Origin of the sequence: Atopobium sp. (genome assembly GCF_034113385.1) — a bacterium.
Taxonomy (GTDB): Bacteria; Actinomycetota; Coriobacteriia; order Coriobacteriales; family Atopobiaceae; genus Atopobium.
In genome coordinates this window covers 1-49,318 of record NZ_JAXEXL010000001.1, presented here as the reverse complement: position 1 = coordinate 49,318, position 49,318 = coordinate 1, and the positions used below count along the sequence as shown (strand labels likewise).

The window sequence follows — 49,318 nt, the reverse complement described above, 5'->3', positions numbered from 1 at the left end:
ATAGCAAGTTTTATTACATTTAAGTCACATTTTTTGACTTATTTCCATTTTAGGAAATAATAGTAAGTAAAGAACAACGCATAGTTGACAACAACAGTTAGCAGTACCTAGAACATCAATGAGGGCATCACATGAAATTAGCTGATATTACCGATGACTTTACACAACTTGCCGCCCCCATACTTTTGCATCCCCGTGTGCGCAGCATGGATCAATTCATCCAGCATGGTGCTACAACCACCCTTGACCACTGCATGGCTGTAGCCTACTACTCACTACTCTTTGTCCGTACCCTAAAGATTACTTGCAATGAACAGGACCTTGTCACCGCTGCGCTCTTACACGATTACTACCTCTATGACTGGCACATCAAAGACGCCTGCCCTGAAGGCCTCCACGGGTTTTCTCATCCGCGTTTGGCACTACGCAATGCTATGGCAGATTTTGAACTGTCTGAACGTGTGCAAAATGCCATCAAGCGTCACATGTTTCCCCTCACTCCCATTCCACCTAAATATCGTGAAGGCATAATCGTTTGTCTTATCGATAAGGTTTGCTCGACCTACGAGGTCTTTGTAAAAGAACCTTGGGCTTGGGCACGTCTCAAGGAGCTGGAGGCATATCTATGATGAATCTGGTTTCTAGTGCTATTACAAGTTTCTTTATATATGCCTTTTTTGGCTGGGCTTGGGAAACAGTCTACTGTTCCTATATCGAGAAACGCTTTGAGCGTCGTGGCTTTTTGTTTGGTCCCATCTGCCCCATCTATGGTGCTGGAGCCATGGGAGCGGTGTTGCTGTTGGGTTGGATTGACAACCCATTCTTGCTTTTTGTAGCTGGCGCGACACTTGCTACCATCATTGAGCTTATTACCGCACGCGCACTGCTTATAAGCTTTGGAAAACGCTGGTGGGATTATTCGCACATGCCACTTAATTACAAGGGTTACATTTGTGCACCTGCAACCGTGCTCTTTGGCGGCTTTTCTGTTGCCTGTGTACAAATAATACAACCTGCATTTATGCAGGTATTTACCGCAGTTGCCCCCCATACCCTCAACCTAGTAGCAGCAAGTTTGCTTGCTGTATGCTCCATCGATGTTCTCTGTAGTGTAGAGCGTGAACTGGGCCTTGCCCTTTACCTCAATGGAGCTAAAAACCGCATTATGTACGAACTACAAAACTACATGTATTCACGGTAAAACTCGTCTAAGTTGGTCCATGAGGGGTAGGATTATCTCAAGGATACCTTCCGCGGAAACTGGACCACATGATTGAGCTAAAAGATATTTGCAAGGCCTATACAACAGGCACATTTGTACAAACTGCACTTGACGGTGTTTCTGCCACCTTTAGAGATAATGAATTTGTAGCAATCCTTGGTCAATCTGGCTCAGGCAAGACTACCCTGCTTAACATTTTGGGTGGTCTTGACCATGCAGATAGTGGAGAGATTGTTATTAATGGCGTCTCTACCAAACAGTATAAAAGTAAAGATTGGGATACCTATCGTAACCATCATGTTGGTTTTGTTTTTCAAAGCTACAACCTGATTCCCCATCAAACTGTTTTATCTAACGTGGAGCTTGCCCTTACGCTGTCTGGTGAACATGGAACACAAAGGAAGGAGCGTGCACGCAATGCGCTTGAACGCGTAGGTCTTAAAGACCATGCTCATAAAAAGCCTAACCAGTTGTCCGGCGGCCAAATGCAGCGTGTAGCAATTGCACGTGCACTCGTCAATGACCCTGATATTGTTCTTGCAGACGAGCCCACCGGCGCTCTAGACGGCAAGACCGGTATCCAAATTATGAACCTCTTACGCGAGGTTGCCCATGACCGTCTTGTTATCATGGTCACCCATAACCCAGAGCTCGCTCAGCAGTATGCCACACGCATCATCCGTTTGCAGGATGGCAAAATTGTTGATGACTCTAGGCCTTTTACCGCTTCTAAACTAAGCGATACAGCTGCAGATACCAGCTCAACTGAAGGAACTCAACTCGCCGCAACACAAACGGATTCTGCCACAGCAAGCGCCACTCCTATTCGAAGAGTACACAAATCAGGCAAAGCCTCGATGTCTTTTCTGACTGCCTTGGGTTTATCGGCAAATAATCTCATGACTAAAAAAGGCAGAACTATTTTGACAGCGTTTGCTGGCTCAATTGGCATTATTGGCATTGCGGCAATCTTGGCCCTATCAAATGGTGTCAATGACTACATTGCCAAAACGGAAGAAAATGCCATGTCCTCCTACCCGCTAACCATTAGCGAAAATGCGGCGGACTTTACCAAATTGCTCACCACTATGACGCGCACCAATTCTGAAGCTAAGCAAAAAAACGTCAAAGACGGCCATATTGGTATTACTTCCGATGTTTCTTCCATGTTTGACACGGTCAAAAAGAATGACCTACCAGGATTTAAGGCATATATTGAATCTTCTAGCAGCAACATAAAACGTAATGCCAATGCTATTCAGTACAAATATAACGTTACTCCTCAGTTTTATCTCCCTGCAGAAAATGCCTCAACGCTACCTCTAGGAAAGGTATTGGAATCTGGCTCTCAGGGCGCTTCCATGATGGGTCTTTCTTCCAGCTTTGGTAATTCCACAACAGACTCATTCCAAGAACTCATTGATAACCATGAGATGCTCGCTTCACAATATACTGTTGTTGCTGGTACGTGGCCTACTAAATATGACGAAGCCGTGTTGGTGTTGGATAAAGATGGTCAACTATCTGACTACACCCTATACAACATTGGCGTGCTTGACCCCGATATCTTCCGTGATCTTTTGAGCAACTTAACAAAAGATAAGAAGGCTACCGTAGAGGCAGTTAAAAACGTTGACTTTACGTATGATGACGCACTCAATCTTAGCTACAAGGTGGTCAAACAGCCTGATGTGTACCAATTCAACTCTACCACCAATACCTGGTCTGACATGTCCCACGATACAGCCTACATGCGTAAGGCTATTAGTAATGGCATTACTGTCAAAGTTGTAGGTGTTATTCGTCCTGCAGAAGGTAAGTCCATTGGCTCACTTTCTCAGGGCATTGCCTACACCACCGCACTCACGCATAAACTCATGGAAGACAACGCCCAAACTGATATCGTAAAGCAACAAATTGCCAATCCTGACGTAGATGTCTTTACGGGCAAAACATTTGAGCAGCTCAAAGACAATGCAGCTCAAGACTTTGATTTAAGTAAACTCTTTACGGTTGATCAAAAGATGCTGGCCTCTGCCTTTTCTTTTGATACCGCTGCTTTGTCCAATTTAAGCTCTACACTTGATCTTTCTAAGCTCGATACCAGTGCTCTGAATGTTGACCCCACTGCTTTGAACTTAGACACCAATGCACTCACACAATCTATTACGCCTGACATGCTCTTGAAATTGATACAAGGTGCCCCTCAACCTGATTTTGAGAAACTCAGTCATATAGTAGATACGCTTGACCCCGCACAACAAAAGCAGATTACTGACATACTCCAACAAATTGCTCGTGGATTTTTACCGTGGTGGTATGCGCAACACCCTGGTGAGTCCCTTACACCAAACACGGACCTTTCTGCAGATTTGGATGCCTACTTGCAATCTGAGCTTGTTCAAACACAGCTCAGCCAAGTATCTTCCCTTGTAGGCGATGCACTCAAAACCAGCGTACAACCTTTTGCAGAAGAGTATTTTACCAAGCAATTTATTCCTTATTTGCAACAGCAGATGTCTGACCTTGCTCAGAAAGCAGCTCAAAGCATGATGGAACAAATGAGTTCTGCACTACAGTCTCAGATGACGGTAGTCTCCAATGGATTGGCAGACGCCTTGCAAAGCAATATGTCTAAGAGTGCTCAAGTGTTGCAAAATGCATTTGCCTTTAACCCCGCTGCGTTTGCCAATGCTATTCACTTTAATATGACACAAGAAGAACTCATGGCTATGTTTAGCAGCCTTTCTTCTGCCAATCGTTACTCCTATGACAGTAATTTGAGTAAGCTTGGGTATGGCACGTTGGACAAGCCAAGCGCTATTGAAATCTTCCCTAAGGATTTTGATGCAAAATCCAAAATCATGTCTGAAATTGACTCATACAATGCCAAGCTCGAAGCAGCAGGTAAATCAGATAACACCATTACCTACAGTGACCTTACTGGCACACTGATGTCTTCAGTAACTAACATTGTTAACATGATTTCCCTCGTACTCATTGCCTTTGTAAGCATTTCTTTGGTAGTAAGCTCCATTATGATTGGCATTATTACGTATATCTCCGTATTAGAACGCCGTAAGGAGATTGGTATCCTACGTGCCATGGGCGCGTCCAAACGCAACATAGCCAATGTCTTTAACGCAGAGACCTTTATTGAAGGACTCATCTCTGGCGTGTTTGCTATTTTTGTAGTTGTAGGGCTCTCTATCCCAATAAATGCCATTGTTGAACATATCAATGGCGTACACAATATCATGCAACTAGCCCCCGGTTCTGCACTTATTCTGATTCTCATCTCTATTGTATTAACGGTTATTGCAGGCATTATTCCTTCTCGTTCTGCTGCGGCAGCAGACCCTGTGGAAGCATTGCGCAGTGAATAAGAAAGGGCCTAAGCGTGTATTCATTTTCTTCTCGCATTAGATATAGTGAAACTGATGAGCAAGGTACGTTGTCTTTGGTTTCGCTCGTAAACTACCTGCAAGATTGCTCTCTTTTCCAAACCGATGAGTTAGGCATTGGGCTAGACCATCTGGCTCAAAAAGGTCTTGCATGGCTTATTGCAGGTTGGCAAATTCAAATACATACGTTGCCCCGCTATGGGCAAGACATTGTAGTAAGCACGTGGCCCACCCGCCTGCAAGGTGTTTTTGCACATCGAAACTTTACTATCTGTTCGCCCGACGGTTTTGAGTACGTTCGCGCAGATTCACTATGGTTTATGTTTGATTTTGCTAAGCAAACCCCCATTGTGCCTCCAGCGGAAGAATGGACTCCTTATATGGCACAAGTTGGTGAATCATTAGACATGCCAAAGACCTCGCGCAAGCTACGCATTGATGCCACGCTTAAAGCTGTAACAAAACCATCCTTTGTGGTGAGTGAGCAAAACCTTGATACTAACCATCATGTCAACAACGCACAATACATTGAATTTGCTCGAGCTGCCGCAGGTGATTTATCCCAGCTTAAGCGCGTGTTAGTACAATACGTCTTCTTTGCTACACTTGGAGACACCATTGTTCCTGTGGTGTATACCAGCAATGAAGGTACCACCGTAAGCCTTAATGGAACTGACGAGAAACCCTACGCCATAGTAAAGTTTCTGAACGCTTAACTAAGCCAACCAAACTCTTCATCCCAGATTGGATATGCAGCAGCTGTATCCTCTGGCGCTATTGCTTGATTATGTGCCCTATGGATACCATCTCCAGCCAATGCATTACGCTCAGCTTTTTGCTCCTGCTCACGTAAAGCTTCTGCAAAGCCCTTAAGCGGTTCAAACGGTTGAAATATTTTTGCACGATCAGCAAGGGGCATAGGAACACGTCGCGGCATATCATCTAAAAATGGCTTGCTGTTCTTGTTAGGCTTCTCCACTCCGATGCCCTCCAATCTGCCGATTACGTTCACGTGCAGTAGCCTGCGGCAGCAAATCAATACCACGCAGCAAGGCGTTTTTACCAAACCTCTTCTTCACATCATTGACCGTTTGGCTTATAGCGTATTCTTCCGATAGCTGTTGTGTATTGGAAAGCAAATCTAACTGCGTGCCTGGTGCTGTTTCATCAAGTACCTTAACAGCGGCAAGCCCCACTCTATGTACCATACGCGTAGGAAGGCACTTCTCTAAAAACAGACGTTCCACCGCTTTGCGAAGCTGTTTAGAAGAAGAAGTAGGCACTCCAAAGCTGTAGCTCCCTACAGAAGCAGGCCCCAAGCGCCGATGCAAAGCAAGAGACTTTTTAATAAGCTCACGCTCGTCTTCATGAGCAGTATAGCCAATATATACAGAAATCCCTGATGCTTGTTTGTGCTGTTCTACCAGTTGCAATGCAAGCTGATCTGCCATCTCTTTGCATACAATAAGCGCATCTTCTGGACGGTAATCACGCCCAAAAACTTGCGCTGTCGAGAAGGACTGTGTACGCGGCTTATATGCTTTTATTGCTGCCATAGTTGTTGGCTCTATGCCCCAAGCATGGTCTATAAGAATCTCTGCATCAATACCAAACTCCCGATACAAAGGCTCTATTGGGGCAGCTGCTAACTGGCCCATGGTATAAATCCCCATAGCTGCCAACCTACGAGAAATACCAGGACCTATACGCCAAAAATCTGTAAGTGGTGTATGGTTCCACAGGGTTTCTCTATAGCTTTGCTCGGTAAGTTCACCAAAGAAATCAGGGCTATGTTTAGCAGAAATATCCAATGCAATTTTTGCCAAATACATATTGGGACCCATGCCACAGGTAGCAGTAATACCGAGGGTTTGAGCAACATCTAACCGGATGGCCTCTCCCAGCTCACGCGCGGTCATGCCATATAAAGATAGGTAACCCGTAATATCAAAAAAGGCCTCATCAATCGAATAAACAAAAATGTCTTCTTTAGCAATCCACTTCAGATATACTCCGTACACTTCAGCAGAGCGCTTGATATACAAAGACATGCGTGGAGGAGCCATGATATAGCTTATATGACGTGGTATTTCAAACACGCGACAACGACCTGGCACGCCTAAAGCCTTCATAGCAGGAGACACAGCCAGACAAATAGTTTTAGCAGTGCGCGTAGGATCTGCTACAACCAAGTTAGTTGTAAACGGATCAAGACCTCGCTCAATACACTCAACTGAGGCATAAAACGATTTAAGGTCAATACACAAATAGGTTCTGTTTTGTTGTCCCTTATGTTCCTTATACATACTATGAGATTACAATGCACGCATATCCACTACACTGGTACGCACCTTTTGTACAGCTTCTTCATCCAAGTATGTACGAACAATTTCTAAAGCAAAATCCAGCGCCGTAGCCATTCCCTGGCTGGTAATAATAGTGCCATCATGAGCAACAGCAGCGGTTACAACTTGAGCACCCTGCTGTGCCAATATCTGCTGAAAGCCAGGATTAGCAGTAGCAATACGCCCTTGTAGAAGACCTAACTCAGCCAAAATGGAGGGTGCAGCGCAAATGGCAGCAAGGTTCTTTTTTAAAGCTGCAAACTCCTTAAGCGCATCGCACAGCGGCGTACACGCAGCTAAATGAGTGGTACCAGGAAGTCCTCCAGGCAAAACAAGCATGTCATACGAAGCAAAATCAAAGTCAACATCATAGATACTGCGATGGCACACAAGGGTTACGTTATGAGACGAAACAACAGTAAGTTCTGGTGTTATGGCAACCATATCACAAGGAATGCCCGCACGATAAAGAATGTCTACAACCGTGAGACCCTCAATCTCTTCCATGCCCTCAGCAAAAAACACAGCTACCCGCTTGTTAGTTTGCGCTTCCATAGTTGCCTCCCCTATCCAAACACCTGTTCTATATTGTATACTATCTTCAGAGTCAGACAAGAGCTTTGCGCAGGACGTTTTGCAAAAACTCGTAGCTTGATTGGATTGGTATGGGTCACTTTAACGAGCAGGTCTATGACATAGTTAAGCAAATACCTGCAGGTAGAGTTGCAAGTTATGGACAAGTTGCCCGCATGGTTGGCAAGCCACGCAACGCACGCTTTGTAGGCTTTGCCCTACATAGCAACCCTCAACCTGGCATTATTCCCTGTCATCGTGTGGTCTTTAAAGATGGCTCACTAGCACCAGGTTTTGCCTTTGGCGGCCCCGACGCCCAACGTATGCTGCTAGAAAAAGAAGGTATCTTATTCTTAGATGATGGCCGTGTAGATATGGAGCAGTGCAGCTGGGAAATTGCCTAGCTCATCTGTGGCTCAAACGCGGTCCAATCAATGAGTTTCTCGATAGTTGCCACTACGTCTTCCAGCATGGCAGCATCTTGTACCGAGAAGCGCGCCAAACTTGTAGAATCAATATCCAAAACGGCAATCACGCTACCAGAAGCGGTGTGTAAAGGTATAACTACCTCGGAGTTTGAAGCAGAATCACAAGCAATATGACCTGGAAATGCATGTACATCTGGTACAAGTTGTGTTGTATTAGTTGCAGCAGACGTACCACACACACCTTTGCCCCACGCAATGCGTGTGCAAGCAATTTTGCCTTGAAAAGGTCCGAGCACAAGCTCTGGTGCAGGGCTTGATGGCATGTTGGTACTAATGCCACTTTGCTTTAAGTAAAAGCCTACCCAACTCACATCGTCCATAGATTCCCACAGCAACGCCGCCACATTAGAAAGCGCAGGCAACCATGAGCTATCCGCTTGTATGAGTTCATATGCTTGTTTTGCGAGCAACGATTGGGTCATATCAGGTTCCTCATATGTAAACATTACGCGGTTAACACAAAGCTAACTCTGCTGTTTAAGACATAAAATATCTAATGGATCAACTGCAAAGGGTAGCTGGATTTTGTACGTACCCATAGCACGCGACATTATATCGGTTGGCGTGTAGGCATCATAACCATTCCACTGCTTAACCATACCAAGAACGCACTCGCGAATGGGATAGTTTGCCGACAAAACCTGCAGCTGATCGGATGCGGTAGCCTTGTTACGACAGTGCACCTGGACCTCATACATACCCTGCTCATTGGGTTTCTCGGCACAAGAAATAACAGTAGCAACCATCAGACGATCACGTACATAGTCCACGTGGCCAGGATTTTGCGTAGGATTGCCATAAAAGAAACCCGTAGAGTACGGACGATGACTTACAGCCTCAAGCTCGCTCATCCACTGTTTGGCTGGGTCACCATCCAAAACATGCCGATACGCATTAGTAACACAGGCGGTATAGTAAGCACCCTTTGCTCGGCCTTCAATTTTAATAGCAGTAACACCAGCAGCAGCAATATCATCTAAATGTTCAAGCATCCGCAGGTCATTGGAGGATAAAATATAACTCCACTTATCATCCTGCTCTATATCCATGCGACGTGTATCTGGTTTAGACTCCTCTACAAGCGTCCATCCCCAACGGCAAGGCTGCGTGCAGGCGCCTACGTTAGCACCACGCTCGCGACCCACCAACTCACTGGACAAAAAGCATCGACCCGACACTGCCATGCACATGGAGCCATGTGCAAAGACCTCAAGCTCAAGCTCGGAACTTACACGACGGTGGAGCTCAGAGATTTCTTTTAACGTCATTTCTCTAGCAAGAACAAGACGTTTTGCACCCAAGCGCAAATACTGCTCGGCAGCTAAGGCATTCATGACGGACGCCTGTGTAGAAACATGTAACTCTACATTGGGGGCATATGTTTGTACCAATGCCATGCCACCCAAGTCAGCCACAATAGCTGCATCAACACCAATCTGATTGATAAAGTCTAGATACTCGGGCAACTCATCAGTATCTTCATCGCGCATAATGGTGTTAAGCGTAAGGTGAACGCTTACACCTTTGCCATGAGCAAGCTGCACAGCTTCCTCCAACTGCGCTTTATCAAAGTTTTTACTGCGTGCACGCATACCCCATTGCTTGCCAGCTAAAAAGACTTCATGGGCACCAAAGTGCAAAGCCATTTGTAACTGCTCAGGACCACCCGCTGGTGAAAGTAATCGAAGAGGCAAAGCAGACATAGAACTCCCTGTTTCAACAACTGCTTTTTTGATGTCACTTTAAACGACAAAGGAACCACATCAAAAGATGTGGTTCCTTTGTCATAATCAAAAAAACAATCAATACAAAACAAATAGTAGTACAAAACAAAAAGATAGTAAAAATAGTATATAAATATACTACATAAACATTCATGGAAGTCAAGAAGACTCAATGCTTATTTCTATATTTTAAGCCATGCACTATCTGGTCGTGCAATTAAGCGCGCGTTATTGTACGCCATATCTAATGTTAAACACGTATGACCTAAATACTGGTTTCCTGTCTCACTTTTACTAACAACTAGCGCCAAATCAGGAACATTCGGATTAATTAAACATATGGGAATAAGAAGCTGAATACGCCCCCTATAGTATTGAGGCACGGCTGTCTTATAGTTTGCATCTATCATATGCTTTGCATGTTTTATAGCACCATCAAAGAGCATCTCTCTATTCATTCCTTCGCGTACTGACTCAGGAATGCGATTCCGGTTCTCTATATCTCCAAATATGTGTGCGTACTGGGGGCAAATTTCACAGTTTGTATCAAAAACTAAATCAGCTGGGTTTTCGAAATAATTTGCTCTTTTAGGAAGATATGATATTCCCATAGACGTCAATTGATACCCCGTATAAAAGCCATTAAGAAACCACTTTTGACGATTAGGAATCTCATTCCTTGTAAAATAGGCATAGATTGCTTCGTAGTACTCTGTATATAATCCAGTATTGAAGAGTGCATGGTCTTCTGACTGGAATATATTCCCTTCTTCAAATAATTTTAAAAAGGTATGCTTTATGTAACTTTTGAGTATCGAATTTGTTGATTGATTACTAAAATTCCATTTTTCTGGACATAGTTCAGAAAGAAATAAAATTTTACTGTCGAATCTTGGACAAAATGCAAACTCAAACAGCTCCATAACGCTCCCCTCTTTATAAACTAGATATACAAATCAATATACTGAACCCAAGCCGATGCATATAAGGTTTTCGGTGAATGTATATATCTAACAATTACTTACAAAACATGGACCTCGCTCTTCGTGAAGTTTACATAGGCCTCATCACCCACGGCATAAATCTTATGCGTGCGGGGGTTAAAGTCCGTAATCTTAATAAGGGAGTTGCCCACCATAACCTGATAATTTTGGTAGTGGCCCATAAAGCGAGATAGCACGACCTTGCAGGGTAGCACGCCTGTGTCTGCAAGCGTAGCAGACTCAGGACGCAAAACGATGCAGCATTCACTGCCCTTCTCAAGATGCTTAGAGCCTCCTACCTCAAGCTCATGGCCCTCAAACGTACAAAGCGCACTTTCTTCATTGAGCTTCTCGGTAACGGTAGCATGAAGGAAGTTGGACTCACCAATAAAGTCTGCAACAAACTCATCTATGGGGTGGTAGTACACGGTTTGCGGGTCACCAATCTGATCGACAAGACCCTTCTTCATAACAATGATGTTATCAGACAGCGCCATAGCCTCAGACTGGTCATGCGTTACATAAATAGCAGTAATGCCAGCTTCTTGCTGTATGCGACGAATTTCATTACGCATGTCTACACGTAGCTTGGCATCAAGATTGGATAAAGGCTCATCAAAGAGAAGTACGCTCGGCTCAATAACCAAAGCACGAGCTAGTGCAACACGCTGCTGCTGACCACCAGAAAGCTGATTGGTCATACGGTCTTCCATGCCCTCAAGACCAACGAGCTTAAGGATGTTAAGCACCTTCTCGCGAATAATGGCTTTATCCATTTTGCGCAGCTTAAGACCATATGCAACATTATCAAAAATGTTGTAATGAGGAAGTAGCGCATAACTCTGGAATACCATAGCAGTATCTCGCTTATTAGGTGTAAGCTCATCAATCTGCTCATCACCCAAGAAAATCTTGCCCTCATCAGGAGACTCAAAACCTGCAATCATACGCAAGATAGTGGTCTTGCCGCAGCCAGAAGGACCAAGCAAGGTTACAAACTCGCCAGGCTCAATGGTAATGTTGGCATCATGAACTGCGTAAAAGTCCTTGCCTGTCTTGGGATCTTGATAAATCTTAGAAACGTGCTCAAGACGAACGCCCTTTTTTTGCTTAGTCATGAGTTACTCCTCCTTGAGTGCTTGACTGGTTCCGAAGTGCTTCATGACCCAGTTCATTAACAAGACCGAACCGTACGTGATTACAATAAGAATAGTTGCGAATGCGCATGCCATACCATAGGAACCCTTGCCTGCAAACTCGTTAATCTGAACAGTAATGAGCAAGAACTGTGGCGTGACCAGCAAAATAACTGCGGAAATTGCGGTAATTGAACGAACGAATGCCGTAACCAAACCAGATAAAAACGAATCTTTAATAAGCGGCAGGGTTACCGTCATAAATACCGTAAAACTATCTGCACCCATATCGTAAGCAGATTCCTCAATGGACTTATCAATCTGCCGCAATGCAGAAATACCAGAGCGTGTACCAGTTGGAAGTGAGCGCACAACAAATACAATAATCAAAATCAAAGCTGTACCATAAAGACCCTGCATAAAACCTGTGTGCATAATACCACTTGAGAAACCACGAATATAGCCAACGCCTAAAACGGTACCAGGTACTGCCATTGCCAACATAGAAACCGCTTCGATAAAACCACGGAACCTAAAGCGTCGTTTAACAACAAGATAGGAAATAATCATGGAGAGAAGTGCGGTAATAGGCGCAGCTATAAGCGACAGCATAAAGGAGTCACGGAAGGCTTGCAGGCCGTGATACTTGGTAAATACCTGAGTAAACCATTTAGCTGTAAGCTCATAGTTAGAACCCCATGAACGCACAAACGAGCCATAAGGAACCATCATATACATGGCAATAACAAAGATTGCCACGCCACCGCACAAAACAGAAAGTGGAATACGCACGGAATTATCGGTAATAAGCATACGAGCGCGCGTTGCTTTACCAGAAAGCGTGGAAGTACTTTTTGCCTCCAACACATACTTTTGAACCACAAACATAAGCAGCGTAATTGCAAGCAAAACAACTGCCATAGCAGCGGCACCTTGCTTGTCATAGGCACCAGTAATTTGCAAATAAATTGACGTTGCTAAGGTGTCGTATGAGCCACCAATAATCATAGGGTTGGCAAAGTCTGCAATAGACTCAATAAAAGAAACTAAGAATGCATTACCCAAGCCAGGCAAGATTAAAGGAAGTGTAACGCTTGTAAATACTTTCCAGCGGCTTGCTCCCATATCACGCGCTGCTTCTTCCAAAGAAGGGTCAATGTTCTTAAGCAAGCCCTTGAGCATCATGTAGCACACAGGAAAGAATGTCATGGTCTGAACAATAAAGATGCCCCAAAACCCATAAATATTGTTGTCATACATACCTAACAAACTACGGGTAATAAGTCCTTTTTTACCAAACATCATAATCATAGAAAGGGACAAAACAAAGGGAGGCGATACAACAGGAAGCATCGATACCACGCGAAAGAGGATATCCATAAAACGCGTGCGCAGCTTAACGTATACCTCTACATATGCAAATAACAGACCGATAAGCGCCGACAAAATACCAACTGCAAAACCAACAGTCAAGGTATTAGAGATTGCCTTGGTAAACGAAGGTAACGCTAAAATGCGTTCGAATACCTCAAAGGTAATTCCTTGTTCTGAAACAACGGAATCCACCATAAGGATGGCAAGAGGATACAAAATAAAAAGGGTAAGAAACGCAATCAACACGATAATGGTTGTCATCAAAATCGGGTCGCCCAACAGCTTCTTTCGCTCAAGCCGAGCGCTTTGGGTCTTTGCCATGCTCATTCCTAACTTCATGCATTCATATTTGCAAGTCAAACCGGGTAGACGGACTTCCGCCTACCCGGTCTTTAGAGTAGCAAACTTAAGCGGCGTTATTGCCATAAAAGTTGTGTAGGCGCTATTCCGTCTTAAAGCGATTATCGCCACCGCCCAGAGCTTCCATGACATCCTTTACATATTGCTCGGTATGCTGCTTTGCATCCTCAAAATCGTAATCCATTACGTTGTTTGGATCCAAACCATACTTCTCTGCAATCTTAGGCTGCTGAGCATTATCAATTACCAAGAACTGATAGGCACCGTTTTCTTGAGCACGATTTACACAGGCGGGAGACAACGCATACTCAATCCAAAGCTTGGCTGCATTAGGATGGGTTGCGCCCTTAAAGATAGCGGTAGCACCAACCTCATAAGAAGCGCCAGAAGTGGGGATTTGCAAGCCAATATTGTCATGCTCCTGATCCACAATCTGATAAATGCCATCATGCAAAAAGCCAAGGCCAATGGTGCACTCACCAGTACCAATAGCCTTAGAGGGGCCAGAACCACTCTTGGTATATTGGGCAATGTTCTTATCAAGATTTACTAAATACTCAATGCCCTTATCGTGACCATATTTCTGAATAATGGTATTAACAATAAGCTTTGCAGTACCAGCGGTATTGTAGTTGGATGACCAAATAAGGCCTTTATACTTGGGGTCAGTAAGATCAGCAAAGTCTTTAGGAGCATCAATCTTTTTGCGCTCAAGCTCTTCCTTATCGTACATAATGCCCAAGATGCCCTTGTAAATGCCGTACCAATCCTTATTGGTAGACTTGAACTTATCAGAGATAAGATGAGAAGCATTTTTAGGCTCATACTGCTCAAGCAAGCCCTTAGAAGACACGACATTGTAAGGATCGGTGGTACCACCAAACCATACATCTGCAGAGGGACGACCGTTCTCCTCTTCAACCTTTGCTGCAACCTCACCAGTAGACAGACGCTGAGCCTGTACGTCAATGCCATACAACTTCTTGAAATTGTCGCACACTGCCGTCATATGCTCCTCTTCGCAGGAACCATAAACGATGAGTGTGCCCTCTTTTTGAGCAGCTTTTACAAGCTCCTCTGGAGCGCCAACAGCCTCTACCGTATTCGTGTCTGCAGTATTGGCAGGCTTGGCGTTATTATCGCCACCCTTGCTGCAGGCAGCCATACCCAGGCCAGCAACTACCGCACTAGCACCCAAGAAGTTACGACGAGTAAGGTTAATCATAAGAACTTCTTTCTCTTTTGTGTACACCCACCATGAGTGCACACAGTTCCAGTGAGACTAACTACCGCACACTAGTTTTACTCACATTGTAAACATTCATAAGCACTATTCGCCCAATGGACGATTTTAACGGTTCTCGATACATTCTTAGCGATTCTCGATACTTCCGATATTTTTAATCTCAATGAATATCTTTCCGTCATTTGCGCGTTCAAAGGAAATATACTCTGGCGAGCTTGCATATTCAGAGGGAAAGGTAATCTCAATCCCTGTATCCGTACGAATACGATGATTTTTTGCAAGTCGTTGAGCAGTTGATTTTGCTACGCTTACGCGCTCTGGAAGAGACTCACTCGTTGCCTCACGCTCATACTGTTCTGCAGCATCAGGACTCGATTCCGCAAAAACAGCCTTACCTACCTCTGCAGGCGTGACATCACACGCAGCACGCGCACGATCAATAACATACGATTTTGCTTTTGCTGCAGCAACGGCAGGCTCCAAACCATACTCCTGCGCCACATCCTCCACCAACTTAGTGACGGTATCTACAACCTCTTTACTAGAAGCCACAGAAGAACACTTCAGCAAAAGCTCTGGAATGATATAGGCCTTTTTGCCCATGACAATACGCTCGACATCATGAAAATCAATGTCCAAGGTAGTGCTCTTTATTACCACATATGTGTCAATCTTCTGCGAAGGATTAGGTAAGGTGGAATCGTGACGCACAATATCGTTATATGCCTGGCCATCCCTACTGCGCACGTCATGTACAAAGGCTTGCTTGCGCGGAAGCAATAACAACGCAAAGCCACGCGTACCCTCACTGTCGTAGGTATCCGTTGCCTCATGCACATCAGATGCATTTGTCGCCTTCACGGGCTGGCCATTCGTCTTCATATCCCCCGTGTCGATAAAATCAACTACCAGCAAATCGCATGAATCTAAATCTTCACTCTTACGTAAAGCGTCATACAAGCTCAGAGCAATATCCGCAGATACATCCAAGAAGCTGCGTTGTCCAGCAAAATACCGCATCAATTCATCTTTAAAAGTGGAACCTGCTGCAAACTGCCCATGCTTTGACTCTGCGTTTGACAAAATGCGGCGTACACTACGCGTTACATAAGACTTTGTCTGTTTGACCCCAAGATCTATCTCACACTGTGAAATGTCACACTCACCTATTTCCAACTCAAAACCGTGTAATACCGCATGATTAATACGAAGCACAAAGTCCTCCTCAAACGAGCGCGTGGCACCCAAGCGCCCTTATACACGCGAGCAGTACCAACCAGTTGCGCATCTAGAATAGCGCAAGAAACGCTACAAATACCTTGACACCACCTTGGTAGATATGTCGCACGAGCCTTCATGGCATACACGTTTTAAGGCTTACGATGCAAAGTCAAAATAGTTATACTGAAACAGCTTGAATTTTAAGGTTATTTTTACTTGGAGTTGAAAATGGCAGACGTGGTCATGCTTCGAGCTCGGTGGTCAATACTTCCCTTTGTGCTTGCGCTCACACTTTTGTTACTTGCAGGGCTTATGTGTTGGCAACGCAAAAAGACAGGTAAGCGTCCTTATCTGGGGACCTTCATGTGGCTTGTGCCCATTATAGGAACATATGCCGGGATAGCTGTCATGCTTGTTCTTAAACTCACCTCAGCAAGTGAGGAGACACTCAAGCTGAGTTGTCTTGCCATATTCTCGGCAGGACTACTTGTGGTATTCCGTGCTTCCTTGCGTGAGGCGGCGCGACGTCTCATTCAAGATTTGGCGCTTCGTGCCACTCAAACAAGACAAACGCTTATATCTGTAGCGGTAGCTATACGAACTGTCGTACTCATCATAGGCATAGCCTCTCTATCTTGCCTTTCTTTGGAGTACGCCCAAAATCCAAAAATCTTTGAGACCGTGCAGCTGCCCTTTGCTTTTGCTGGTATTGCGCTTACCGTACTTTTTCTTACCACGCTCTATTTTATTGCACAGCGTCATGGCAGCCTCATGCCCTTATTAAGCTTTACGTTCTTTGGATTTGGTCTTGGCTGTTATTTCCTTTTGCGTTTTAAATCCACTGTTGTCATCCCAGCTGATTTTCTCGCTTTGGAAACGGCCGCTTCTGTAGCAAATGGATTTGTATACTACATTACTGAAGAAGTGCTCTGGTCTGCTGTCTATATGGTATGGGCTTGTGCACTCGCTTCACTGTTGTATCCACTACCAGCAACGTCCACGGTACCGCTAGCAGATACCGCAACTAACACAGCTGTTGCCAAGAAACCCCATGCCCCAGCAGCTCCAATGCATAGCAAGGCAAACGCTTCGCGTTTTCACTTCTTACCACTGCACCCTGCTTGGAAAAATACGCTTATAGCTGCGGTTCTTCTTGTGAGCTGCGTACTCATTACAACCGTACCTGTATACCGAGATTTAGGAGTAACTACCACCTATTGGTCAACCTGGATTACATATGAGTCTCAGGGCACCCTTTTGACCTTTATCTCTGAGTGCCAAGACCTCAAGATTAAAAAGCCAGCGGGTTATACCAGTGAGGAAGCAAAAGAGCTTATCACCTCAAACGCCCATGCCTACAACACATCTATTGGTGCTTCAGAAGAACGCAAGGCTGCAGAAGCACAGTTCAATGCAGAGAAGCCCACGGTTATTGCTGTCATGAACGAAGCATATGCCAATCTTGCCATCTTTGATGGCATGCACTCGGGTTATACCGGTGAAGAGTTTATTACTACTGGCATGTCTGACGCTTTGCAATCTGGCGATTTGCTCGTTTCCACCTATGGTGGTGGCACTTCTAACACTGAATTTGAATTTTTAACAGGTGAGTCTTGTTATTTTGTTGGCGAAGGCAATGCCTATTCACTGTATGATTTTAGTAACATTGATTCTCTCCCCCACATTTTTAATAAGCTGGGATATACCTCTACAGCAATTCATGCCTATAATCCAAACAATTGGAACCGTAAAAGCGCCTATCAGACCCTTGGCTTTACCTCATTTATCTCGGGTGATTCATTTGTTGATGTGGATATGTGGCGCGAGTGGGTTTCTGATAAAGCAACGTATCAAAAAATCCTTGAATTGCTTCACAATGACCAAAATCCTCAGTTTATTTTGGACGTAACACTTGCAAATCATTCAGGCTATTCTCAACAGCTCGTTGATGATTCATACCGCCCTGGCTACACACCCGACTTTGGTGACGCCGCATTGACCGATGAGCTCAATGAGTACCTTGGCTCTATGAAGCGCACTGACGAAGATCTTCAGTGGTTTGTAGAACAGCTCAAACAGCTAGACAGACCTATTGTGCTGGTATTTTTTGGCGACCATCAACCGTCATTCACAGCAGCATATAATGACGCGTGGTTTAAAGATGAATCGCAGGCTGCTCACATAGCTCGTCAATATCAGACACAGTATGTCATCTGGGCTAATTATGACGTAGCGGGCAATGCGCAAGAAAATGACAAGCAATTTACCGCGGCATCCAGCCTTGCAAGCCACATGCTTGATGTTATTGGCGCACCTCTTACCGACTTCCAAAAAGCCCAAATCATACTTGGCGAGAAACTCCCTGGTGTTAGCCATTACACCACGCTTGGCCCTGACGGCAACTGGTACTTCCCAGATGATAAAGATGCTCCGAGCTATGATTTACAAACAACCTTACAAAAAATGAGCTACTACAACTTTGCAGAACGAATCTAACAAAAAGCTTGTAGCAGCTCACGAGAAAACACAAAGACACGATACCGTCTAAACAAAAGCCTCAGAGTAAAGCATAAGAACGTATCTTAGCTGCTTGCCTGAGGTTTTTGTTTGGCACAAACCAGCTTACGCATAAGACTGAATACCTGTTGGTAACACCATACCAACAAGCCAACTGCACAAAAGATTAAAAGACCTTTGATACAAGGATGCATGCTCAGCACCAAAGATACTCGTGGGTGTGTTCCTAGTTTGGTGCCTAACCAATTGATTGCTGGATAGTGGAACAAATAGATGCCAAAGGTTACCGCAGCAATACGATTCAGTGCAGTTTGCACATACTCAGGCAACTTCTGAAGCAGTGGCTCCAAACAACGAACCCCATAAAACAAGGTGACTGCTTGAATAACCGTCAGGATATTGTTGGGACTCGTCCAGAAATTATCGGTAGGTTTATCTGGGAAATACAAGCCAGCAGAAAAGACGGTAGCAGAGTTAGCAATACGCGCCATGCAATACATTGCTGCCAAAGATGCCCCCAGTAACACAACAGCGATAATCCCCCCCCTCTTGGAAGGTTCCATACAGTTGGCCACAAAGTAACCGAGCACGTAATAAAACAGCCAGTTGTCTGTGAAGAGAGGCCAGGCAAACAGCTGTGTGATACCTGTAAAATCATGGAACCAATTAATGGTGGGTAACACAAATCCCAATGCACAAGAAACAAGAAGAAAGAGCTTAAGGAGTTTCTCGTCCTGCGTAAGATACGAAAGTAAGGGTGTTAAAACGTACAGATATACCAACGAATATAAGAACCAATATACGTCGCAAATCTGATTGGTACAAAAACGACGGATAAAATCCTGAACACCAAAGGTATCAGCTATTGTTTGAGCTCCATAAAAATGGGTTGGAAACAAGCCATAGATAAGATACAAAACAAAACTTGAGATAATCAGTGGTGCCACAACTCGCTTAACGCGCTTGCTTAAAAACTGCTCCGTTGAATACTTTTTGCGATACCCCAGCAGATTAGCTCCGCTCAGCATAAAGAATACAGGTACGGAAAACTTACCCATTACCTGCCAAAATAAGGATACGTACCACACTTGATCGCGGACGGGCGAGAAATAAACAAGTGTGACATGCAGCATTACCACGGCAAAGCATGACAAAATATTGAGTACAGAATAAGATAGTAATCTCTTATAAGAAGATGCCGCTGTTTGCTGCGCAGCTACAACAGGTTGATTATTCTCTTCAGACACAAATGCTCCTTTATATCTAGGTATCAACTACTTTTCAGTATACGTAGTTTTTAATCTATGCAAACTCAAACTGTATAAAGAAAGATAAGCGGTCGTTGATGCGTTTTGCTCATGTTGTAAAAAGTTGGTCAAGACAAACACATAGTAATAGAATGTTTTAGAAAAACTATAAGACTGTTATATGACTGATTTGAGACTCCTTCATGAATGTTATGCAAATGTTAGCTGCTGGCACCTTGCCACTTATTCCCATTGGTTTTATTGCACTGCTGTTTGTTTTTACCGTCATGGTAACCATGTACAAACGTGCCAATAAACCACTTCCTCTTCCCCTTCAAATACTTGATACCAACGCGTGTAGTTTTGTATGTGGTTGTGCAGGATGTGCCGTCTTTTTTGGCTTAGGCTGGACCTCAATTTGGATGACACTTATAAGCGCAGCAGTGCTCTTTGGCTTTACCTTCATTGCAAGTAAGCGCGCAGATTACAGTGCACGCTTAGCGCAAGCCTTGCGTACACTGCCGTATCGTGCACAAATCGTGCTCGTAGACGTAGTTGCCGTACTCTTGTTGCTTTTCTCGGCATTCTATGCCCTAGAAGCACCCTACAATCCAGGGTTGGTAATGGTTGAGCCACCCTTTTTGTTTATGGATTTGGGACTTATGCTCCTCGCTATAACAAGCGTTTATTTTATAAGTCACCGTAATGCCATTGCTAATCTGGTGCTGCAGGGTTTTTTCTTTTTTTGGGGTATTGCACAATACTACCTCTGGCAATTTAAAAACACTGCCATTATGCCTGCGGATCTCTTTGCCCTTGGTACCGCTGCTGCTGTCTCTGGCAACTATTCCTACGCTTGGACAGATACAGCTTTAGTAGGCGTTATGGCTTTTTGCTTTGGCATACTTGTTATTGCTTATCTTGGTGCCGTACGCCGTGAACTTCAACTACAAGCACAGCTTGAAGTTACCAAACAGGTGCTGCGCAAATCTATGGGCAGCACGCTCTTGCTTGGCTTTATGAGCACGCTGCTCTTAATAAGTGCGCTTGTCTTTCCTAACTACACCCAGATGGGTGCCGTAATCAACTATTTTTGGCCCCTCTATGTATTTCGTCAACATGGTGCGGTACTCACATTTACCGCAGGTGTGCAAGACTTAATCATCCGCAAACCTGCTGGCTATAGCGATAAAACCGCTCAAGAGCTGCTCGAGAAATACGTGGCATACTACAACGATACCCTTGAAAAGAATGAGGGTCGCCAAGCTGCTGTAGCTCAGTACAACGCGCAAAAACCAAACATTTTAGTAGTTATGGACGAAACGTTCGCAGACCTTTCCGTCTTTGATAATTTACATGACAACTATACGGGACCCGAGTTCTTTAACAACGGCCTGACGGATACTCTTGCAAAAGGCAAGCTTGCTGTTTCTGTTTTAGGCGGTGGAACTGCTAATTCTGAATTTGAATTCTTAACGGGCAACAGCATGGCCTACCTTGGCTTAGGCAAATATCCGTACTCCATTTACAGCTTTCCTCAATTTGAGTCTTTGCCGGCTCTTCTCAAAAAACAGGGATACGGCACCTCTTCGATGCATCCCAACCTAGCAACTAATTGGAATCGCGATAAAACCTACGCAGACATGAAGTTTGACCGCTTCTACAGCATTGATGACTTCCCCAACGCGCCCATATTTCACAACGGAGTTACGGATAAAGCTACGTTTGATAAATGCCTTGACATCATCAAAAGCTCGGACAATCCTCAGTTTGTCTTTAATGTAACCATGCAAAATCACTCGGACTACAACAAGAACAATATTCCCGCAGAGCGTCTAACCAATATACATCCTTCTGATCTATCTTCGCCCGAGCAAGACGGTATTCTGAATGAATATCTGAGTTGCATTAAAGCTTCCGATGAAGACCTTAAGGATTTAGTGGACCAGCTCAAGCAGCTCAAAGAACCTACTGTCTTAGTTTATTTTGGTGACCATCAACCAAACTTTACACCTACCTACAATGACGCTTGGTTTAGCGGCGAGTCTGATCTTATTCACAATCAGCGCCTCTATCACACCTCGTATATACTGTGGGCAAACTACAAGGTAGCTGGTGCAGCACAAACTACGCAAGACGGATACAGCAGTCCTAATTATCTAGCTGCGCAAACACTGTATGCCATTGGCGCGCCTCTTACCGACTATCAAAAAGCCCAATTGGCCATACGCACTCAGATTCCCGCCATCAACGCCTTTGGCCTGTTAGATGATGCAAACACCTGGCATAGCCTCACGCAAAAAGATGATGCTACGCATGCTCTCTCGGAAGACTTACGTGCCATAACGTACTACGAGTTTGCGACTAAAATTAGCTAGTCCCGCAAGTGACCGCAACCAGCCTTATGTTGGTTAACAACAGCGCTTGCTCAACAAAACGAGGAGACAGCTCTATGACCCCTAACGATACGACAAGTCCTCTTGGTCCAAGCTACCAACGTGGACCGGTAATGCTACGTGGAAAAATGATTCCACAAAGCACTTCAACGCAACATCTTTTATCGCCAGACTATAATGCAGACTGGATTCATGGTGATCCTTGGCGCGTTTTACGTATCCAAGCTGAGTTTGTAGATGGCTTTGGCGCTTTAGCAGAGCTTGGCCCTGCAATCTCTGTATTTGGCTCTGCTCGCACCGCTCCAGAAAGCCCCTACTACCAAGCGGCACAAACTATGGGTGAGCTGATTGCACAAAAGGGATATTCACTCATTACAGGAGGCGGCCCTGGCATTATGGAAGCGGCTAATCGCGGCGCCGCAGAAGCTGGTGGCGTGTCCGTAGGCCTTGGTATTGAGCTCCCTCATGAGCAGGGCATGAACGACTGGGTTAATGTTGGCATGAGCTTCCGCTACTTCTTTGTACGTAAAACCATGTTTATGAAGTATTCCGCAGGTGCTATTATTTGCCCAGGTGGTTTTGGCACGTTGGATGAAACTTTTGAGCTGCTTACCCTTGTGCAAACACATAAAACACCTTCTATGCCCATAGTGATGTTTGGTACACACTACTGGTCTGGTCTTTTTGACTGGATTAAAACTTCCATGCTTGCCGAGGGTACCATCTCTGAATTTGACACCTCACTCATTACGTTTACCGATAATCCAGAAGAGGCTGTTGAGCGCGTTTGCATCAATCCCTCCTAAGCTTGTATCGAGAAACCCAACGAGGCAGCAGCGCAATCATTCTGAGGAGTCTCTTTTAAAACCCGATAATCCTCGAGCGAACAAGTATGTTTTGTAGTATCCACAAATGTATACGATAATCGAGCTTTTATTGCATACTCATATATCCTCAATCGAACAAAATCGGTTGAGGATTTTCTTAATATCTGAATCATTTACGTTGATTACCTGCAAATACGTCTACCAAAAAATGTCTTGCACAATTGTTTCGAACATGTTACAACAAGAGTGTAATGAATAATGTATTCTGCGTTTTGGTTAAGAAGGGAGTATTTATGGGACCAATTTTTTCCTTTTTGCCTCTGCCTCTCATGATTGCAGCACTCGCCGTATGTGAGGTCGTCTCTCTCGCTGTTCTTCTCGGTATCTGTACTTTGATTAAGAAAGCTATTGACACGATTACTGGCACACCCACGGGTCATTACAACTCTATGACCTATCCCAGCGAGATGGAGTTCCGCTGCCTCTAAAGAGTTGATTTGGCTAAGCTAGGTTACTCAACTCAAGCCAAGTCTTATAGCATCTCGGCAACAAGGGCCTGCTTCGTACCTTTGCGAGGCAGGCCACATATTATCATTCATACAGGATAACACGGTTGGAAAGCACGTCTTATTTATTGAATGCAGCGAAAATGCTTTATTGTATACGACAGACTTTTTGATGGTGACCTTGCGCCAAATGTTCTTTACTTATAGCAACGTGGACAAAGATGTTGATGTAGAGAGTTACAGAAAGTGACCAAGTAAAGCTTGTAGGCATTGTTGTGTGGTACCAAGCAACACAAGAAGAGTGTGAGAGGCAGGGCAAAGTATAAAAATGTGTGGTATCAAAATGCATTATTACAAAATATTTAGCATCATGCTAAACTTTGCTGCAAGGGACTGAAATGAAAAGGAGAAAATATGGGCCTACATATGATTTGGAATATGCCAAACAGCTTATAGCTGATAAGAAGGCTTTTCTAACATCAAGGGCAAGAGCATCTCTAACAAATCATGGATACACTAACGTCCAGCAGCTTATATCCGGTGTATTTAATGTGATGTGCCCAGAAGATTTTTATAAATCCGATGAGCTTGAAAAACGACCCGGTATTTTTGCAGATATATACAAAGGCGTTTGGTACAACAACGAAGAATGGTATGTAAAGTTCTTTATTGCAGACGATGGAAATGAACACGTAGAGCTTTGGTCTTTTAAACCAGATGGTTCTATGTATTAAAAGGAGCAACGAAATGTTGTGCAGTGAATGTGGCTCAAGCAATGTGCGTCTGAGTGCAAAGCCATTAAAAGAAACGTTCAGAGGCGAAGAGTTTGTTGTCTCTGGTCTTGAATATTACGTATGCGATGATTGCGACGAAGTTGTAATGTCACTCGCTATGGCAGATAAGCAAGCTAAAGAAATGGCTAAACAGTATCGGAAGGCTCATCATATCCCCTCGGGAGAGGAAATAAAAAGTTTCCGTAAGTCTCTTGGCCTTAGTCAGAAAGAGTTTGAACAGTATATTGGTGTCGCAACGCCAACAGTGAGTAGATGGGAAACAGAAGCAGTTATCCCATCAATTCCTGTTGCAAGTCTATTGATACATTTAATCAATATCCCAGAAGCGAAAGAAGAGCAGTTTAAAATTTCTAGGGTTAAAAACAGGGCTCAAAAATGCAAGGTATTTGATTTTGTGCAGTATACGAAAAAGTCTAAGCAGAATAGCAAAGTGTTTTTAAGCGACATTAAAGAGGGTTAGCTATGAACTTAAATGCGAATAATTTATTTGTTGACGAGCTTTCTCTTTTGGGAATAACTTTTGATTTGCATAAAGAGTCATACACAAATGGTGTATATACCTCTATGCGTATCCAACGAACAAGAGATGATTTACAGCAAGAAGTTAAAGGTAGCGTAACAACTGTTGCACTTTCTAATACTTACGAAATGTTTCTAAGTCTTACCGACAAGATAAATGAAGAAACTATTCCTCTGGTAGATATTTCAATTCAAATGCGTGTAGCTATAAGTGCTGCAGATACCGATAAAACCCCCGAAATACAGGAAGCTATGCAAGCTCACGCCTTTACAATTGCAACTGGAGCTATGCGCGAGAAAGTATCTACTCTACTTGCAGAATCACCAACAAATTTCAAAATTATTGTTCCTCCACTTGACCCAACCATTTTCTTTGATAATGCCAAGTTAGTTGACAAAACTGCAGAATAAAATGTAAAGCTTTAAAACTAAATAAAAAGCGCCTCTGTACTGAACCGCACCTCAAAATACCAACGTCAAAAAGTAGGTTTTATAGCCTACCTTATTGAAGCGTGAGGAAATATGGCCATAAAGACTAAATCTAAACTCGGCAGCAAACGACAGCTCAACGATGGGCAATGACTTATGCGCGTTCGTAAAGGCTACCGTGCTGATGGTAAGCCTAGAGAACTCTCAAAAGTATGTCCAACAGAGCGTAAACAGATATGACCATTGCGCAATTTGCGCTTGAGATGGGGTGCAATGAAGCCATAGGCTCAAAAGTCATGCTATCTTGGTACTTCTATGAGGTGTTTATCCCCTATCGTATGGCATATTTAACCAAGGCAACCATCATCAGATATAAAAGCTGCTTTAGAAAAGATATTGCGCTGCGATTTGGTGATTATGAGCTTGGAGACATTCCACACGTCCAAATACAAACGTGGATTAATCACATGACATATGCAAAGGCTAAACGTTGCATAACAACCCTTAAAGCAACCCATGAAACACTCCTACAGCATGCAGGAATAGCTAACACTGTAAATGCCGCTATACACGGGCACTCTGAGCTTTCAAGTGTAGGATACAAACATTATTTAGTGCCAGGAGAAGGCACCGTTACCCCTGCCTCGCAGGCTATGGGGGCACTCATATACAAAGAGCTTGCGTAACTGTGCGTAATAGCATCGTTATTTTACATAAAAACTGGGGCATCTTTTTCTAAAGAAACCCCAGTTAAAATACTATGGAGGCGGCACCCCGATTCGAACGGGGGGTCAGGGATTTGCAGTCCCGTGCCTTACCACTTGGCCATGCCGCCCTATGAAAAAGGCCGAATTGATATCCGGCCCTGTGCTCACATGGAGCGGGCTACGGGGTTCGAACCCGCGACCTCAACCTTGGCAAGGTTGCGCGCTACCAACTGCGCTAAGCCCGCGAACGAGTTACTAATATACGGTAATTCCCCTTGGTATGCAAGCAAAAACAAAAAGAAATTTTAAAAACTTTTCCCCATCTATAGCACCACAGATAAACACCCTACTAAGCTGCCAAAGAGGCTGCAAGTGCCTCCGCTAAAGCACTGAGCTGCTCCAAAGTTTCATCATTCAAGCGCGAACGGATGGAAACATAAGGTTCTACCAGAGTGATATTTTTCATGGCATCAAACTGCTCACGCATTAACTTACCAGCGTTTGGAGCCCACGAGCCATTCTCGATAAGTGCTACATGACGCTTTTGCAAGGCATGAGCACGCAAATCAAGTACAAGTGAGCGCATGGCGTCAAAAATCTCCATGTTTTGGGTGGAAGAAGCAAACACCAAATGAGAAGCCCTAAACGCTTCAGAGACCATCGTAGCAAGGTCTGCTGTTGCCGTGTTGTATACGCGAACATCGCGCACACCACGCTCCGCCAACATTCCAGCTAAAATATCCGCCGCCTGACCCGTACCACCATAGATGGTGCCATAATAAATTACGACGCTCTTCTCTTCAGGCTCAAAAGAAGCCCACTGAGCATACTTAGAGCGAATAACGTCCAAATCCTTACGCCAAATATGACCGTGCAAAGGACAAATGCGATTGATAGGCAACGCGGCCGACTTCTTAAGCAAGTTATTTACTTGCATGCCATACTTACCAACAATGTTTGCATAGTAGCTACGAGCCTGATCAAGCCAGTCACGCTCCCAGTTAACCTCGTCCGCAAATAAATTGCCACCAGTAGCACCAAACTCGCCAAAAGCATCTGCCGAGAAAAGCGTACCAGTTGCCAAATCAAACGTAACCATAACCTCTGGCCAATGAACCATAGGTGCTGTTACAAACTGCAAGATATGCTTGCCTAATTCCAAGGTGTCGCCCTCGGTTACCGTAATAGCATACGGCTGGGGGTCAAAGTTATGGAACTGACGAATAAAATCAAAAGTCTTTGCAGTACCAACCAGTTTTACTGAAGGATACTTTTTTACCAGCCAAGGAATCTCTGCACAGTGGTCAGGTTCCATGTGGTTGATAACCATATAATCCAGCTCACGATCACCCAGCATATACTCCAGGTTCTCGCTAAACTGACCGGCCACAACATCATCAACACCATCGAGAAGACAGGTTTTCTCGTCAAGAATTAGATAACTGTTATATGCCATACCATTGGGAATATGATAGGTATTCTCAAACAGGGACAGCCTGCGATCAGATGCACCAATCCAATAGGTATCTTCGCAAATTGCGCGCACATTATGCATACAATGCCTCACTTGTTGAACGGAACTAACCTTTGTAGCACAAATAACTTTACCAAAAAGCACGCTACTAATTCGTGTATTCGTATATGAAATATAAACATGCATGAATAGCGGGTACATAATCACACGACTGTGCTGTTAGATTTGGGGAACACTTGAACTAGAAAATACAGATACCTGCACATCGTATGCAGAGCTATAAATAGGAGTTTTATGACCTCTCAAGAACACTACAAAAATGCAGGTCATCCTACTGGAGACGCTGGTCGTGACTTACTGGATGCTATGAATACGGGCACTCATGAGCGCTTAGCTCACTGGAGTTTGCCGCTCTTTGAGCAAACAATTGCCGCAGCTCCTCTTAAAAAGCCCATTACCTCTGTACTTGATGTTGGCTGTGGTGGCGGTGCTAACATGGCACGCCTTATGAATCTGTTTGATAACGTTCATGCTTATGGCCTTGACCACTCTTCTATTTCTGTAGAGAAGTCAAAAGAAACCAATGCGGCTGCTGTGGCTCAGGGACGCTGTCACGTCATAGAGGGTGATGTAGCTGCACTTCCCTACAACAATGAAAGCATCAATGCAGCTACCGCATTTGAAACAATATATTTTTGGCCCCATGTAGAAGCTGGTTTGCATGAGATTATCCGCGTACTTACCCCAGGCGGGATATTCATGGTATGTAATGAAACTGATGGTCGCACTATACATCAGGCGCGCTGGAGTGATTTGGCACAGGTGTCAGACTTTCTTACGATTTATTCACAGCATCAACTCGTGGATTTCTTTACTGATGCTGGCTTTATAAACGTGCACGTAAAGCGCCATCCACAGGAAGACTGGATTGTTGTGTTAGGTCAAAAGCCTGTTGAGTAACTCATGCTGTGGCACATCGTTATGACACACCGCTTTGGCACATCGCTTTGGCGCGTAGTAAAACAGCTATCAAACAGCTATGCATCGCATCTATAGGAGCTGGTATGAGCAGTCAAAATAGTCAAAACAAGCTTTTTATGGCAGGAACTATTGCAGGCATTACCATACAAAACCGCCTTTTTGCGCCACCTATGGCATCCAGAAGTGCTACGGAGCACGGCCTTCTTACGCAAAAAACACTGAACTATTATGACTTGCTTACACAATCGCATGAACTTGGGATGGTTATAGCAGAACATCATTTTATAGACCCTCTTGGTCGTGCTGACCCCCATCAGTTAAGTGCTGCTTGTAATGATGCACTTGAAGGTCTTGCTAAACTGGCGCAGCACATCCATCAACGTGGTGCTGCCGCAGTATTGCAAATTAACCACGCTGGGCGTGTAGCAGACTGTGAAGGAGCTCTTGTTGGCCCCATCAACCAACTAAATGAACGCTATCATAAGCAAGTACATGCACTTACCCCCGAAGGTATTGCAAAGCTATGCGCCGCTTTTGCACATGCTGCCCAACGAGCTAAAACTGCTGGTTTTGATGGTGTAGAAATTCATGCCGCACACGGATACTTACTCAGTCAGTTTATTTCTCCTCTTTCTAATACGCGTACCGATGCATACGGCGGCAATATATATAATCGTGGTCGCTTTGCTGTAGAAGTCATTCAAGCTGTTCGCGCTGCTGTGCAAGATTTTCCTGTGTTTATTCGTTTTGGTACCTATGATGGTGTGTCTGAAGGAACATCCATAGCAGATTGCGCCATCTTGGGTCGTATGTTCCAGGATGCAGGTGTGGACGCAATAGATATTTCTGGCGGACTGTACGGCTATGCCTTTGACGACCGTAAACAGCTGGATGCTTACTTTGTTCCAGAAGCACAAGCAGTCAAAGCTCACACAACAATTCCCGTGATGCTTGCTGGTGGCATTACCAAGCCAGAAGTTGCTCAAAGACTCGTAAAGCAACAAGGATTTGCACTCATAGGAGTAGCTCGTCAACTGTTGCGCAATCCTCTCTGGCCCCTACAAGCAAAGGAGCTTCTTAGCAAAACGAAAGAGTAATACCTTAATGGATTTCCTTGGGCTTTCTGCCCTGTTGTGTCATATAAACAGAGCTCTGCTACTATATACGCACTCACTGTAGTATTCCCTTTGATGCACGCATTCGATTGTCAGCAGGAAACCATCGTATGGATAGTACTCTTTTAAAATTAGTAACTGGATTATTTAATATTCGAGAAGGTCGGGCAAGTCATTCCGCCATTCGTAAACGCATTCTTTCAGGCGTGCGCATTGATGGTGTGCACATTTGCTTACTCATTGTGGCAATGCTCATTGCCTCAGTAGGTCTTAACATTGATTCTACTGAAGCTGTTGTAGGCGCTATGCTTATATGTCCTCTTATGGGTTCAGTTATGGGTCTTGCATACGGCATTGCCTCTGCAGACGCCAAGCTGCTTAAGCGGGTATCTCTTGAACTGGTAGTACAAGTAACTATCTGTTTAATCACTTCCACACTCTACTTTGTTATTTCGCCCATTTCTACCGAGACAAACGAGCTCCTTACCAACTCATCCCCTTCAATCTGGGTAGTTTTAATTGCTTTGGCTGGTGGTTTTGCAGGCGGATTAGGCACTTCGCGCAACCAAGAACCCTATGTTTTGGTTTCTGGCGTTGCTGTGGCAACGGCTCTTATGCCTCCGTTGTGTGCTGCGGGCTACGGAATAGCTATGAGCAATCTTTCCACCTTCACCGGCGCCATTTACGTCTTTTTGATTAATGTAGTCTTTATCGCCTTTGCCGCAGAACTCTTGTTTGTACTCATTAAAACGCCACTCAAGGCAGACCTTAATGACGATGGCATCGTAACAGAATGGGAAACCGCAGAAGCAAAGCACCGCTCGCGTAAACTACATCGACGGCTTGTTATTGGTACGGTTATATTTTTGATTCCTACCATCATTGTGTCTTCTCAGGTAGTTGCAGACACCATGGAGCGCAATGACGGCCAGGCCTTTGAGCTCAAGGATACGTTTGAAACCAAAATTACCACCGAAGAACTCAAAACGTTGTACCCCAATTTTGTGAGCTATAGTATTGGTGAACAAACCTCCTACAACAGTACTAATACTGGCTTAAGCCGCAAGGTTGTGGCCACCCTTACCACATCCAGCGAGCTATCCACTACCGACAAGTCCACTATCGAGAAACTCATTAAGCTGCATGTTTCCAAGCTAGATTCCGTCAATTACGTTGTCAAGACAGCCAACGAGCAGACCTCTCAACCTGCCTCATAATCAAGCAACACCGAGGAATTGCTATATGCACATAGACCACGACAAATTATTTACGCAGACGTCGCTCTATAAAATGCTGCTCATTGTTGTTGTTCCTGGTGCCATTAGCATGTTGACGTCAGCTCTGTACGATATTATTGACGGCATTTTAGTTGGCAACGCGCTCGGAGAAACCGCCTTTGCTGCTATCAATTTAGCAATGCCCTTTGTAATCATTCTGTTCTCCTTAGGCGACCTTGTTGGTGTTGGCTCAGCTGTCCCCATCTCCATTAAGCTTGGCGAGAAGGACTATGACGCAGCAAATACCATATTTTCATATTCCATTGTGATGCTCTTTGTAGGCGGCATGGGCATGGGACTGCTCATGTTTTTTGCAGCACCTTTCCTTATTGCCCTACAGGGCGCAACGGGAGAGCTTGCTGAAATTTCCATCATGTACCTGCGTATCTATGCAGTGTTTGTTCCTATTTCTGGCATGATGTTTGCAATGGACAACTACCTCAAGGTATGTGGCAAAGTAAGCCGAAGTATGGCGCTTAACATTCTTATGGCCGTTTCAGGAGCCGTAATCGAAGCAGTTTTACTCATCGTACTCCATGTTGATGTATGGGGTGCTGCTCTTGCATATAGTTTGGCTATGGTACTTGCTTCTGGTATTGGGCTGTGGCCTTTTATTCGCGGCAAGATGGTCTTAAAGCTTGTATATCCAAAGCCTACCCTTGCTATTACAAGACAAATTATTATGGCGGGTCTCTCTGCATTTCTTAACAATGTGGCTGGGCGCGTCGTAAGCATTGTACTTAACGCTCGCATGCTGGCGCTTGGTGGTGCTCAAGCAGTATCAATTTTTGGCATCATGATGTTTACTGATTCATTTGTCATGTCTCTTATTTATGGCACCACAGATTCATTGCAGCCCTCCATTGGGTATAACTGGGGCGCAAAAAACTATACACGTGCGTTTGCCATTGGTAAAAGTAGCTTCATTATCTCTGCCACCTGCAGCCTCATTTACCTGGTCTTGCTCCGCCTCTTCCCCGAGGTTCCTGTTAGGATTTTTATCTTTAATGCTTCAAATGAGTTTACGCAAGCAGCTGTTGGTGCGTTTAGCCTCCTATCACTTCAGTGGCTCACTCGCTGGTTTGTCTTTGCTTCTGACGCCTTTTTGCTTGCTTGCGGGCAATCTAAGCGTGCCGTATGGCTTTCTCTTGCTTCTTCTATTGCTATTCCGTTAGCAACTATTGTTTTACTGTCACCGCTAGGCCTCACAGGAGTATGGTTAAACGCAACCGTTGCAAATGGAATCGCTGCCCTCTTTGGTGCCTGGCTCTTACTGGGCTTCTTGCGCACACATGGGTACAAGACAGAGAAGAAGACTCTTCATGAATGAGGCATTTTCTAACATTTTTGAGAACATCAAGCAAGATCCGCAAAATAGATGGTACACGCAGCAAGGTATAGAACCGCTGTATACTGCTGGTCATAACGCGCGTATTTTGGTAATAGGACAAGCTCCTGGCCGTATTGCACAACAAACGCGTACTCCTTGGAATGATAGGAGCGGCGAACGCCTACGTTCTTGGATGGGCATTTCTTATGAGGACTTTTATAATCCTCAAAAGGTTGCCTTATTACCCATGGATTTTTACTTTCCTGGTAGTGGCAAAAGTGGGGACCTTGCCCCTCGTGAAGGCTTTGCACAAAAGTGGCACCCACAATTACGGGCATTCATGCCCCATATCCAACTTACCATGCTTATTGGCAAATATGCACTATCCCACTATTTAGGACTTCCAAAATCTCTGCGCATCACAGAGGTAGTACGCGAGTATGAACACTATGCTCCTGACTATATCCCTCTGGTTCATCCATCTCCACGCAACCAAATATGGCTAAAAAAGAATCCTTGGTTTGAGAAAGAAGTCATTCCGCAGCTACAAAATCGTGTAGCTCAGATACTTACCACAGAGCCTTCTTGCCAAACAAACGGCTAGTTTAGCCATCCACCGCTCTCAAAACCTCAGCAGACAAGACACAAAGGACAGCGCCAACATGACAGACACACACGCCAAACAAGCCAATGAGCTTTTGCACTTCTCGTCAGATTACATGGAGGGAGCGCACCCCACCATACTCAATGCTCTTGTACGCACAAACATGGAATCTACCTCTGGTTATGGCACAGACCCCTATTGTGCACATGCCGCCCGTGCAATTTTGGATGCTTGTGCCTGTCCCCATGGTGAAGTTCGCTTTTTGCTGGGTGGTACACAGACCAATACCCTTGTTATTGATGCACTGTTAGCTCCTTGGCAAGGCGTTATAAGCGCAGCTACGGGCCATGTAAATGTGCACGAAGCTGGCTCCATTGAAGCCGGTGGTCACAAGGTCATATCCCTTGAACACAACAGGGGCAAGATTTCCGCTGCAGCTATTAAGAAAACCATCGAAGCTTGGGAGCAGGATGACAACCGTGAACATATGGTTCAACCTGCTTTGGTATACCTTTCTCAACCAACCGAATATGGCACTTTGTATAGTAAAGCCGAACTGGAATCAATTGCAGATATATGCACGTCTCACAAGGTAAAGCTCTTTGTAGACGGTGCTCGTTTAGCTTACGCATTGGCCGCACCTCAAAATGATGTGAGCTTGGCAGACTTAGCACGCTTGACAGATGTGTTCTACATTGGTGGCACTAAGTGTGGCCTGCTCTTTGGTGAGGCGGTTGTATTTACTAAAAAGAATATGGTGCCGGGGCTGACGCCACTTATAAAACAACATGGTGGTCTGTTGGCAAAGGGGCGTTTGCTTGGAGTTCAATTTGGAGAGCTCTTTACCCATAATCTGTATGAACAAATAGGTAAAACTGCACTTATCTGTGCTGCACGCATTAAAGAACGCTTGATACAAAAGGGATTTGATCTGTATATAGATTCCCCCACCAATCAAGTATTCTTTATTGCAACAGATGCGCAACTGGCGTGGCTCAAGCATCGGGTAGCCTATGGCTTTATGGAGCGCTTGGATGCTCGCCGCAGCGTTGTGCGCTTTGCGACGTGTTGGTCTACCACGCAAGAAGACACGGACAAACTCCTTGATGTTATCGATCAAATGGCAGAACTGGAAGAGCTGGAAGAGCTAGAACTGTCAGATACGAAGTAAGGTTTAGGCAAGCGCACTAACCCAATGCCACATCTAGCATCATCATAAGGGCAAAGCCAAGCATAAAAATAACTGTAGCCAGATTTGAGTGCTTACCAGCGCTCATTTCTGGAATGAGCTCCTCTACCACTACATACATCATGGCTCCTGCAGCAAAGCCAAGCAAATACGGCAAGACAGGAACAATGAGATGAGCTGCCACAATAGTTACTGCAGCAGCAAGAGGCTCTACAATGCCAGAGAGCATGCCCATACCAAACGCTTTTGGTTTAGACTGACCAGCAGCACGTAAAGGCATAGAAATAATGGCTCCCTCGGGAAAGTTTTGAATCGCAATACCAAGTGCCAAAGAAAACGCCCCTGCCAAAGAAATGGTTGCGCTACCACTCACCCATCCTGCATACACAACACCAACAGCCATGCCTTCAGGAATATTGTGCAGTGTTACGGCAAGCACCATAGTAGTCGTGCGCTTAAGATTGGTTTTAGGGCCCTCTGGTTCATTCTCGCCAATATGTAAGTGAGGAATCACGGTATCCAGCAACAACAAAAACGCAGCACCGCACAAAAATCCTAGTGTAGCAGGGACAAAGGCAAACAAACCCATGTCGTTGCTTTGCTCAATTGCAGGTGCAAGTAGACTAAAAAATGAGGCGGCAACCATTACACCTGCAGCAAAACCTTCAAGTGCATGCGTAACAGAATCGCGTAACTGGTTGCGCATACAAAAGACCATAGCTGCGCCAAGCGTAGTGCCGGCAAATGGGATAAGCAACCCAGATACGACATCAATATTCATAAAGCTGTTTTCCATCCTATGTAAACAACGACCACTTGTTTTCTCTCCAAAAAACAAGCAGCCGTATACGTGCTGTATCTTTGTGTGCGTAAGCTCTTACAAGCTTACGATAGGTGCATACATAAACTCCTATTGTAAAAACTTACAATGCTTGTGTGCAAAAGCGCCAAACCAATTCAAACACAGCATTGCAATTACCTCAACCCCAGCAATCACACTAGTAAGGATTGTCGCATCCCATGATATAGCCGTAATTGCAAAGAGATCTGACAAAAAGATTGCCGTTCCAATAAAGCCTGCAACACAGCCTACAAAGATAAACGTATGCCATGCGTTAAAGGGTCGGCTCAATTCAAACAGCACCATAAAGCCTGCAACAGACAGCAAAAACGTACTTCCTACTCCTACGTCCGTCTGAGAAACACCTACCCACGGAGCAAGGGCAACAAGGGCTGCAATCGCACAAAAAGAGGTAAGCGCTGCAGGGATGGCGCGCGCAAGTGCCTCATAAATAAACCTACCATGCTGCTTTTTATTGTTTTGTTCCATCGCCAGCAAAAAGGCAGGTACGCCAATATTAAACATCGATACAAGCGACACTTGCGAAGGCTTAAGCGGATACACCCAAGCAAATAAAATAGCGCAGGTGGCCAACAGCATAGAGAAGATATTCTTATACAAAAACAGTGTTGCGGAGCGCAAAAGATTGTTAATGTCTCGTCTACCCTCAGAAATGATTTGCTTCATGTGGCTAAAGTCATCATCTAAAATAACCACTTGAGCCGCTTGACGAGCAGCATCACTACCAGTGCCCATAGCAATTGAGCAGTCCGCTTCCTTCATAGCAAGAATATCGTTGACGCCATCGCCCGTCATAGCTACCCGTAAGCCCTGAGCCTTAAGTGCTTCTACAATCTGCTTTTTTTGCTCTGGCTTAACGCGACCAAACACCGTGTACTTTGATACGGCGTCTACAAAGTCCTCGTCTGCTAAATCAGAAGCGTTAACATATTGATCTGCATGCGGTATTTCTACCTGACAAGCAATCTTAGAAACCGTCTGCGGATTATCACCAGAAATGACCATAACGCGAACTTCTTGCTGGCCAAACCAAGCAAACGTCTCGGTAACATTGGGACGCAAACCGTTTATCAAACTCACAAACAAAAGTGGCTCATATGCTGCCTCTTCTTGAGCCTGAGCAAATACCAACACACGTTGACCAAGAGCTGCACGCTGAGCTATGGCAGCCTCACAAGCAGCATAAGTCTGAGCATCCAACACAAACTCAGGCGCACCAAAGCGCAACACGCTCCTATCTGTGAGATCAACCTGCGAGTATTTGTTTTTTGACGAGAAGGGCATCACCGTGCTGGCATCAAGAGCCGCTGCTTGAGGTAGCCAAGCACGAACGGCTTCCATAGTTGCATTGGCATCAGGAACCGTAGCCACATAACGAGCAAGCAAATCACTAGCAGGAACATTCTTCTCTTTAACAGTAGTACCAGCTTGGTCAAACAGCTCAACTACCTGCATATTGTTATCAGTAATAGTGCCGGTTTTATCTACACACAAAACATCAATGCGTGCAAGCGTCTCTGTACTGCGCATGTCATGAAGCAGTACTTTGTTTTGTGCCAAACGCAGAGCAGAAAGCGCCAAGGCAACGGTAACCAGCAAGTACAGACCCTCAGGAATCATGCCAATAATGGCGCCAACCATGGATTCAACTGATGCTTTAAACAGGTAGCCGTTAACAAAGAATGCTTGATAAAAAAGAAGGCAACCAATAGGGATAATAACAATGCCTGCAATACGAACAATCAGGTTAATATCATGAATCATCTCGGAGGGTTTCTCGCGAACCTCCTTGGCCTTTGCCTGCAAGCGTGCCGCATAGCAGTCCTCGCCTACATGAGTAAGAAGTGCTGTACAGCTGCCAGAGACAACAAAACTGCCAGACAGTAATTGCGCCTGTGCCGTTTTCTCAATCTCATCCGCCTCGCCCGTAAGCAAAGATTCATTAGCGGCAATAAGTCCATCAATCACCGTTGCATCTGCAGGAATCTGCTGGCCTGCTTCCAAGGTAATAATGTCTCCCGCTAAAAGCTCCTCACTTGCAAGAGACAGCTGCTTGCCATCGCGTGTGACGCAATAGGTAGAGCGCGACAAGAGCGACAGTTTGTTAAGCACACTACGCGCACGCAGCTGCTGCACAATACCAATAAGTGAGTTTGCAATTACGACGGGAAGAAAGGTCAAACTACGATAACTACCTGCAATAATGAGAAGTACAGCAATGACTGCAAAAATCGCATTAAAGTAGGTAAAGACGTTGTTTATAACAATATCTTTTGCCGTAAGTTCTGACTTGTTCTTTTGCTTGTTCTGTTTTTTCATGCAGTCAATTAAACGGTAGTCAAAGTTTAAGCGCAAGAGTTATCGTTTAGATACAACAAAAGCCCTAGAAGCATACATAAGATATGCATACCTCTAGGGCTTATCGTAAGACGCGCATATGCCTACTACCAGATGCACACGCTCAAGAAAAGCTAGTTGATGCCTAAAGCTTTCTTGCCCATTGCATCAGTTGCAACAATAGCAGCGTAAAGCTCATCTGGAGTTACATCACCAGCAAGATTGTGGATAGTCTCACCAGGAACACAAGCCGCCTCTGCAATCTTTTGGATTTGATCAGAAGTAGTTATACCAAGCTCTTCAAGCGTTACGGGAAGACCAACCTCAAGGCAGTAGCTTTGAACATCTAAGAACTCATCTTGATCTACACCCTCAAGTACAAGCTGTACTAACGTACCAAAGGCTACACAACAGCCATGAGGAGCACTGTGGCCACCCAAAGAAGTGAGGCCATTATAGAAAGAGTGAGCAGCAGCACAGTTTACGTTATCTGCACCAACACCAGACAGATAGACGCATGCCTCTACGATATTCTCGAGCGCAGGAGTTACTACGTTGTTCTCACAAGCAACAAGTGCCTGAGAGCTATAGTCACGCAGCGTCTCATAACAAAGCTCAGCTAGAGCCATACCTGCACGCGTAATGCCTGTACCCTCAAGGCTAGGAGACTCAGTGCGGATGGAAGCACGACCTTCAAAATAAGTACCCAGTGCATCGCCCATACCTGCTACCAAAAAGCGAACAGGAGCATCTGCAATAACTTGCGTATCTACGAGCACTGCAGCGGGATTTTCTGGATAAAAGAGATACTTATCAAAGCTACCATCATCGTTATAGATAACAGATAAGCCCGTGCAAGGAGCATCTGTTGCAGCGACAGTTGGAATAATAACAACCTTTTTACCTGCGTAGTATGCGGTTGCCTTGGCAGTATCTACCGCAGAACCACCACCGATTGCCACCACTGCATCGATGTTGTCCTCTTCTACTATTGCCTGCATTTTTGCAATTTCACCCTTGCTGGAAATGCCACCAAAAATCTCATAGCGACGATAGCTATCAGAATTACCAAAACTCTGCTCAATCTGATCATGGCAAGCCTTATAGCCACTGTTGGAGCATATAAACAAAAAGCGAGTCCCCATATAACCCATCTCTTCCTCAAAGTGAAGAAGCGCATGTTTTCCTTGGACATACTTGAGGGGCTCACGCATTGCACGCAATAGTTTCATACAAACCTCTATTCAGTATTTGTTTGCTCCTTGATGGCAAACAAAATTAGCATGTATAGCTTAGTACAAATCATGTATATAACATGCATACTTTTGCTAAAAGTTTGAATATTATTTAAAAGTTAGCCTAGGTTTATACAATAATGTGTAGGTGATAGTAATAAGGAATCGCATTGTTTTAATCAATTTTCCACTCACGTCTTTATTTACAACAATACACAGAAATATACATTGAATGCCGTATCAGCATGCTATCCTTCAGCTGCACGATTACATTAATAAATGGAGGATTACGTGAACCAAAATAATAAAATTAGACAAATGTCTGAAGAGCTTGAGTACGAAAATTCAATTGACGATACTGGACTCTCAAGACTCCCTAAATCCACTGAGAAAAATAACCTTAAATATGTGCGCTATATAATAATGTTGATACTTCCTATAGCAATGATATTCTCTGTAGTGCAATCAGATACTTTTTCTAACCCTAAATCCTATATTAATGAATTCAGAAAATTTGATAAAAAAGCTGAAACTACTGAACTACTCATTGCAACTTCTACGGGCACGGGAGCACTCATCTCCTTAATTCCTAACGATACAGGAAAACCCGTTGCAGAAAAGCTAATTGATTTAGGCGAAAAATTTTGCATTATTCTTGGAGCAATTTATTTAGAAAAGTATTTGATTACGATTTTCAGTCTAGTTGGTTTTAAATATATTCTTCCTAGTGCAGGATTCCTCCTTTTCTTATACCTATGGAATCCTAATCAAAAATGGGCTGCAATGCTTTTTACTACCGCACTTAAACTAGCACTTTTTGGAATAGTGGTAATAAATATTATTCCAATAAGCCTTCGTGTCTCCGATATGATTGAAGCAACTTATCAAACAAGTATTGATGCCGCAACTACTGTCAATCAAGATATGAATGCGCAAGTAAAAAATACTAAAAACAAAGAGACTGCAGTTTCAGACGATCCTATAGAAAATGCAAAGAATTTCTTTATTTCAATCCCAGACCATGTAGCCGATGTAGGACAACAAATTACAGAAGGGACTAAAAATCTATTAGATCAAGCAAGAACCTGCATCAACCGACTATTAGAAGCATTTGTAATTATGCTAATTATCAATTGTGTACTTCCCATCTTGGTTATAGTAGCTTTTATAGGAATACTGAAAATTCTTTTTGGTACTGTTATTACTATTGATAACTTCAATTCAATTCAAAGAAGTAGTTTTTTTAGGAATAAAATCAAAAAAAATTAAGAAAACTCTCCACGCTGACTTCCAATCAAATTAAGTACTTACAGTGAATAACCAAAATACAACAGTCGAGACGGCATATCGCCGTCTCTTTTTATAAAACTACCAAGAAAATAGTTACTCATGGATAACTTTATAGGCATAATATGTTACCGTTAACTAACTAATGTAGTATCTCGGTAAAAGGTCTAGGTAAGAGGAGATGTCATGTCAGAAAAGAAGGCCTTGAAGATTGCAACATCAGGTGCATTAACCGTGCTCCTTGCAGCAGGATCTGTTACCCCTGCACTCGCAAATACCCCCACTACTCCAACTGGCTCTCCTGCAGTAACAACTCCTATTGCAGCTCCAACTGATGCCAAAAAGTACGAGGGTTATGCCGTATCTGTTGGGGTCTTTGATAAAGACAATCAACCTATGGCAGCACCTCAAGTACTTCCCTTTGACAAACTGCAGGTGCAGGTACCAAACCTTCCAGATGGTGAGGACTATACCGTTAAAATCCTCAGCATTATGGATGATAAAGGCAATGATGTAACCGCTCAATTTACTCATAAGGTAACGTTTACAGAGGAAGTTGTTCCTGGTAAAAGCCGTAATGTCTATGTAAAAAGCTCAAAGGGTGTTCAAGTAGGTCAGCAAAAAATTGCCCTGGGCTACGAATCTCAGGGTAAAACTTATGTATTAGGCGTTAACGGGTCTAATAAGCTTGTTGGCACCTTGGCAACCGTAGACCAAAACCAAGAGATTGCAACGGTAGATGCCAATAATCTTTGGGACATCAAGCAGGACACCACGGGAAGAGACATCAATATTGGTATTTCTGGCAAAGATTTATTTATGCACATGGGTTATAGCGGAGTATCTATGCTTCCGCTCGATATCTGGCGTAACCCGGGTTTTACCTATGAAAATGGTAAGCTACGCGGCAATAGCACCTATAGGCAATTTATAAATGCTAACGCCGAGAATATCACTGCTGATTATAATAACGGCGTTCAAATAAGTGTATGGGAGCCAACAACGCTTAAAGACCCAGACACCAAAACGCTCCACATCCAGGCACAGGTTACCCCCATCCCCAACAAACCTGTTACTCCCGTAGGTCCTAACAAACCCAATACTTCTCAGGACAACAAGGACAATAAGACTACGCAGAACACCACAAAGTCCCCTAAGAAGGCCGCCCAGCCTAAGACAGGCGCTAAAAAGCAGGCGCTTCCCAAGACGGGTGATTCCAACTCTACTGCACTTCCCCTTGCAGCCGGTGCTGCAGCAGTCGTAGCTGGAGCTGTTTTAGCTGGAAAGTCTCGTATTAAAGACCTATTCTAATAAGACATAACAAACACTGCCACAGGACGCAGTAGTATCGAATCACAAAAAGGAGCGGTGAACACAGCGTTTCACCGCTCCTTATTTTTCCAATATGTTTAATCGTTATGATAGTCGTACCAAAAATACTCAGCATCTTCTCGGTCTGTAAATTCACCACTATCTACCATATCATCCGCAAAATCATCTACATTGTCATACCCCTCAAACAAAGAGGCTGGGTCAGCATCATACGCAAAGGAAGGGTATCGTATTTTGCATTCTTCTCGATAATAATCATGCATGATAGCCGATGGATTAAAGCGAATACCATCAATAACTTTTTGCACTGAACCTTGGTGAGACTCCCAAACTGTTGTGGGATGGGCATTTGTGTGTATGGTCATATCAAAAATAAAGCCAGTGCCATTAGCGGCATGACCCACCAAAAACATTCGCAATTCACAGGAGCTAACCTCAAGGGAAGTAACGGTTTTACCCTTTGTTTGAGTAAAGAACTGTGAATACGTAACGCCGTCTTTTTCCCAGTTTTTAATGAGAGAAAACGTTGTAGGCTTATAATATGCCTCATTTTTTGTATATCTTTGAACAGCATTTGTAGCGTCTGCTGTCTCATCCTGGGTACATGTTGCAATACACATCGTAATCTTATTGACCTGTGTAAATACTTCGGGACTATCTGACTGAGTTTCTAGATACGCATAATATCCGGCATCTTCAGATACCTGCCAGCTTTTATCGATAGATAAAGACACGCCACCATAGGTATAGGATGTATCAAGAGTACAGGGAAACTCATCGGGATGCTCAGAAGATGGTAAAGAGCGGGCATTGCGAGCTGTATCAGACGGTTTAGAATAGTGATGCGTTCTGTTGAATTCCTCTATGGATGCATTCGCTTGATATTCAGAGGTAGTAAGCGTTGTTGGTATCGTATTTTTAGATGCCCTGTCATGCATTATAAAAAACCCAATATATACTGCGACAAGGGTTAAAAACATCGCGGCAGGCTTGTTATTAAGCAGCCATTTTTTAATAGCGTTATACAACATATGCCCCACTCATACGCATACTCATCCAAAAGCATTACCAGGCAGGTAAAACGATTCTCTATGGCAGCTTTCCGCCTATCATGCGTTAAGAATACGTACAGTTTAACACTAAGCCAAGGTAAAAATAAAAACGGGCTGAGACAACTCCCAGCCCGCCAAAGATATACCTATAGGTACCTTGAGCGTCTTACGTATGCCTTAAACTTTACATAAAGGTATCGCGACCAAATGCCTCATGCCATGCAACAGAAAACTCATCCACAGCAATCTGAGTACCAGGGTGATCAATCATAGACCAAGCCACTGCAGGAGGAATGGTAACAGCCTGAATACCAGCAGCAATTAACTCATGAACCTGGTGGGGGTTCTTAAAGGAAGCAGCAATAACCTTGGTGTCCATATTGTTAATAGACAGCATCTCCAACAAGTCCATAACCTGGCCAATGCCATCACCATAGCTCTCCATACGGTTAACGTAAGGAGCCAAGTAATCTGCACCATTCATGGCAGCCATAAATGCAGCGTCGGCATTGTAGATAGCAGTAGCCAAAACGCCCATACCCTCTGCTTTAGCAGCCTTAATAGCACGCAAACCCGTATGGGTTACAGGGATTTTTACATACATGTTCTTGGGGCGAAGAGAGCAGATTTTGCGAGCATCTGCCATCATACCCTCAAAATCAGTGGCAACCGTCTGCATAAAGAAGGACTGGTCGTCCGAAAGCACATTGAGCATTTCATCCGCAACTTGCTCGGGAGTTTTGCCACTCTTAGTAATAATAGTTGGATTAGTTGTTACGCCCGAGACAGTAAGAACCTCAGAGACTTCCTTAACGGCTTGTGCATCGGCTGTATCGAGTACCAGTTCCATTCCCACTCCATTCGTTTACTGACTAAACATGCAAACTTGAACTTATATACGTAAGTATACTCGCTTATTTACGTAAGTATACCTGCATCACTGAGGTTATTCACCATCAATCACAACAGATAAGCCCGCCTTCTCTAAAATTGCTACAATTTTTGCAATTTGCTCATCGCTGGGCGGCTTCAAATCATGCAAGGTATAAGGACGCCCCACATAACTGTATTTATTTTCCCCCAACTGGTGAAACGGAAGTACGTCAGCCCGCACAATTCCCAACTCACACAGTTTTGCTGCATGAGCACGTACGTTATCCAATCCATCCGTAAAACCAGGCACAATTGGCATACGCGCTATTACGCTTGCCCCTATCGATAGTATTGTTCGTATATTTGCATCGCGCACATCAGGGTCAAGACCCAGAAGTTTTTTACTGGTATCACGATTAGCAATTTTGAAATCAACTAAAAAGCTATCTACCACTTCTACAAGCGCTTTTGCATCACGTAAAGGCAACGCAAGCGTAGTTTCCAAAGCGGTATGCAAGCCTTGTGCTTTTGCCGCCGCAAAAAACGCTTGCACAAATGGCTCACGCGCAAGCGCTTCTCCCCCAGAAAGTGTCACTCCACCGCCACTCTCTTCAAAAAAGATACGGTCGCGCAATACCTCTTCGAGCAGGTCATTCACATCACGTTTGGTACCCATAATTTCTTTAGCACGTGTGGGACACAACTCGGCCGGCGTAGTGCATAAAGCACCATTGGGACGCGGTGAGCAATGAATGCACAAGTTTTCTTTGAGGGATAACTCAGGCTCAAAAGAAAGGTTTTCTGGATTACAACACCAAGGACAGGTAAACGGACATCCCTTCAGAAAGGCAACGGTACGAATACCACCACCATCATGAAGAGAATACCGCTGTACATTGGTAACTATTGCCGATGAAGCGGATAGTTTAGAGGACATGCTCGGTCCTGCTAATAATGTCATCCTGAACAGCCTTAGATAACTCAACGAACATGGCAGAATACCCAGCTACGCGGACAATCAAGTCCTTATGGTTCTCTGGGTGGGCTTGAGCATCAAGCAGCGTTGCCTTATCTACCACATTAAACTGTACATGCTGAATTCCCAAACGAGAAAATGCCTTAAGAAACGCTTCAAGTTTAGTAAGTCCACCTTCACCTGCTAGTGTAGCTGGCGAGAACTTTACATTAAGCAAGCTACCATTGGAATCCAAAATATTCTTGAGCTTAGATACGCTCTTAAGACTTGCTGTAGGGCCGTTGGTGTCACGACCAGCCATGGGGCTCAAACCACCGTCTGCCAACTGTTCTTTTGCAAAACGACCATCAGGAGTTGCGCCGCACTTCTCGCCAAGAGGAATATGCGCAGATACCGTATAGCTACCAGGCTGGAAGTAACCACCACGTGGATTAGCATACTTCTCTACTTCATGGCCATAGTGCTCCAAGAAATGACGACCAAGGGCATCTACTTCATCAATATCATTACCATACTTGGGATAGGCGTTAATCAAACGCTGGCGCCATACTTCATCGCCCTCGCCTGCCCAATTGCGCTCAAGCATGCCCAGAAGATCTGGCCAAGACAACGCTTTCTCTTCAAACACGGCATGCTTGATTGCAATGAGTGAATCAGCCAAGTTTGCCGTTCCTACACCCTGCACACCCGAAGGATTATATCGCGCTCCACCTGCAGTAATATCCGCACCATTGTCCATAGAGTCTGCTACCAGCACACTCAGCAACGGAGTAGGACTTGTTTGACGATGAGCCAAATCACATACGTTGCAACCTTCTGTCATAAGGCCTACATAGGTATCGATGACGGCATCCACCGCATCAAGAAGCTCTTGGAACGTGTCATATCCTTTGGGACGAGCTTGCATAGCAATCTCTAGGCAGCGCACCATATTAAACATAGAAATGTCATGCAGGCCATACATACGGCCTGGGATGGACAACTCAACACAACCGACAACAGCATAGTCACGCGCATCCTCAAGACTAATGCCACGATTTACAAATGCAGGAATATTTACTTCATCGTTAAAGCACTGAGGAATGCCATCACCCAAACGAATAACTTCACCAGCCTTGTGATACAACGACTCAGGTGTACCAGAAAACACGCGCAAGGATAGATTGGGCTGAGGTAAGCGCGTATCTTTCTGAATGTCTAACAGCAGTTCAGACAGCTCATTAGAAGCATCATTACCTGCTGCATCAACACCGCCTACCACCAAGTTAAAGCCTGAGGGAAAGCCTGCAAATGATTTGGCGCTGTCCGTAGAGCGCACAAACACAATGGTATTGGTCTTAAGATAGAAGCACTGTATGAGCTCACGAATCTCCTGGGCACTCACACCAGCTGCAACGGTTGCTTGATAGTAGGGCCACAAATACTGATCCATACGACCCAAAGAAATGGAACTTGCGTTAGATTCATGCTCCAACACTAACTCCACCAACCATACCAGCTGCAAAGCATCACGCAAATCGCGTGCGGGGTTGGTAGCAACATGCGCCAGCACGTCCGCCATATCCAACAGCTCTTGTGCGCGCTTCTCATCTGCCATGGTTGCCATAGTGCGACACACCTGCTCATAGCGCTTTATGTACGCAGTTGTGGCATCCAAACACACTACTGCCGCAGCATAAAACTCATTGCTTGGGTCTTGCGCAGCACGCTGGTGTGCATCGGCTGCAAGCGCACCAAAACCGCAAGAAAGCACCGCAGGAATATCGGCAATGATATGACCTTGGCCCTTATCAGTTTGAGCTACCGAGAAAATCTTGGTCTTTTGAGCATCTGCCGCTTGTGCAGACAGCTGTGCTTTATACCAATCATTAAGCGATTGACCGCTCCAATAAGTAAACAGTTCGTCCTTAAACGTACGTTTATCTTCCTCGCTCATCTCAAACGTGTCTTGAGGACGCGTGGGAAACTTATCCAGCTCGTCCAAAATCCAATAGGGAGACATCTCTGGAGACAGCACGCCAGCACGCGGTGTACGTGTGCGATTGCCCACAAGCAAATCATGCTCATCGATGACAATCTCATGCTGCTCAAGAATATGACGCAGGGCTAGAGCGCGACGCATAATAACAGATTGCCCCTCCGTCTGCTTCCAGCTCTGGGTATATAAAAGTGCACGCTCAAGATCAATTTGGCGAGGTTTTGCAAAAAGCGAATCTTTAATTGCTTGTGTTCGAGCACTTAACATGCTTGTCTCCCCACACGATAGTACATACGAATTATGTGATGTCTTCAGTTTATATTGTTATGTATTGATTTGCAATTAGTTTTTATTGCTAATTATTGTTTTATCCCAATTAGATACAGATTTACGCCACTAAGCGATATTTTTGCACATATCTGGCTATCTATTAAAAAGTATTGTTTAGTATTGGTGTATCAAAAACAATCCAATTTTAGAGGAGAATCTATGTTCCTCAAAGAGCGACAAAATGCTATTGCCACTATGGTAAAAACTGACGGCCGCGTGACCGTAGCAGACCTTGCCAAGCAATTTAATGTAACGGTTGACTGTATCCGCAAAGATTTACGTCAGCTGGAATCACAGGGAACCCTTAAGCGGGTATACGGTGGCGCTATTAGCATTACCGAGACACCTGAGCGCACGGTTTACAAGCGCTTGAGCACCAATGCTGCCGAGAAACAGCTTGTAGCTGCCAAAGCATACGATCTTATCGCCCCTGGAGATATTATCTTTTTGGATATCTCTACTACCAATTTAGAGCTTGCGCGCCTGCTTGCCGCAGGTCAAAAGCGCTGTGTGGTTGTTTCTAACATGATGGATAGTCTCCAGGTGATGGCAGAAAATCCCGCACTTACTGTTATGTGCCCTGGCGGCAACGTAAGCCTTGACCTTAATGGTTTTGTCGGCTCCCTGACCATTGCCAACCTCAAACCCATTACCTTTGATAAGTCCTTTATTGGTGCCATTGGCATTGATTTGATTACCGGTGCGGTAAGCACCTTTGAAATGGACGACGGCATGGTAAAACACACGGTTTTAGAAAATACAGACCAGGTATATCTGATGGCTGACTCTCATAAGTTTGATTCACGCGGCAATTACAACTTTGCTACGCTCAGTGAATTTGAGGGCCTTATCACCGAGGCCGTATCTCCCAAGCAAAAGAAGGCGCTAGATAAGTTTGATATTGAGCTTATCTAAGTTCTCTTAGATTTTTATCATACATAGCAACAACGCCCTCAAATAGTTTGAGGGCGTTGTTTTTCTTACCATTAAAAATGATGGATAGACTATTCAAGCAGGTGCATATACCTACGCAGCTACTTAGCCGAGCTCTTTTTGAACCTTAGCCACGATTGCCTCAGCAGATTTAATTACCTGACCAGCAGTTAGCTTAATCTTAGGAAGCTTCTCAAAACGCTCTGCACCCTTAATAGGCATATCAGTTGTAAGAACAACAGCGGTTGCTTCTGCAATGTCTGCATCAGTCAAAGCATCTTCGATACCAATAGAGCCCTGAGTTTCTACACTGCAATCTATACCAGCCTTGGCACAAGCCTTCTTCAGGGCCTCAGCTGCCATATAGGTATGTGCAACACCAGAGGGACAAGCAGTAACAGCAATGATTTTCATGAATAAAACCTTCTTTGTTGTATGTGATCACTACACAAAATAAAGCATATACAAAACGTGTGTAAGAACCTTAGAACTCAATCTGAATATCTAGGTCATCTGCTTCTACAGAGCTAGTCTCTTCCTCTACATAATCCTTCTTAAAGAAGAAAATTAGTGCCAGATACAATGCAATACCAGCAGCCAAAGAAATCAGATAGGTAGCAATCGAAGTAACAGGAAGAACAACCAGGCCACCCCATGCAGCATTGCAGTACGTACCCAAAGCACCAGCTACGCCGCCTGCAAAGGCACAGGAGATTATATTGATGGGAATCATACGACCAGGATCGGTAGTGGTGTAAGAAATTGCACCCTCAGTAATGCCACAAGCACCCATAACAATAGCGCCAATACCAGCGTCACGCTCCTCTTGGGAGAACTTGCTCTTAAAGATGAAGGAAGCAAGGCCAACAGCAATGGGAGGTACGCAAATTGCCAAAGCAATAGGACCAAAGAATGCACAGTTATTGCCAGCCATAACCTCAGTACCTACTACAGCTGCACCGGTAGAATAGGCAACCTTGTTTACAGGGCCACCGAGGTCAAAGCCAATCATAGCACCGCAGATAATACCTACGATAATAGCGCTGGCACCACTCATAGAGGTAAGCCACTTGGTAAGAGTCTCCAGCAGCCAAGCGCAGGGTGCACCAACAACGCAAATCATGATGGTACCAACTACCAGTGAGGTAACAAGAGGAATAATCATGATGGACTTAAGAGACTGCATAGACTTAGGCAGCTGCACCTTCTTAAGTTGCTCAGCCAAAAGACCGCAAAGAATACCAGAGATAATACCGCCGATAAAACCAGAACCAACGGTTACGGCAAGCTGACCGCAAATAAGACCAGGAGCAATACCTGGACGATCAGCAAAAGAAGCGGCGATGTAAGCAGACAAAACAGGGACCATAAGACCAAGGCCCGTACCACCAATTTTGCTGAGTACATCAATAACAATGTTGCTTGCTTGTACGGAACCCTCAGTGGTTACCGAATTAAGAGATAGCATCGTTGCGATTGCAAACAGAATACCGCCGGTTACAACGACGGGAATCATATGCGAAACGCCGTTCATAAGATGCTGCTGAAGCTTTTGAGCTCCAGAAGTTGACTTGCCCATTTACATCCCCCTTTAAACACATTTACTATTTATTGCTCTTGTTTTTTATTACTGTGTCCTCAATATATGAAGATAATTTGTTGTTGTCAACACAATTTTTGCTAAAAGGCACATTATTTTGTTTAAAAGTTAGCACATTGAGCAATATTGGGACAAAACCCGATGGTTGTGCAATTGTTCTTGGCTCTGCATGCAACGCCGTAAAGGCGTTGCATAAAGGCGTTATTTTGGCAGATGCTCTAAGCGCTTCAAAAAACAATTCTTACTTGTGCTGCACAACAAACCTAGATTGCATCACAACTTGATAGCTCGTTGATAACTAGTTGCAGATAACAAAAAGGTCAGGCGGCAATATACCGTCTGACCTGCTCATGTATGGTGGGCGATACAAGATTTGAACTTGTGGCCTCTTCCGTGTCAGGGAAGCGCTCTCCCCCTGAGCCAAACGCCCGTTTCTATCGTGAACAGCAAGGTTACTTTATCTCATTCAGGAGTTTGTGTCAACCCCCTTTTTTTTAAAGAACCTTGCGAACTTTTTTTCGGTGGAGGCGACGCC

At 44.4% G+C, this 49,318-nt stretch carries 43 protein-coding genes and 3 tRNA genes; 22 read left to right on the top strand and 24 right to left on the bottom strand.

Features of this window, described 5'->3' with window-relative positions:
* Window positions 1–131: 131 nt before the first annotated feature.
* The 4 genes from SPD80_RS00230 (at window position 132) to SPD80_RS00215 (ending at window position 5,342) form a co-directional block, all read left to right on the top strand.
* Window positions 132–629 carry an HD domain-containing protein gene (locus SPD80_RS00230; protein WP_320827895.1) on the top strand — a complete coding sequence of 166 codons (498 nt, stop codon included), beginning with the start codon at window positions 132–134 and terminating at the stop codon, window positions 627–629.
* Window positions 626–1,201, top strand: coding sequence for a putative ABC transporter permease (locus SPD80_RS00225; protein ID WP_320827893.1), 576 nt, complete (start codon window positions 626–628; stop codon window positions 1,199–1,201). Before SPD80_RS00230 ends, SPD80_RS00225 begins: the two co-directional genes overlap by 4 nt.
* Window positions 1,202–1,269: 68 nt before the next feature.
* Window positions 1,270–4,608, top strand: coding sequence for an ABC transporter ATP-binding protein/permease (locus tag SPD80_RS00220; RefSeq protein ID WP_320827892.1), 3,339 nt, complete (start codon window positions 1,270–1,272; stop codon window positions 4,606–4,608).
* A gap of 14 nt (window positions 4,609–4,622) precedes the next feature.
* Window positions 4,623–5,342: an acyl-[acyl-carrier-protein] thioesterase gene (locus SPD80_RS00215; RefSeq protein ID WP_320827891.1), complete on the top strand. Its 720-nt coding sequence runs from the start codon at window positions 4,623–4,625 to the stop codon at window positions 5,340–5,342.
* Here SPD80_RS00215 and SPD80_RS00210 read toward each other — a convergent pair.
* From SPD80_RS00210 to SPD80_RS00200, 3 genes are read right to left on the bottom strand one after another with little or no spacing between them, the layout of a single operon-like run.
* Complete coding sequence (locus SPD80_RS00210; protein WP_320827889.1) at window positions 5,339–5,605, bottom strand: hypothetical protein; 267 nt, start codon at window positions 5,603–5,605, stop codon at window positions 5,339–5,341. The genes SPD80_RS00215 and SPD80_RS00210 overlap by 4 nt on opposite strands.
* Window positions 5,592–6,932 carry a Y-family DNA polymerase gene (locus SPD80_RS00205; protein ID WP_320827887.1) on the bottom strand — a complete coding sequence of 447 codons (1,341 nt, stop codon included), beginning with the start codon at window positions 6,930–6,932 and terminating at the stop codon, window positions 5,592–5,594. Before SPD80_RS00205 ends, SPD80_RS00210 begins: the two co-directional genes overlap by 14 nt.
* 9 nt (window positions 6,933–6,941) lie before the next feature.
* Entirely contained in the window at window positions 6,942–7,526 is a 585-nt protein-coding gene (locus SPD80_RS00200; RefSeq protein WP_320827886.1) for a DJ-1 family glyoxalase III, read from the bottom strand.
* 110 nt (window positions 7,527–7,636) lie between these two features.
* Here SPD80_RS00200 and SPD80_RS00195 point away from each other — a divergent pair, with 110 nt between their 5' ends.
* The gene (locus SPD80_RS00195; protein WP_320827885.1) at window positions 7,637–7,948 is read left to right on the top strand and encodes an MGMT family protein; all 312 of its coding nucleotides are present in this window, start codon (window positions 7,637–7,639) and stop codon (window positions 7,946–7,948) included.
* On the opposite strand, the gene SPD80_RS00190 is transcribed toward SPD80_RS00195, so the two are convergent.
* The 7 genes from SPD80_RS00190 to SPD80_RS00160 all read right to left on the bottom strand — a co-directional run bounded on the left by SPD80_RS00190 (window position 7,945) and on the right by SPD80_RS00160 (window position 16,070).
* Window positions 7,945–8,454, bottom strand: a complete 510-nt coding sequence (locus SPD80_RS00190; protein WP_320827884.1) for a GAF domain-containing protein — start codon at window positions 8,452–8,454, stop codon at window positions 7,945–7,947. The two genes, SPD80_RS00195 and SPD80_RS00190, sit on opposite strands and share 4 nt — an antisense overlap.
* 42 nt (window positions 8,455–8,496) lie before the next feature.
* Complete coding sequence (locus tag SPD80_RS00185; protein WP_320827883.1) at window positions 8,497–9,735, bottom strand: peptidase U32 family protein; 1,239 nt, start codon at window positions 9,733–9,735, stop codon at window positions 8,497–8,499.
* A gap of 203 nt (window positions 9,736–9,938) precedes the next feature.
* Window positions 9,939–10,679, bottom strand: coding sequence for a DUF3825 domain-containing protein (locus SPD80_RS00180; RefSeq protein ID WP_320606071.1), 741 nt, complete (start codon window positions 10,677–10,679; stop codon window positions 9,939–9,941).
* 98 nt (window positions 10,680–10,777) lie between these two features.
* Window positions 10,778–11,857, bottom strand: a complete 1,080-nt coding sequence (locus tag SPD80_RS00175; protein ID WP_320827882.1) for an ABC transporter ATP-binding protein — start codon at window positions 11,855–11,857, stop codon at window positions 10,778–10,780.
* Between the two features lie 3 nt (window positions 11,858–11,860).
* The gene (locus SPD80_RS00170; RefSeq protein WP_320606073.1) at window positions 11,861–13,570 is read right to left on the bottom strand and encodes an iron ABC transporter permease; all 1,710 of its coding nucleotides are present in this window, start codon (window positions 13,568–13,570) and stop codon (window positions 11,861–11,863) included.
* Between the two features lie 121 nt (window positions 13,571–13,691).
* Window positions 13,692–14,834, bottom strand: a complete 1,143-nt coding sequence (locus tag SPD80_RS00165) for an ABC transporter substrate-binding protein (RefSeq protein ID WP_320827881.1) — start codon at window positions 14,832–14,834, stop codon at window positions 13,692–13,694.
* A gap of 147 nt (window positions 14,835–14,981) precedes the next feature.
* On the bottom strand, window positions 14,982–16,070 hold the full coding sequence (locus SPD80_RS00160) for a nucleoid-associated protein (protein WP_320827880.1): 1,089 nt from the start codon (window positions 16,068–16,070) through the stop codon (window positions 14,982–14,984).
* A 234-nt stretch (window positions 16,071–16,304) separates the two neighbouring features.
* Here SPD80_RS00160 and SPD80_RS00155 point away from each other — a divergent pair, with 234 nt between their 5' ends.
* Entirely contained in the window at window positions 16,305–18,572 is a 2,268-nt protein-coding gene (locus SPD80_RS00155; RefSeq protein ID WP_320827878.1) for an LTA synthase family protein, read from the top strand.
* A gap of 86 nt (window positions 18,573–18,658) precedes the next feature.
* Here the strand turns inward: SPD80_RS00155 and SPD80_RS00150 are convergent, their stop codons facing one another.
* A complete protein-coding gene (locus SPD80_RS00150) occupies window positions 18,659–19,840 on the bottom strand; it encodes an acyltransferase (protein ID WP_320827877.1) in 1,182 nt (393 codons plus the stop codon).
* 203 nt (window positions 19,841–20,043) lie between these two features.
* On the opposite strand from SPD80_RS00150, the gene SPD80_RS00145 reads away from it, so the two are divergent.
* The 7 genes from SPD80_RS00145 (at window position 20,044) to SPD80_RS00115 (ending at window position 25,997) form a co-directional block, all read left to right on the top strand.
* Window positions 20,044–22,218, top strand: a complete 2,175-nt coding sequence (locus SPD80_RS00145) for an LTA synthase family protein (protein ID WP_320827876.1) — start codon at window positions 20,044–20,046, stop codon at window positions 22,216–22,218.
* Between the two features lie 74 nt (window positions 22,219–22,292).
* Window positions 22,293–23,042 (top strand): TIGR00730 family Rossman fold protein, encoded by a 750-nt coding sequence (locus tag SPD80_RS00140; protein ID WP_320606159.1) that lies wholly within the window; start codon window positions 22,293–22,295, stop codon window positions 23,040–23,042.
* A 314-nt stretch (window positions 23,043–23,356) separates the two neighbouring features.
* Complete coding sequence (locus SPD80_RS00135; protein ID WP_320827874.1) at window positions 23,357–23,551, top strand: hypothetical protein; 195 nt, start codon at window positions 23,357–23,359, stop codon at window positions 23,549–23,551.
* Between the two features lie 416 nt (window positions 23,552–23,967).
* Entirely contained in the window at window positions 23,968–24,303 is a 336-nt protein-coding gene (locus SPD80_RS00130; RefSeq protein WP_320827873.1) for a type II toxin-antitoxin system MqsR family toxin, read from the top strand.
* A gap of 13 nt (window positions 24,304–24,316) precedes the next feature.
* Window positions 24,317–24,823, top strand: a complete 507-nt coding sequence (locus SPD80_RS00125; protein ID WP_320827872.1) for a type II TA system antitoxin MqsA family protein — start codon at window positions 24,317–24,319, stop codon at window positions 24,821–24,823.
* Between the two features lie 2 nt (window positions 24,824–24,825).
* Window positions 24,826–25,293, top strand: coding sequence for a hypothetical protein (locus SPD80_RS00120; RefSeq protein WP_320827871.1), 468 nt, complete (start codon window positions 24,826–24,828; stop codon window positions 25,291–25,293).
* Between the two features lie 254 nt (window positions 25,294–25,547).
* A complete protein-coding gene (locus SPD80_RS00115) occupies window positions 25,548–25,997 on the top strand; it encodes a hypothetical protein (protein ID WP_320827870.1) in 450 nt (149 codons plus the stop codon).
* A 75-nt stretch (window positions 25,998–26,072) separates the two neighbouring features.
* On the opposite strand, the gene SPD80_RS00110 is transcribed toward SPD80_RS00115, so the two are convergent.
* The 3 genes from SPD80_RS00110 to SPD80_RS00100 form a co-directional block, all read right to left on the bottom strand.
* Window positions 26,073–26,146, bottom strand: a tRNA-Cys gene (locus SPD80_RS00110).
* Between the two features lie 41 nt (window positions 26,147–26,187).
* Window positions 26,188–26,263 (bottom strand) — tRNA-Gly (locus SPD80_RS00105).
* 104 nt (window positions 26,264–26,367) lie between these two features.
* Window positions 26,368–27,573: an FprA family A-type flavoprotein gene (locus tag SPD80_RS00100; RefSeq protein WP_320827869.1), complete on the bottom strand. Its 1,206-nt coding sequence runs from the start codon at window positions 27,571–27,573 to the stop codon at window positions 26,368–26,370.
* Window positions 27,574–27,786: 213 nt separating this feature from the next.
* On the opposite strand from SPD80_RS00100, the gene SPD80_RS00095 reads away from it, so the two are divergent.
* The 6 genes from SPD80_RS00095 (at window position 27,787) to SPD80_RS00070 (ending at window position 33,970) form a co-directional block, all read left to right on the top strand.
* A complete protein-coding gene (locus tag SPD80_RS00095) occupies window positions 27,787–28,452 on the top strand; it encodes a class I SAM-dependent methyltransferase (RefSeq protein ID WP_320827867.1) in 666 nt (221 codons plus the stop codon).
* 104 nt (window positions 28,453–28,556) lie between these two features.
* Window positions 28,557–29,570, top strand: a complete 1,014-nt coding sequence (locus tag SPD80_RS00090; protein WP_320827865.1) for an NADH:flavin oxidoreductase — start codon at window positions 28,557–28,559, stop codon at window positions 29,568–29,570.
* Between the two features lie 128 nt (window positions 29,571–29,698).
* Window positions 29,699–30,805, top strand: a complete 1,107-nt coding sequence (locus SPD80_RS00085; RefSeq protein ID WP_320605550.1) for a DUF389 domain-containing protein — start codon at window positions 29,699–29,701, stop codon at window positions 30,803–30,805.
* A gap of 25 nt (window positions 30,806–30,830) precedes the next feature.
* Window positions 30,831–32,195: an MATE family efflux transporter gene (locus SPD80_RS00080; protein ID WP_320605551.1), complete on the top strand. Its 1,365-nt coding sequence runs from the start codon at window positions 30,831–30,833 to the stop codon at window positions 32,193–32,195.
* On the top strand, window positions 32,188–32,799 hold the full coding sequence (locus SPD80_RS00075; RefSeq protein ID WP_320827863.1) for a uracil-DNA glycosylase family protein: 612 nt from the start codon (window positions 32,188–32,190) through the stop codon (window positions 32,797–32,799). The genes SPD80_RS00080 and SPD80_RS00075 overlap by 8 nt, the downstream gene beginning before the upstream one ends.
* 58 nt (window positions 32,800–32,857) lie before the next feature.
* Window positions 32,858–33,970, top strand: coding sequence for a threonine aldolase family protein (locus SPD80_RS00070; protein ID WP_320605553.1), 1,113 nt, complete (start codon window positions 32,858–32,860; stop codon window positions 33,968–33,970).
* 16 nt (window positions 33,971–33,986) lie between these two features.
* Here SPD80_RS00070 and SPD80_RS00065 read toward each other — a convergent pair whose 3' ends face one another.
* The 3 genes from SPD80_RS00065 to SPD80_RS00055 all read right to left on the bottom strand — a co-directional run bounded on the left by SPD80_RS00065 (window position 33,987) and on the right by SPD80_RS00055 (window position 38,419).
* On the bottom strand, window positions 33,987–34,769 hold the full coding sequence (locus SPD80_RS00065; protein WP_320827862.1) for a ZIP family metal transporter: 783 nt from the start codon (window positions 34,767–34,769) through the stop codon (window positions 33,987–33,989).
* 129 nt (window positions 34,770–34,898) lie between these two features.
* Window positions 34,899–37,169, bottom strand: a complete 2,271-nt coding sequence (locus SPD80_RS00060) for an HAD-IC family P-type ATPase (protein WP_320827861.1) — start codon at window positions 37,167–37,169, stop codon at window positions 34,899–34,901.
* A gap of 152 nt (window positions 37,170–37,321) precedes the next feature.
* A complete protein-coding gene (locus tag SPD80_RS00055; protein ID WP_320827860.1) occupies window positions 37,322–38,419 on the bottom strand; it encodes a glycerol dehydrogenase in 1,098 nt (365 codons plus the stop codon).
* A 294-nt stretch (window positions 38,420–38,713) separates the two neighbouring features.
* Here SPD80_RS00055 and SPD80_RS00050 point away from each other — a divergent pair, with 294 nt between their 5' ends.
* Both SPD80_RS00050 and SPD80_RS00045 read left to right on the top strand, forming a co-directional pair.
* Window positions 38,714–39,691: a hypothetical protein gene (locus SPD80_RS00050; RefSeq protein ID WP_320827859.1), complete on the top strand. Its 978-nt coding sequence runs from the start codon at window positions 38,714–38,716 to the stop codon at window positions 39,689–39,691.
* Between the two features lie 204 nt (window positions 39,692–39,895).
* Window positions 39,896–41,020 (top strand): LPXTG cell wall anchor domain-containing protein, encoded by a 1,125-nt coding sequence (locus SPD80_RS00045; protein ID WP_320827857.1) that lies wholly within the window; start codon window positions 39,896–39,898, stop codon window positions 41,018–41,020.
* A 98-nt stretch (window positions 41,021–41,118) separates the two neighbouring features.
* Here SPD80_RS00045 and SPD80_RS00040 read toward each other — a convergent pair whose 3' ends face one another.
* The 4 genes from SPD80_RS00040 to SPD80_RS00025 all read right to left on the bottom strand — a co-directional run bounded on the left by SPD80_RS00040 (window position 41,119) and on the right by SPD80_RS00025 (window position 46,187).
* Window positions 41,119–41,979, bottom strand: coding sequence for a hypothetical protein (locus SPD80_RS00040; protein ID WP_320827855.1), 861 nt, complete (start codon window positions 41,977–41,979; stop codon window positions 41,119–41,121).
* 298 nt (window positions 41,980–42,277) lie between these two features.
* The gene (locus SPD80_RS00035; RefSeq protein WP_320605284.1) at window positions 42,278–42,943 is read right to left on the bottom strand and encodes a transaldolase family protein; all 666 of its coding nucleotides are present in this window, start codon (window positions 42,941–42,943) and stop codon (window positions 42,278–42,280) included.
* 96 nt (window positions 42,944–43,039) lie between these two features.
* Window positions 43,040–43,903, bottom strand: a complete 864-nt coding sequence (locus tag SPD80_RS00030) for a radical SAM protein (protein WP_320827854.1) — start codon at window positions 43,901–43,903, stop codon at window positions 43,040–43,042.
* Window positions 43,893–46,187, bottom strand: coding sequence for a formate C-acetyltransferase/glycerol dehydratase family glycyl radical enzyme (locus SPD80_RS00025; RefSeq protein ID WP_320827853.1), 2,295 nt, complete (start codon window positions 46,185–46,187; stop codon window positions 43,893–43,895). The genes SPD80_RS00030 and SPD80_RS00025 overlap by 11 nt, the downstream gene beginning before the upstream one ends.
* A 222-nt stretch (window positions 46,188–46,409) precedes the next feature.
* On the opposite strand from SPD80_RS00025, the gene SPD80_RS00020 reads away from it, so the two are divergent.
* Window positions 46,410–47,165 carry a DeoR/GlpR family DNA-binding transcription regulator gene (locus SPD80_RS00020; RefSeq protein WP_320827851.1) on the top strand — a complete coding sequence of 252 codons (756 nt, stop codon included), beginning with the start codon at window positions 46,410–46,412 and terminating at the stop codon, window positions 47,163–47,165.
* A 123-nt stretch (window positions 47,166–47,288) separates the two neighbouring features.
* On the opposite strand, the gene SPD80_RS00015 is transcribed toward SPD80_RS00020, so the two are convergent.
* The 3 genes from SPD80_RS00015 to SPD80_RS00005 all read right to left on the bottom strand — a co-directional run bounded on the left by SPD80_RS00015 (window position 47,289) and on the right by SPD80_RS00005 (window position 49,213).
* Entirely contained in the window at window positions 47,289–47,597 is a 309-nt protein-coding gene (locus SPD80_RS00015; protein ID WP_320827850.1) for a PTS fructose transporter subunit IIB, read from the bottom strand.
* Window positions 47,598–47,667: 70 nt separating this feature from the next.
* A complete protein-coding gene (locus SPD80_RS00010; protein ID WP_320827849.1) occupies window positions 47,668–48,762 on the bottom strand; it encodes a PTS fructose transporter subunit IIC in 1,095 nt (364 codons plus the stop codon).
* Between the two features lie 376 nt (window positions 48,763–49,138).
* Window positions 49,139–49,213 (bottom strand) — tRNA-Val (locus SPD80_RS00005).
* Window positions 49,214–49,318: the final 105 nt, after the last annotated feature.

Bases quoted from the DNA above. Each gene is read 5' to 3' on its own strand.
- SPD80_RS00230 (WP_320827895.1), top strand. From the start codon at position 132: ATGAAATTAGCTGATATTACCGATGACTTTACACAACTTGCCGCCCCC.
- SPD80_RS00225 (WP_320827893.1), top strand. From the start codon at position 626: ATGATGAATCTGGTTTCTAGTGCTATTACAAGTTTCTTTATATATGCC.
- SPD80_RS00220 (WP_320827892.1), top strand. From the start codon at position 1,270: ATGATTGAGCTAAAAGATATTTGCAAGGCCTATACAACAGGCACATTT.
- SPD80_RS00205 (WP_320827887.1), bottom strand. From the start codon at position 6,932: ATGTATAAGGAACATAAGGGACAACAAAACAGAACCTATTTGTGTATT.
- SPD80_RS00200 (WP_320827886.1), bottom strand. From the start codon at position 7,526: ATGGAAGCGCAAACTAACAAGCGGGTAGCTGTGTTTTTTGCTGAGGGC.
- SPD80_RS00195 (WP_320827885.1), top strand. From the start codon at position 7,637: ATGGGTCACTTTAACGAGCAGGTCTATGACATAGTTAAGCAAATACCT.
- SPD80_RS00190 (WP_320827884.1), bottom strand. From the start codon at position 8,454: ATGACCCAATCGTTGCTCGCAAAACAAGCATATGAACTCATACAAGCG.
- SPD80_RS00185 (WP_320827883.1), bottom strand. From the start codon at position 9,735: ATGTCTGCTTTGCCTCTTCGATTACTTTCACCAGCGGGTGGTCCTGAG.
- SPD80_RS00180 (WP_320606071.1), bottom strand. From the start codon at position 10,679: ATGGAGCTGTTTGAGTTTGCATTTTGTCCAAGATTCGACAGTAAAATT.
- SPD80_RS00175 (WP_320827882.1), bottom strand. From the start codon at position 11,857: ATGACTAAGCAAAAAAAGGGCGTTCGTCTTGAGCACGTTTCTAAGATT.
- SPD80_RS00170 (WP_320606073.1), bottom strand. From the start codon at position 13,570: ATGGCAAAGACCCAAAGCGCTCGGCTTGAGCGAAAGAAGCTGTTGGGC.
- SPD80_RS00165 (WP_320827881.1), bottom strand. From the start codon at position 14,834: ATGATTAACCTTACTCGTCGTAACTTCTTGGGTGCTAGTGCGGTAGTT.
- SPD80_RS00155 (WP_320827878.1), top strand. From the start codon at position 16,305: ATGGCAGACGTGGTCATGCTTCGAGCTCGGTGGTCAATACTTCCCTTT.
- SPD80_RS00145 (WP_320827876.1), top strand. From the start codon at position 20,044: ATGAATGTTATGCAAATGTTAGCTGCTGGCACCTTGCCACTTATTCCC.
- SPD80_RS00140 (WP_320606159.1), top strand. From the start codon at position 22,293: ATGACCCCTAACGATACGACAAGTCCTCTTGGTCCAAGCTACCAACGT.
- SPD80_RS00135 (WP_320827874.1), top strand. From the start codon at position 23,357: ATGGGACCAATTTTTTCCTTTTTGCCTCTGCCTCTCATGATTGCAGCA.
- SPD80_RS00130 (WP_320827873.1), top strand. From the start codon at position 23,968: ATGAAAAGGAGAAAATATGGGCCTACATATGATTTGGAATATGCCAAA.
- SPD80_RS00125 (WP_320827872.1), top strand. From the start codon at position 24,317: ATGTTGTGCAGTGAATGTGGCTCAAGCAATGTGCGTCTGAGTGCAAAG.
- SPD80_RS00120 (WP_320827871.1), top strand. From the start codon at position 24,826: ATGAACTTAAATGCGAATAATTTATTTGTTGACGAGCTTTCTCTTTTG.
- SPD80_RS00115 (WP_320827870.1), top strand. From the start codon at position 25,548: ATGACCATTGCGCAATTTGCGCTTGAGATGGGGTGCAATGAAGCCATA.
- SPD80_RS00100 (WP_320827869.1), bottom strand. From the start codon at position 27,573: ATGCATAATGTGCGCGCAATTTGCGAAGATACCTATTGGATTGGTGCA.
- SPD80_RS00095 (WP_320827867.1), top strand. From the start codon at position 27,787: ATGACCTCTCAAGAACACTACAAAAATGCAGGTCATCCTACTGGAGAC.
- SPD80_RS00090 (WP_320827865.1), top strand. From the start codon at position 28,557: ATGAGCAGTCAAAATAGTCAAAACAAGCTTTTTATGGCAGGAACTATT.
- SPD80_RS00085 (WP_320605550.1), top strand. From the start codon at position 29,699: ATGGATAGTACTCTTTTAAAATTAGTAACTGGATTATTTAATATTCGA.
- SPD80_RS00080 (WP_320605551.1), top strand. From the start codon at position 30,831: ATGCACATAGACCACGACAAATTATTTACGCAGACGTCGCTCTATAAA.
- SPD80_RS00075 (WP_320827863.1), top strand. From the start codon at position 32,188: ATGAATGAGGCATTTTCTAACATTTTTGAGAACATCAAGCAAGATCCG.
- SPD80_RS00070 (WP_320605553.1), top strand. From the start codon at position 32,858: ATGACAGACACACACGCCAAACAAGCCAATGAGCTTTTGCACTTCTCG.
- SPD80_RS00065 (WP_320827862.1), bottom strand. From the start codon at position 34,769: ATGAATATTGATGTCGTATCTGGGTTGCTTATCCCATTTGCCGGCACT.
- SPD80_RS00060 (WP_320827861.1), bottom strand. From the start codon at position 37,169: ATGAAAAAACAGAACAAGCAAAAGAACAAGTCAGAACTTACGGCAAAA.
- SPD80_RS00055 (WP_320827860.1), bottom strand. From the start codon at position 38,419: ATGAAACTATTGCGTGCAATGCGTGAGCCCCTCAAGTATGTCCAAGGA.
- SPD80_RS00045 (WP_320827857.1), top strand. From the start codon at position 39,896: ATGTCAGAAAAGAAGGCCTTGAAGATTGCAACATCAGGTGCATTAACC.
- SPD80_RS00040 (WP_320827855.1), bottom strand. From the start codon at position 41,979: ATGCATGACAGGGCATCTAAAAATACGATACCAACAACGCTTACTACC.
- SPD80_RS00035 (WP_320605284.1), bottom strand. From the start codon at position 42,943: ATGGAACTGGTACTCGATACAGCCGATGCACAAGCCGTTAAGGAAGTC.
- SPD80_RS00030 (WP_320827854.1), bottom strand. From the start codon at position 43,903: ATGTCCTCTAAACTATCCGCTTCATCGGCAATAGTTACCAATGTACAG.
- SPD80_RS00025 (WP_320827853.1), bottom strand. From the start codon at position 46,187: ATGTTAAGTGCTCGAACACAAGCAATTAAAGATTCGCTTTTTGCAAAA.
- SPD80_RS00020 (WP_320827851.1), top strand. From the start codon at position 46,410: ATGTTCCTCAAAGAGCGACAAAATGCTATTGCCACTATGGTAAAAACT.
- SPD80_RS00015 (WP_320827850.1), bottom strand. From the start codon at position 47,597: ATGAAAATCATTGCTGTTACTGCTTGTCCCTCTGGTGTTGCACATACC.
- SPD80_RS00010 (WP_320827849.1), bottom strand. From the start codon at position 48,762: ATGGGCAAGTCAACTTCTGGAGCTCAAAAGCTTCAGCAGCATCTTATG.